We start from the raw sequence: 46,010 nt of genomic DNA, 5'->3' as shown, positions 1-46,010 counted from the left end.
TGTGACTTGAGCAGCGCCTGCACCTTATCAATATACTTCTGCTGCGCCTGATCCTTGCTCATGCCCTTGAGCTTGGCCCAGCCGTCGTACTTGGCCCGACCAACCATATCCAGCATTCCCGGACGCTTACCCGACACATCCCCTGCACTGCCTTGCTTGAAGTGTGAGTAGAGAAACAACAAATCATCGTTGCTCGGCTTGCTGGTCAGGGTTTTTACGTCTTTCTGTGCCTGGTCAAATGCTTGCTGGGTCATCGCTTGCTCCTTGGGGGTGGCCCGATTGGCTAGTGGCCAATCTTGGCCTGAAACAGCGTGGCGGTAAACACCCGCAGCAGGGGCTTTAGCCGCGAATAGGATGAGAGAGCTTGCTCGGGTGCCTGGCCTGAATCCCCCGGTAGGACGCATAGATTTTTTCCAGATCGGCTTGCTGGTCACCGCTCGGCATCAACGTGCCCAGAATACGTACTTCACGGCTAGCAAAATCGAAGGCCACCAGCAGGATTGGCACGCCCGCTGACTGGGCAATCTGGTAAAAACCCGTTTTCCAGCACTCAGCGGCGTGGCGGGTACCCTCAGGAGCAATGGCGAGGAACATTTTTTGCTCCCGGCGAAAGCGTTCACTGATCTGTTTGACCATGCCCTGCGGTGAGTTGCGATCCAGCGGGATTACCCCAATATTGCGCAGCAGCCAGCCCAGCGGGCCGACAAACAGAGTGTCCTTGCCCAACGCATTGACCCGCAACTTCAACGCCATGATGGCCGACAAGCCAAATACGCCATCCCAATTAGAGGTGTGCGGCGCAACGATCACCACCGCTTTGGGGATGTCCGGCAGTTCACCTGTGATACGCCAGCGGAACAGGCGAAAAATCCAGACCGCAAGCCATGATAAAAATCCACCACGCCGACGTGGCGGGTTTTCTCCCACCGGGATCAGGGGTGGTTGTACTGTCATCAAACCTCCAATCAGGCAAATATGGTGACTGTTTGCCTGCTAATGGCGACCAAATTACCGCTTTCATCCCACAGTCTGGCCCGGCTATGCACATAGCCTTCGGCGGCAAACTCACTCTCTGCCAGATATTGCCACCATTGCTGGCCACTGCCACTGACCGCTTTGGGCATAAATTCGACGGTCCAGGTCATCGAGCTGGCTGGTGCCGGTGTGCTCAGCATAGGCAACACCGCAGGTGGCCAGGAGTCCACCAGGGCCAGCAGGTCCGCATAATCCACTGTTTCACGAGCGCCAAGCTCGCGCACCCAGCCGCCGATATCTGCTTTCTCCGAGCGACTGTAAGGCAGCCCCCCGTGGGCCCAGCGAAAGTCGTAATACTGAATAAATTCCGGGGTAACACCCTTGATAAAGGGCAGCTTGATGGACTCCTCCGGGGTGCTGAACGCAGGTGCCAGGCATTCGTTGATGCTGATAACCGACTCCCGCGCAACGCCGAAACTGGCCAGCAGCACGGCTACCACCTGACCATTCTGGATCGCCCTACACTCTCCCTGAGTAACAGACTTTCCCTGACGGAAGATTTCAGCCTGACAATGCAGCGGACCATCGCTAGCCGGCGCGATAAAATTAATCGTCGCTGAGCGCAGCGGCGTGCCCTGCCCGACTTTTTGCTCAAGAGCACGACACATCAATGCGGCCAGGAGACCACCAAACAGAGCCCGGCCCTGCGTCCACCCAGCGGGGACGTCGACATTGCCGCTTGGGTCAAGGGAAGATGTGATCTGATTCAGGGACATGATGACTCCGCTGCTGGTGAATTTTTGTGGAGCGAAATGATAGCTAAAAACCAGGAGTGCGACTGAACAGGTTTCTACGAACGGGGCTTTGGATGCTTTACACCACGCTGCGGAGAGGCATTCAGTGGGTCTTCAGGCCAGGGGTGTTTGGGGTAACGACCACGCAGCTCCTTGCGTACCTGCGGATACCCCTGCTGCCAGAAACTGGCGAGATCGGCGGTAACGCCCACCGGTCTGCGGGCTGGAGAAAGTAGATGAATAGTCAGCGGCACACGTCCACCCGCAAGACGCGGCGTTTCAGTCAAGCCAAATAGTTCCTGAAGCTTCACCGCCAACACCGGACCACCTTCAGCACGATAATCAATGGCCATGCGACTGCCTGTTGGAACAGTGATATGGGTTGGCAATAGCCCGTTCAGCGAATCGTTTTGTTTGCGTTCCAGCAGGCCTTGCAGGGCCTGCTGTAGTGGAAACAGTTTCAACTGATCGCGACGGCTAATGCCAGCAAGCCATGGCAGCGCCCATTGCTGCAATGTTTCCAGCAGATACTCGTCACCCAGCGCCGGCCATTGCTGCGGCTCCAGTGCCGCCATAATGGCAACCCGCGCGCGCCACTGTTGCAGCTCTTCGGTCCAAGGCAAACAGTCCAGACCGAGCCGCCGGATGGCAACCAGCATGCCCTCACTAATCAGCGCCGGATCGCTTAATGCTGTGCTGCGTTCCTCCAACACCAGTGCGCCCAGGCAACGGCGCTGCCAACCGCGGACTGCACCGCTGTTGTCGTCCCAACCAGCCTCCTTGCGCTCCACAATCTGGTCGCGGAACAAGCTATCAATGCTGGCAGCTGACACAGGCGCAGCTAGAAAAATTCGTGCTTCGCGGCCAGCACCATCCAGACTGGCTGCCACTACGTAACTGGCACCGGCCAGGGAATCATGATCCGGCAAAACCGCACCGCGGCCATTGCGCAGCAGGAACCGCGCCGGAGCACCGGGGCGCCGCTTAGCGAGTCGATCGGGAAACGCCAGAGCCAGCAACTGACCAATTGCATCATCGTCGTAGGGACGATCCTCAGAGCCGGCATGCAGCCGTCGCAGCGCCTGGCGCAAAAACTGCAAACGGCCACGGTCTATGCCCTGACCACTATCCAGCGCCTTTACTCGCAGAGTCATATCTGCATCCGCTCCACGCAGGATATCGCGCTCCGACAGAATTACCGCCAGTTTTGCCGCCAACACCCCCCAGCCACGTGCGCGACCCACGGCCACCATATGCGCCAATCGTGGCGTTAATGGCAGGCGCAAAAGATCACTGCCATGCGCAGTAATACCGCCCTGCTCGTCTAGCGCGCCAAGCTGTTGCAACAGCTCACAGGCCTGCTGCCAGGCGGCATGGGGAGGCGGGTCGAGCCAGACCATGTCAGTGGGATTTCGACAGCCCCACTGAGCAAGCTCCAGAACCAGATCCGCCAGATCCGCATCAACCATTTCTGCTCGAGCAAACGGCGCCAACCGTTCGCTTTCCGGCCACAGGCGAATACATTGACCCGGCCCCAATCGGCCAGCCCGCCCTGCCCGCTGGGCAGCAGATGCAGCAGACACGCGCACCGTTTGCAGACGACTCATGCCGGTGCCGGGATCAAATGCCGGACGCCGATCGAAACCGGCATCTACTACCGTGCGAATGCCTTCGATGGTTAGCGAGGTTTCGGCGATGGCAGTGGCCAGCACCAGCTTGCGCTGTCCGTCCGGCGCCGGACTTATGGCCGCATCCTGCTGCGCAGCTGTGAGATCACCGTATAAAGCAGCCACACGAACATCCTCGGGCAGTCTGCCTTCAAGCATGGATGCCAATCGGCGAATCTCCCCGGCACCGGGCAAGAATACCAGCACCGAACCACTGTCGGCCTGCTGCAGTACACCAACAAGCTCTGCCTGCAGGTGATCCAGCCACGGGGTGCGCTCCGCAGAGCTGTAGCGAGTAGTGACCGGGTAACTGCGCCCATCACTGGTCAGTACCGGAGCATCCGCCAGCAAGCCGGCAATACGACTGCCATCCAGCGTCGCCGACATAACCAACAGGCGCAGATCCTCACGCAATACCTGCTGCACCTCACAGGCCAGAGCCAGACCAAGATCAGCCTGCAGTGAGCGTTCATGGAATTCATCAAAAATGACCACGCCGTAGCCGGACAATGCCGCCTCACTCTGGATCATCCGGGTGAGAATGCCCTCGGTGACCACCTCGATACGCGTACTGCCCGACACCCGCGTATCCAGTCGGGTGCGGTAGCCAACCGTCTGGCCGACCTCCTCGCCCAGCTGCCTTGCCATGAACAGCGCAGCTGAGCGCGCCGCAATGCGTCGTGGCTCGAGCATTAGCACTCTTTGCCCAGCCAGCCAATCCTGATCAAGCAGCGCCAGCGGGACTCGTGTGGTTTTGCCAGCACCGGGCGGAGCCTGCAGCACCACCGCTGAATGTTGACTCAGTGCCACCAGAAGATCAGGCAAGACAACGTCAATAGGCAGGGAGGTCTTCATCATGTGCAGTCAATTAGGCGGGAAAAAAAAGACAAAAAAAAGCCCCACACAGAGGGGGGGGGCTTATGAAAGGGTAACCAGAAAAAATTACTTCAGGGTAACCAACTGCAAATTAGGGTTGAAATCCACACTGCGGAAATCCTGCATATACTCCATCGCAAACTGACGTGCCTCAGGGTTTGGCGCCAGCACAGCCTGCTGCATCAAATACTGCACAACGCTCAACGCGCCAGCCTCGACCGGCACCAGAGGGTCATTCACATCAATGCCCAGATCAATCACCGCGAACTCCAGATTCTCTGCACCAGCCTGATTGATCAGTGACTGAATCAGGGTAACGCCACCGCAGTCGAGGGTTAGCAGCTCAGGCGCCATATCATAGTCGAACCGGCCCGAAGCCATCAGATTATCCACCATCACCTCCAGGGCCCCGTCCTGGGCAGCTGCCTGGCATAACTCCCTACCGTCATCAGCAGATACGGGGGCCGCCTGAGCGACCAAGGGCATCGCAACTGCGATAACAGAAATAAGTCTGAGGATGTTCATCAATGCTCTCCGGCTAATGATCCTGACGTGGGGTCATTATACGAATAAAACATCATGGTGTTTGCAAAATTATGTCTAATGGCTGAGTTTATTGTGTCTGGTCGGTCACGTTAGTGCCTGCCAGCGCCTCAGCAAGCTGATTCAGGGTCACTGGCTTGGTTAGCTGACCGTCCATTCCCGCCTCAGAGACGGCCTGGCGATACTCAGGCAGAACATGGGCGCTCAGGGCAATAATCCTGCATGGCGCCCAGCCCTGACGCCGCTCCAGGGCCCGTATCTCGCGGGCCGACGCAGCCCCATCCATATTGGGCATATCCAAATCCATGAGGACCAGATCGTAACGACCCTGAAGCTGCTCATAGGCACTCAGCGCCTGCAGACCATCAGCGACCACTCTGGTTTCAGCCCCCAACCTCTTGAGCATGCCCTCGGTAACGATCTGATTGACCGGGTTGTCCTCAGCTATCAGGACCTTCATACCGACAAATCGCTGGTACTGGGGGAGCTGCGGCCGCTCTTCATCCTCAACCGTATCCCGTACTCCCAACTGGAACAGGTCGGCCAGCCGCTGATCATCAAACACCGTACAGGACTTGAGGTCAGCCACCCGCATCCGACTTAACAGCTCCGGCGCGACGCCACCACGCACCCCTACCACAAGCCGGAATAGGCACCGATCTGCAAAAGGCTGCAGAGGCGCCAGCAGTGACTCCAGCGAGCTATCAGGCTGCTGACTGTGTATTACCACCAGCGGAGTATGGGACTCCCGCAGCAACTCCACACAGGCCCCGACATTACTGACCACCCGCACCCCACGATAACGCTGCCTACCCTGCACCAGGCGACGAAGCTGGCCACTATGATCAAGTAACACGGCTTCAGATACCGGTGGCTGTGACTGCCGGGCCAACGCATCACCATCGCTGGCGAGATTTAACTCAAAGTAAAAAGTGGAACCCCAGTTGCGCGCGCTGCGCACACCAATGTCGCCTCCCATCAACTGCACCAGTTCGCGACTGATGCTCAGCCCGAGGCCACTACCACCATAGCGCCGAGACACCGATGCAGATGCCTGAGAGAACAAGTCGAAAAGATTGCTCTGCTCTTCCATTGTCAGGCCGATGCCTGAATCGCGAACTTGAAAACTTAGCCGGAAGTGATCCGCCTGCTTTCCCTTCAGCGTCACCACCAGCTCAACCAGACCGTGCTCGGTAAACTTCACAGCATTAGATAGCAAGTTAATCAACACCTGTCGCAAACGTGACGGGTCGCCGATAACACTCTCAGGCACCCCCTCCTCTACCGAGTAGAAAATAACGGTATCGTTGTCGTGGGCGCGCAAACTGAAAATATTGGCGCACTCACTAATCAGTGCCGGCAGGGAAAAGGAAATCTTCTCCAGCTCAAGCTTGCCGGCCTCAATCCGAGCATGATCAAGCACGTCATTGATCAGGCCTATCAGGGAACGACCCGAGCGTTCGATCAGATCAATATACTGACGCTGCTGAAGCGTCGGCGAAGTGTCACGTAGTAACTCGGCCAAACCGATCACACCGTTTAGCGGCGTGCGGATCTCATGGCTCATGCGAGCGAGAAACTGGCTCTTGGTGCGGTTTTCGGTTTGCACGCGGAGAATTTCATAACGGGATCGATACAGCATCAGAGCAAAGCCGAGCAGCAAAAGGTAAAGCACGATCAAGCCTAATAGCAGCATGACATTCATGCGCAGCGCAGCTATCTCGGCCTTGTCGGCCACCACACGAACCTCATCCAGTAACGAAGCAGAAATGGCGGCCATAGCATCCATGGCCTGCTGCCCGGCTTGGTCCGCCTCATGCCAAGCCAACTCGACCCTGTCGCTGACCAATACTTGCTCAGCCATAAGCTCCAGATAAGCCCAGGCACCACTATGACCGAGGCGCATGGCATTACTGCACTGCTCACTAACACCACGGCTCTGCAATACACGGAACTGCCGGTCCAGGCTGAGCAAATCGTCATGCAGGCCGCCCCACGCCACATCAAACCTGCCGGCATCTCCCGAGGCCAAAAAGCCGCTGCCCAGACTGGCTTGCAATGACAGCGTGCGCAGCATGCCAATATTTTGCCGGGCAGACCTGACCTTGCCCCCGAGAATAAGCAATAACTCATTTGCCGACACGGGCTCACCAACCAGCATGTCGGTGACATGCAACTCGGTAAACAGTGCCTCATAGACACGATCAATCAGCGTTGAGCTGGCATCGAACATCACCATGAAGTCGGCCTGCACCGGCTCCTGCGTGAGAGCCTGCCTGGCGGCTATGATGGCCGCAATCTGATCACCGGAGAGCATGCCATCCCGCTCACCAACTGCCTGCAGAAAAGCAGGCAGGGCCTCATCGAGTTGTTGCAATGCCTGCAGGTGTCTGCCCTGGAGAACCGCGCCACTGCCATGAAAGCGGGCCGCGCCAAGATCCCGCACCTGCTCCAGATAGCCGGCAACCTGAATGCCTCGTTCAAACAGCAGCATGGCCTGATCGACACGCTCATAACGGCGGATATCCCCTAGCAGGGAATCGATTAACAGCCAGCCCAGCAACACGAACGGCAGCGTGACTATCAGCATAATCAGCGACGGAAAGGCCGGATTTGGTTTGACTTGCGCGGATTCCATGCTCTGCTACTTACCCCCAATGCTCGATGACATCATTACGCCACAACCGACACACTTCAATGCCTCTAAACACCGGAGATCACTTGAACCCTACTGCGCCGACAGCCAGAATCCCGTTTCTGTCACTGCAGAAGGCTACAATAACCGTGCGACTCCCGCTGATCTGCTCACTTTTGCTTTCCCTGACCGGCTGTATGGTGGTCACTGACAGCTCTGCCCCCTATGGCAGAGTAGGTATCGCCCCGCCCGCCCCAGATGTCAATCTGGCCCTCTGGCAGCCCCCTGAACGGCTTGATTCTTATGTCCTTCAAGGTAGCCTGCAAGGCAGCGAACATGATCTCCGCCTATTCCGCTATATCAACCCGGCAACCCTTGATGAAACCCTGGAGATGGCCGTTTACCCAATCCCTGGTGGCTGGGAAGACCTGCCACCTTTGCGCATGGTGGAAGGTCACTTTCCCCAGCAACGGGAAATCGAATTGCGCAGACTGCAACGTCACAGTCGCGCCGATGTTGAGGAAACCATTCATGACAGCCTGTCTGACCCAGCACTGAAATACCCGCTGGCGATCAGCGAAATGCATGTACTAGGCAACGGCCAATCACTCTCTTCTCTGTTGATCCTGACCGCCGACATGCCTGTGTTCATCCGTCTCAGGCTGGAAAGCAAACAGCCGGACATTGGCAGCCGCATTGAAGAAATGCGCCAGACACTTCTGCTGTTTCGCGATGGCCTGGTACGCCATGCCGGACCATGATTTCGCCCCATTATCGAGCGCCAAAATAGAATGGCAAAACGACATTCCTGTTGCCGTCGATTACGCAGACCCCTACTTCTGCAGGGAAAATGGCATCGCCGAAACAGATCATGTATTTATCGCAGGCAACCAGTTAGCGCAGCGTTTCCGTGAGCTGCCTCCACATTCTTTGTTTGTGATCGGAGAAACCGGCTTTGGTACCGGACTAAATTTCTTTCGCGCCGTTGAATGCTTTCTGCAGCATGCGCCAGCCGACGCGCGCCTGCACTTTATCTCCGCTGAGAAACATCCGCTGAAGCGCGATGACCTCCAGCATGCTCTGAAGAAATGGCCGCACCAATCATTATTACGGGATGCCCTTCTGCAGCACTGGCCCGCAGCTGCGCCCGGATTCCACCATCGTGAATTACTGCCAAACAGACTGACCCTAACCCTGCTGTATGGCGACTGTGTTGCCATGCTGTGCATGCTTAATGCACGAGTGGACGCATGGTTTCTGGATGGTTTTGCGCCGGCGCGCAATGCGGACATGTGGCGCCCAGAACTATTTATTCAGATGCAACGGCTGAGCCAGCCGGGCACCACCGTCGCCACATTTACTGCCGCAGGTTTTGTGCGCCGAGGTCTTGACGATGCCGGATTTGTCATGCGGCGGGTTCCCGGCTACGGCCGCAAAAGGGAAATGCTCTGTGGGGTTGCGGGCAATAATCTGTGGCAGGCAAGCACTATTCGGCAGCCCTCTGTCATTGTTATTGGTGCAGGGCTTGCTGGCGCCACAGTGGCACGCTCGCTGGCTCGCCAAGGCATCAGAGTCAGGGTCATTGATTGCGGAGAAATCGCCGGCGCCGCATCTGGCAATCTTGCCGGTGTGCTGTACACCACGCCCAGCGCCCACCCGACACCGCAGAACCGCTTCTACCAGAGCAGCTATCTTCATGCCCTGCACTGGCTACAGCGGGAGTCATTTCCAAACAGCCCGCAACACGGCGCTCTCTGCGGCGTCCTGCAATACCCGAAAGACGAACGTCTCGCGGACAAGGCCCGTGCTGCATTAAACAGTGGCTTATGGCCAGGTGAAGAATTACAGGCACTAGATCAGGACGGCTCCATGCGCTTTGTCCGCGGCGGCCACCTTTCGCCACCACACTGGTGCAGACATCTGCTTGATCACCCGCTGATCAGCTTGCATCAGCAACATGTGGAGCAGCTGCAGCATAAAAATCAACGCTGGCAGGTGCTCTGTGCACAAAGTGTGATTGACGAGGCAGATCATGTGGTGTTGGCCAACAGTTTCGATGCCCAGCGTCTGGCTCCTGTAAACGGGGTGCGTCTGAAAAAAATTCGCGGGCAGGTCAGCTATGTTGGCGCCACCGAGGCATCTGGGCAGTGGCGAGAGGCTATCTGCCATGCCGGCTATCTGACTCCGGCCATCGACAATCTGCACTGCGTAGGCGCCACATTTGACTTGCATGATCACAGCGAAGCAGCAAAGGATGACGATGACCATGCCAACCTGGAGGAGTTACGCCAGTATCTACCCGAGCTATGGCAGCAATTGGGTGGAGAAAAGGCACAAGTAATATCCCGCCGGGTGGGCTTTCGCTGCCAAAGCACCGACTTCCTGCCATTGGCCGGCGCCGTTCCGGAACAACCAGCCGGACTATGGATGAGCATTGCCCATGGCAGCCGAGGACTAAGCGGCACACCACTCTGTGCTGACTTGCTCAGCGCGCAAATTCTTGGCTTGCCAACACCGGTGGATCAGGAAATCATTGACGCCCTATCGCCGGGTCGATTTATGCTGCGGCAGAGCCAACGTCTACGGGGAACACATCAATGAATCTGAATTTGGTCAGCCTGCCGGATATCACCGCGCTTTATACCGCCCTGTTTCTGCTACTGATGCTAGCTCTGGCTGCCAATGTGGTGCGCTGGCGCCTGAAAGCAAAGATTTCCCTGGGTGATGGTGGCAACAAAGACCTGGCAGGAGCAATGCGCTGCCACGGCAATGCAACGGAGTATGTGCCGCTGGTACTGCTCGGCATGGCTCTACTGGAAATGCTCGGCGCTTCCAATATGGCCATGCACCTGTACGGCGGCCTGTTCCTGCTTGCACGACTGGCTCACGCGCTTGGCATGTCGCAACCGAAGAAAGTTAATGTACTGCGTCAACTCGGCATCGTGATCAGCTGGGGGATAATGCTTTCGGTGGCCGTCCATCTGCTAGTCAAAGTGATGTAGTGCGGTTCCTCAATCGACTTCCGGGATCCGCTCCGCATCAAACAGCGAGATGGTCTCGGTAGCCTCGTCAAACCAGATCACAACCTTGCCACGGCGCAGCTGCTCGCGCACCTGATCTACCCGTGTGGTCAGGGGGATCTCACGCTCGCCATAATCCGTGCCATCACGGCTGACGAATTCCTCGATAAGATTCTGCAAAGATTCAGCGGGAATATCCTGCCAGGGAACGATCACGCCAAGTGACCCTCACGGGCCCACTCGCATCGAACGCGCAACGGCTCATCGCTGGGCCGATGACACATGTCAGCACTATCCCAGACGAAGGTGTGATTACCGGCCAGCTCCGTTTCCAGATGAACCGTAGCATTTACCCAGTACATATTACGCAGCAAGGCTTCAAACTTGTTAATCCAGTGTTCCCACTCATACTCAACCGCCCGATAAGACATACCGAAGTGGATCACTTGAGTATGGTAAGTACCGCCCATCAAATCATCACCGGGCACAGAGAACATTTCGCGACACAGAAACGGCCAGGCATCGGCCTGAGGCAACTGCATTACCGCCTGGCGATTGTGCGAGCAACTGGCCCTGCGCTCAGCCAGTGAGCCAAATGGTAGATGTTTGATGCAACCGTAGACAATCGATTCGGTATCCACTTTATCTCCGGCACTTTGATAATTGGACACGGTACTTCTCTGCCTGCGCAGCCACCCTGCCAGCCGCCTCTCGAGCATGGGGATTGCCCGCTGCCGCACCCCGAGCATAGCCACCATGGCCCAGATAGTAATTTAGATAAAGATTATAGGCATCCGTTTTGGACACCTTGTTTTTACGGTAACTCTGATCGTGATACCAACCCACAAAATGAATGGCATGCTTGAACTTATTGCGCTTTGCCCGTGATCGCCCGGTCTCCTCCCGATACCATTTCCAGGTGGACTTGAGCGCCTGGGGATAACCGTAGGCATCGGAGGGACGAGGACCAGGAATAAAGCCAAGGTACCTTTTCCGTGGCGGTTTTACCCGCGCCTGAAAAGTAGACTCCTTCCAGATTGTCGCCATGGTGATATGCGGCGGCACACCGAACTCCTTTTCCACGCTCTTGCTGTAGCGATACCAGTTATTAAACAGCCCGCCTTTCTCGTCATAGATGGCGCAAGCATCATTCACATTAGAAGGCTGAGAGGCGCAGGCCGTAAGAAGCATGCTCACGGCAACTAAAGCTAGCAGTCTTGTCATTCTGCACTCCCGGGGTAAACACCATGCTCTGTAAGAACCTTGATCAAATAGGTCTCATCTTCTACTGCAATACCCAATGCTTGCGCTTTGTCCAGTTTCGAGCCGGCCGCTTCGCCGGCAATCACCATACTTGTTTTTGCCGACACAGAACCAGCCACCTTGGCACCCAGCTGCTGCAAAGCCGCCTTGGCCTGATCGCGGGTCAGTTGCTCCAGCGTACCGGTGAGAACCCAGGTTTGTCCGTGCAAGGGTAACGTTTCCGGCTTTTGTGGCTCAGATTCGCTTGGTGTTACTCCCGCCTCCAGCAATCTGGAAATAACCTGCTGATTGTGCGGCTCAGCAAAGAAATGCTGTAGATGACTCGCCACCACCGGCCCAACATCTGCCACCTGCACGAAGGCTTGGTCGTCCGCTGCCATAATTGCCTGCAGGCTACCGAAATGATTGGCAAGCGCCAGTGCTGTGGCCTCCCCTACTTCACGAATCCCCAGGGCGAACAGAAATCGTGGTAGTGCAACCTGCTTGCTGCGCTGAATTGCCTCAATAAGATTGGCGGCGGATTTCTCACCCATTCGCTCAAGAGACGCAACCTGCTCAATGCTCAAGCGGTACAGATCGGCCACATTAGCAATCAGCTTTTCATCCACCAACACATCCACCAATCGCTCGCCCAGGCCTTCAATATCCATGGCCCGGCGGGATGCGAAGTGCCGCACTGCTTCCTTCTGCTGCGCAGCGCAGATCAGGCCACCGGTACAACGGGTAACCGCCTCACCTTCCGCACGAAAAACCTCGCTACCACATACCGGGCAAGCAACGGGGATGGTAATGGCTCTGGCACTTTCCGGGCGACGATCTGCCAGCACCGCAGACACTTTCGGAATTACATCACCGGCCCGCAGCACCACCACGGTATCGCCGATATGCAAATCAAGTCGCTCGATTTCATCGGCGTTATGCAGCGTCGCATTGCTTACCGTAACACCACCGACAAACACCGGCTCCAGCCGCGCCACTGGGGTCAAGGCACCGGTACGACCCACCTGCCACTCCACATCACGCAGAATGGTCAGCTCTTCCTGGGCTGGAAACTTATGGGCGATGGCCCAGCGCGGAGCACGGGACACAAAACCAAGCTTCTGCTGCAGGGCCAGATCATCAACCTTATAAACCACACCATCGATGTCATAGCCAAGGGTTGGTCGCTGTTGCTGAACACGCTGGTAAAACGCCAGCAGCTCATCGACACCATGACAACGACATACCAGTGAATTCACTCGCAAACCGAGATCGCGCAATAACTGCAAGCTGGCCAGATGAGTAGCAGGCATTGCCTGACCTTCAAGGCGAGCAATACTGTAGGCGTAAAATTCCAGCGGTCGCTGAGCGGTGATGCCTGAATCCAGTTGACGCAAGCTACCAGCAGCGGCATTGCGTGGATTAGCAAAGGGCTTCTGACCGGCCTGACGCTGGCGTTCGTTAAGCGCTTCGAAGCCATCGTGGGGCATGACCACTTCACCGCGCACTTCCAGCAGCGCCGGGGCCTGACCGCGCAAACCAAGCGGCACCGAACGCAGGGTACGGATATTAGCGGTAATATCCTCACCGCTGGCGCCGTCGCCACGGGTAGCAGCTCTGACAAGTTGGCCATCTTTATACAAAATGCTAACCGCAAGACCATCCAACTTGGGCTCGGCCACATAAATAACAGTGTCCTGTATGCCAAGTCGCTCACTGATGCGTCGATCGAAAGCGACAAGCTCCTCATCGCTGAAAGCATTGTCTAGCGACAGCATCGGCACTTCATGGGTTACTTCAGAAAAGCCGTCAAGCAGACGGTCGCCCACTCGCTGAGTCGGTGAATCAGCACTGACCAGCTCGGGATGTTGCTCCTCAATGCTTTGCAGCGCCCTGAATATTCGATCGTACTCAGCGTCCGGTACCGCTGGCTCATCCAGAACGTAGTAACGGTAACTCCAGTCAGACAGCTGTTCGCGCAGCCGGCGAACCTGATCGGCAACCGACTCAGACACCGGCCACCCGTGATCGGCGTTCAAACTCGCGCACCTTTTCACGCATATGCTCAACGGTTTGCTGAGTCAAAACGCTGTGCTGATCGTCACGCACTTCGCCGCCAAAGCGATCACCAAGGTGGCGTACCGTCTTGATCATTCGCTCCAATGCCTCTGCCGGCCTGGATGGCCCGGGCATCTTCAAGAAAAACGTCACCGCGCGAAAACCCTGAGTTTCCATGGAGTCGATATCGAAAGTACCTGGTTCCAGCGCATTGGCCATGGAGAACTGCAGCTCATCTGCGCCGGCTCGCGCCTGATGCAGATGAAAAATATTCATTTCGCCGTAACGCAGACCCTGCTCAAGTAATGCCTGTAGCAGGTCACGCCCCGGCATAACATGACTGGCCGGGGTGACCATATGCATAACAATCACTTCGAGCAGCTCAGGGTTAGCCGGGCGCGAGGGCGATTGATGGGCCGCAGGGGTATGACTTTCAGCCGACTCTTCCGGTAACTGCTCTTCAGGCAGCTCCTCAGATTGATCTTCAGCCCCAAACAGGTCTACCTGCACCGCCTCAGTAACTGACTGTGCGGGGGCCTCTTCCGGCTCCATGGCTAACGGAGGAGCGGGCTGCGCCTGCGGGCTTTCCACAACCTTTCCTATATTGCCAATATCCGGTTGACGACGAGACGTCGGCTCACCACTGCGCACCGTGCGGGCTCCACCGGAGGGCAATTCCGGGTTGCGCTCATCGTAGGGCTGTTTAGCCAGCTCCTTCGCTTTCGGATCAATGCGCAAATGCAGGCGACTACTGCGCTCCTTGAGCATGCGACGCACGCCATCAGCAAGAATGCCGACGATCAGGATCACCAGAATGACGATCAGCGTTTCCAGACCCACGTCCTGTCCCTCTCAGATTCCGTTAGCCGATTAAAGCTGTTAACAAGGCGGTCAGGCGCTAGCCATTTCCGCCGCCACATCCACATCCACCGCCACCAGACGCGATGCACCCGGCTCATGCATGGTGACACCCATTAAAGTGTCAGCCATTTCCATGGCGATCTTGTTGTGGGTGATAAAGATAAACTGCACCACCGGCGACATTTCCCGAACCAGGTTACAGAAACGACCCACGTTGGCATCATCCAGCGGCGCATCCACCTCATCAAGCATACAGAACGGTGCCGGATTAAGACGGAAAATTGAGAACACCAATGACAAAGCTGTCAGCGCCTTCTCACCACCAGATAGCAAGTGGATGGTGCTATTACGCTTACCAGGCGGCCGCGCCATGATCGCCACACCGGTATCCAGTAGATCTTCGCCGGTTAGCTCCAGATAGGCATGCCCCCCGCCGAATACTTTCGGAAACAGCTCCTGCAAACCGTGGTTAATACGATCGAAATACTCTTTGAAGCGCGTGCGGGTTTCACGATCGATTTTGCGAATCGCGTTCTCCAGCGTCTTCATTGCATCTTCAAGATCATCGTTCTGGCTATCCAGATATTCCTTTCTTTCCGATTGCTGGCGATATTCATCGATGGCCGCCAGATTAATTTGACCAAGCCTGGAGATACGCTGACCAATCTGCTCCAGCTCATCAGACCACTGCTGCTCCTGAGCATCTTCCGGCAAGTTAGCCAGCACCGTATCCAGATCAAATTGTTGCTCGACAAGTTGCTCCTGCACAGTACTGCGGCGCACTTTGATTTCCTGCCACTGCATGCGCTTCTGATCCAGCTTGCTGCGAACCTCTGCGGCCTCACGCTCATATTGCTGACGACGACCATCCAGACCACGCACTTCATGATCGATGGTTTCCAGCTCTCGGCGCACGGTCTGCATGGACTGCTCCGCTTCCAGACGTGCCGCCAGTTGTTCCTCCAACTGCATGGCCAACTCGCGCGCGGGATCATCTCCCTCGCTAAGCTGCGCCTCGATAATGGTCTTTCGCTCAGTGAGCTGCTCTGTCTGTGTTTGCAATCTGGAAAGGCCAGCGCGCAGTGAATCCGCTTGAGTGCGCGCACCCTGCACCTCCATGGCCAGCTGATGCACCGTATCGCGATCATGCCGGGCACGCTGACGAATCTCATCCAGCTTGGAGCGAGCCGCATCACGACGCGACAGTAATGCCTCACGGGCCTCCGTATCGGTAGCCATGGCCTCCACCGCCTCCGAAAGAATCGCCCGAGCCTCTTTAAGGTGCTCCTGCTCACTACTGCGCTGGGTCGTCGCCTCGTTAAGCTCGCTGCTTAACCTCTCACGACGCATGGTGATCTGCTCAAGACGTACCTGACGGGCACTGACCTGAGCATTAATTTCACCCAGCTCGCGACCCACACGACTGCTCTGCCGCTGCGCTTCTTCACGCTCCTCCTCAAGCAGCTGAATTTTCTCCCGCCCTTCTTCCAGCTGCTCACGCAGCTCCAGAATCTGGTCTTCCAGCTCTTCAATTTGCACACCCAGCTGTTCCAGCTCGCGACGGCGCTCCAACAAGCCAGCTTCCTGATCCTGCTCGCGGGCCACCCGCAACCAGTCCGAGCCTAACCAGATGCCATCACGGGTTACCACCGACTCACGAGCACTAAGCTGGCCACGTAGGGCCAACGCTTCTACCAGAGTATCGGTGACATAAACATCTTGCAGTAGCGCTGGCACATGACCGCTAACAAGAGAAGCCAATGGCTTGCCCTTAGCGCCCAACTGCAATGACACCGCTTCGGTCATCAAACAAACACGGCCATGCTGCAAGTCCGCCAGCCATTCTTCTACTTTCCCCGTACCATCAATGCACAGGCCATGCAGCACGTCACCCAAAACCACTTCGACTGCCTTTTCCCAGCCGCTTTGAACCTGCAAACGATCTGCCAGTCGCGGCCTGTCTTCCAGTCCATGGCGGGATAGCCACTCAGATACCGCGCCGTCGTCGCCCATGGCGGCCTTCTGCAATGCTTCCAAGGAGGCATGGCGGCTGCGCAGCTTTTGCATCTGCTCGCGCTTTTCTTCCAGCGCCCGGCCTCGCTCGCCATTGTCGCGACGCAGCGTATTGATTTCTTCCTGTACCGACTCGCTACGTTGCTCGCCGTCTTCCAATTGCTGACGAAGCTGCTCAACCTGCTCTTCAAAGCGGCGCATCTCTGCCGCCAGCGGCTCCGCATCCAGACCGCTCTGCTCTTTGCCCAGTCGATCAATTCGATCGCTTAAACGCTCAATGGATGTTTCCAGATGCTTGATGCGTGACTGTTCTACTTCCGCATGGCGACGGGACTCGTTGGCGCCGTGGTTAAAGTTTTCCCACTCCTGCTGCCATTGCTGCATTGTCTCTTCTGCTTCAGCGAGCATCTCCGAAGAGCTGAGCTCCTGCTCGCGCAGCATTTCCAGCTGTGGTTCGATTTCCGCCAGCCGCTCATCAAGCTCGGCAATCTTTTCACTATCCGCATGTAAATGAGTGTTGGCATCCGCCCAGTTGGCTTCGATCTGCTTGAGCTCTTCATACAACTGATGCTTACGCTCACGCTGGAACTGAATAGTCTGCTCAAGCCGGGCGACTTCTGCACCAAGGCCGTAATATTGCTGCTGGACCGTATTAAAACGATCCTGCACTTCGGTGTGGCCATCGCGCAGACGCTCAAGCTCCGCATCTACATGACGCTGCTCGGCGATCTTTGCCTCCACCGCCACTTCCAGCTCGCGCATCACATACTCAACCTGCTCCACCTGAGTATTCAGGTTGCGCCAGCGCAGGGCTCTCATCTCGGCGCCCTTCTGCCTCTCTTCCTGCTTGAACTGTTTGTATTTTTCCGCCGCCGCAGCCTGCCGAGACAAACGCTCAATCTGACGCTCCAGCTCTTCACGAATATCAGCCAGCCGCTCCAGGTTCTCCCGGGTGCGGCGCATACGGTTTTCGGTTTCCCGGCGACGCTCTTTGTAACGGGAGATGCCGGCCGCCTCTTCAATATAGATACGCAGCTCTTCTGGCTTGGCTTCGATCAGGCGCGAGATCATGCCCTGCTCAATAATGGCGTAGCTGCGCGGCCCAAGACCGGTACCAAGGAAGATATCGGTGATATCTTTACGGCGACACTTGGTACCGTTAAGGAAGTAATGCGACTGGCCATCACGACTAACCTGACGGCGCACCGATATTTCCGAGAAGCGAGCGTATTCGCCACCCAGGGTGCCATCAGCATTGTCGAACACCAGCTCGATAGAAGCCTGGGACACCGGCTTGCGGGCATTGGAGCCATTGAAGATAACGTCTGTCATCGACTCGCCACGCAGATGCTTGGCAGACGACTCCCCCATTACCCAGCGTACAGCGTCAATGATGTTTGACTTACCACAGCCATTCGGCCCGACCACCGCGGTCAGGTTATCCGGGAACGTGGCCGTGGTCGGGTCAACGAAAGACTTGAAACCGGCGAGCTTGATACTTTTCAATCGCATGGCGTGCGTAACCTGCCCATGAACGCCACATCCGGCGGCGTCCTGTCATCCAGTTGAAGGAATCCGGTGGCCCGGATTTGCCGGGCGACACCGTGAAAGCGGCTAGTGTATAGAAAATTGGCCGCCGCCAGTAGGAATCTGCGACCATTCCCGACAGACAAATGCTCCGCCGCCCCTGTTCCGCTAAAGGAGACCCAAGTGTTTGATGCAATTGGCTATTTTTTGAGCGCCCTGCGCCTTGCCCGGGAACCCGGCATGCGTCGCTGGGTAATCCTGCCACTGGCCTTCAATATCCTGCTGTTTGGCGTGCTCTACTGGCTGGCCGGCAGCGCTCTTGGCGGCTGGATCGCAGCACTCGGCGTTGGCTGGCAGCTTGACGGCAGCCTCGCCTTTTTAAATAGCGCCATTAGCGCCGGGCTTTGGCTGCTGCAGGCACTGGCATGGCTGGGCCTGCTGATGCTGTTTGCCAGCACCTTTACCATCGCCGTACAGCTAATCGCGGCCCCTTTTATGGGCCTGCTTGCGGAACAGGTGGATCGCCGGGTCAGCGGTACGCCGCTGGCAGAGGAAACCATCCCTGCCATGATCCTGCGCACCTTCCGCCGCGAACTGGTTAAAACGTGGGACTGGCTTTGGCGCACCGTGCTTGTGGCTATTGTAGTCCTGATTATCTGGCTTATTCCGGTAGTTAATCTGGCCGCCCCAGTGGTCTGGTTTATGTGGTCCGGCTGGCTGCTGGGCATGCAGTACATTGATTATGGCGCTGATACTCGTCAGGTGCCGTTTCGCAGCATGAAGGCCGCCGCCGGGCGTAGGCCTCTGCTGGTGTTGGCTTTCGGCTGCATGGTACTGGGCGTCACCATGGTGCCACTGGTTAATCTGGTGGTCATGCCGGTGGCCGTAATAGCAGGAGTGATGATCTGGCACCAATCACTCAAACAACATATCCGGGAAGCATTATGAGGATGAAGCCATGAATAAGTCGCTGCGCCTGTCTGAAAAATGGTTTAACCGCGGGCTATGGCTGGTGGCGGTGGTGTTTGCCTGGTTTCTCACTGGCCTCGGCAGTTCGCTGGTCGGCGACTTGCCAAAAGTGGAGCAAACCCTGCAGATCGAGGACTTCATGGACCCGGCCCTGAGTCGCCAAACCAGCAAGTCAATTCGCTCATTAGAACAGTCCATCGAAGACGCCAGTGACAACTTGCAGCGTATTCGCCTGCAGCACTCCGCTGCCATGGCGGCAACTCAGGCGGACCGTGACACTTTCAACAACTGGCTGGCCACCCGCAGCGCCACCCAGCGGGCGGACCAGGACCAGGAGCTGGTCCGGCGCAGCGCCATGCTTGATGAGCTGAAAGCCAACGAGCGGCAGCTGCAGCAGGCCCTGGAGGTTGGCGAGCAGCAGCAATTCGAACTGCGCCTGCAACTGGAGGAGCAGCAACAGCTGCTGGCTGACGAGCGCCAGCGCGCCTATCAATCTCTTGGCAAGGCGCAGCGCTCTCAGGAACTACGCATCTTCCTGTACCGTTTGGCCCTGACTCTGCCATTACTGGTTATTGCCGGCTGGCTTTTCGCAAAGAAGAGGAAAACCCCATCATGGCCTTTCGCCTGGGGCTTTATTCTGTTTGCCCTTTTCGCGTTTTTTGTCGAACTGGTACCTTACCTGCCGAGCTATGGCGGCTATGTACGTTATGGGGTTGGCGCCCTGATTACCGTGCTGGTGGGCCGACGCGCGATAAACGCCCTGAACCGCTATCTGGAACTACAGAAACAAAAAGAAAGCTTGCCGGACATCGAGCGCCGACGTGAGCTGGGTTACGATCTGGCCCTGACCCGACTCACCAAAGGTGTCTGCCCGGGATGCGAGCGTGGTGTCGACCTGCAGAATACGGCGATTGATTTCTGCCCGCACTGCGGCATAGGCCTGCATGACCACTGCCAACACTGCAATACCCGCAAAAGCGCCTTCGACCGCTTCTGCCATGCCTGTGGCACCGACTGCAACAATCAACCTTAGCCATCGCCGCGGCACTGCTGCCGCGGCACACAGCAGATTCAGCTTTTCGGGGCATTCTCCACTTCCGGCCCCAGCAAAATGGCAATCCAGCGGGTGTCATCGTGAGAATCCAGACCGATACGCAGAATCATGGTCAGCGGCACAGACAGCACCATCCCCATGGGGCCGAGCACCCAGCCCCAGAAAATCAAGGAGGTAAATACCACCAGTGTGGACAAGCCCAGACTACGGCCCATCAGACGAGGCTCAATAAAGTTGCCGATAACAATATTAATCGCCGCATAGCCGCCGGCAACCACACTGGCCACCAGGCCTCCGTGCAACACCCAGGCCAGCAGCACCGCAGGGATGGCGGCAATAAAAGAACCAATGTTGGGAATGTAATTAAACAAAAAGGCCAGCGACCCCCACAGCAGCGGGTAATCCACATCCAACAGCCAAACCCAGAGGCTTACCAAAGCCCCCGTGGCCAGACTAACCATGGACTTGATCGCCAGATACTGCTTCACCCCATCGGCAAAACGGTGAAACGCATCAAGACCATGACTGGCATCTGCGGTAGCCGCAATCAGCTTGGCGGGCATGCGGGCCGCCTCCAATAGAATAAAGGCCACAGCCAACAAGATCAGCAACGCATTGCCCAACAACGAACCGAACTGTCCCATCAGCCTGCCCGCCATGCCGATGACCACCCCGGGATCAAAACGCTCACGTAGTGCCGATAAGTCGGTATCAACACCTAGCGCCGCCAACCCATTGAGCAACCCCGCGGCCCGCTCATTAAGCGACGCCTGATAGGTTGGAAGCTGACGCATAAAGCCATTTACCGAGGCGCCCAGCACTGCCATCGACACCAATACCACCAATAGCAGGCAGACCATTACAATGGCCACGGCTGCCGACTCAGGAACACGCCTGGATACCAGCCAATTCATGGCGGGAACACAGACAATGCTAATAAAAATGGCCATCAGGAACGGCTCCAGCAAATCGGATGCCGCACGCATACCAGCAATAACGATAACCAAGGCCGCCAGTACGAACTGTGCTGGCCAACGAATTTCCTTCTCCATTAACACTCCCCGCTTGCCGGATATCTTTAGCAGCCTATGATACGGCCTTTACTGCGGGGTGCATCATGCGAATTGTATTAACTACTGTACTGCTTTTTTGTACAGCCTATGCCCAAGCCGAATGCCGACTGTCTTTGCCCAGAGCCAGCTTTGCTGATGCCGTGCAGGATCGTGAGCCTGTGGGCGATGGCAGCGGCACTGCCGAGAGGCTATGGTTTTTCACGGAAGTGGCCAACGGTGGCGGTGAGGTGCTTTACCACCAGTGGTACCGCAATGGCGAAGAAGACGCCCGCGTGCGGCTGGAGATCGGTGCTGATCGCTGGCGCACATGGTCCAGCAAACGTCGACAAGCGGACGCGCGCTATACCGTCCGAGTACTGACCGAGTCCGGCTGCGACCTGGGGGAATACGGAGTTATCAGCGGCAGCGACTCCGGCGCTAATCCAGCCAGTAGTGCGCTACTGACCGAGGCCCGCGCCCTGCTAGCCTCCTCAGATACTACCGGCGCCCGTCTTCTGGTGCGTAAAGCGCAGCAGTCAGGTGCCAGCGACCCGGCTTTAACGCGTTTTCTGGAGCAGGAACTGGCGTTGGCAGAGCTGGCTCGGGATATCCGCGAAGACAATCTGTATATCGCCGGCGGACGCATCGACACCCTGCAGCAACTGTCCATGTCTGCAGCCAATCAGGCCATGCTGGAAAACCTGCAACAGCAATGGCAGCAACGCCGCGAGCAACTCCGTCAGGAAATGAACAGCTGGCTTATGGCTGTGCAGCGAAGCCTCGCCAACATGCCCGCCAGTGCTGATTGTGAAACGACGGTGGACAGCACTAGCTGGCTACCGGAGCCGCACCGTGACCAGCTGACTGTCACCGGCCAGCAATACCAGAGTGGCATGCAGACCTTACAGTTACTGGATCAGCGCAGCGGCCTTCAGCATCAACTGGAACGCCCCTGCCTGTAGTCGGCCTATTTAGCGCCCTGCCGCACAAATCATAGCGGGTCGATTTTCAGGTGACTGATATCTGGTGTGACGGGCGGCTTTTCTTCCCTCTTCTCACCCATATCAGCACCAGCGGGAGCCACACTTAAGTGGCTGACATCCGGCACCACCGGTGGCGGCAAATGACGCTCCACCGCCAGGTCCGAACCGGTGGGTGCCACCGCGAACGGGCCACTGAAGCCGGTGCCACCGGTACGAATGGTGCCAACGGTTTCCAACGACCCACCTGATACCGCCGCAGGCTGACCGGCCTGCACGGCAGGCTCGGCCGGCGACGGTGTTGCAGGTGCGGGTGCCGCAGAGGCGGGCGCAGGACTCGGCGCCGCTGCGGGCGCTGCGGCTGGCTCAGTCGGCTCACCTACCCGCTCCAGTTCTGCCTGTGCTCCAGCCTGCTTCATCACTGCACGGAACTTCATTGCAGTGGCCTGATCGGCATCCTTCTTGACCACCACCCGTTTACCGGTAAACAGCCCTTCCACTTTCGCCATATCCATTCGGAAAGCTGCGGCAAGGTTTTCCCGCACTTTGGTGGGGTCGGCGCCGGCGACGATCTGACCGGCGAATATTACATTGAAACGGGCTTCGCTCATGGTGCTTCTCTGAGGCTGCTTTGCTACAGGTTAGGACGCCTGCCGTCGTCAGGCAATCCGCTCCGCCGCATGTTCTGCCAACGCAGCAATGGTTTTTGAAGGATTTAGCCCCAGCGAGGTCGGCACCACTGCGCCGTCCATTACAAACAGGTTGGGATAGCCGAACACCTCGCCGCGGTCATCTACCACCCCGGAGCGAGCGTCATCGGCCATATTACAGCCGCCCAGCGGGTGTGGCGTGACCAGATTACGGAACCATTTCCAGGTAGCCGGGGTGATCGCCTCCCCGCCAGTAGCCCGGGTAAGTTTGAGATGCATATCAGCCAGCCCCTGTACCGCCAGCTCTGCTTTGCGGTAATCCCAGCTCAGCTTGAGCTTGTCCTTGCGCCACGGCATTAGCCAGCGTCGGCCCAGATGGAAGCGACCACCGGGCTCATCCGCCGCCTGACCAAACCAGGGCATCATGCGACGGGCCGGGTCGGTGCGTTGCGCCCCTGCCATTAGCGCCCGAGCCAGCCTGGTATTACGCAGCCGATAATGACGGCCGCCTTTTTCCAGCAAGTTGCCCAGTAAATCGGGAAAACCACCGTCCTCGACAAAGAATCTGGCTCCAGCTTCACTACCGTCCAGGAAATCAATGGCGGACGAAATAGTCGGCCCCCGGGTGGGTGAAAGTTCTCGCTCGTCATACCAGGCGGCCGTCAGGAAATCTCCGTTGGAGGTCCAGCCCCGCCCCAGATAGCGGCTTAGCTTAGGCAAGGTCTTGTGCTGGTCACGACAGCGCAGCAACAGCTCCGTGGAGCCAACGCTGCCGGCACTCACCACCACCCGCTCGGCTCTCAGGGTGACATCTCGTCCCTTATCGAGATCCCGCACCTGCAAGCTGTAGCCGCAACCATCAGGAGTAATGCAGCGCACCTGATGCAGAGCGCGCACTTCTGCGCCAAGTTGCTCCGCCAGAGCCAGATAATTCAGGTCCAGCGTATTTTTGGCCTGAGTCGGGCAGCCAATGTCGCAATTACCACAATGGATACATGTCCCTTGGGTCACACCCTGATCGTTTACCCATGGGCGCGATTGACTCAGGTCGTGGGGATTGTCGAGCCCGTAATGCCAGTCGGGATTAAAGGCCACCGCCTGTGGCACCAGCTTGAAGCGCTCACCGGCTCCAATTTTCTCCGCTGCCTCGCGCATCAACCGGGTTCTTGCAGTGAGCTGATTATCCGGCAGAGGCTGCACCACCATCATCTTCGCCACAGTCTGGTAGTGGGGCTGCAGCGCGGCATAGCGAATGGCTTCAGGCCAGCCCCCATTGAAGACCTCTGGCTTGGCATCAATAGAAACATTGGCGTAAATCAGCGAGCCGCCACCCACACCGGCTCCCAGTGCCACACTCATGTCACCAAAATAGCGGAAGTCCAGCCAGCCGTTTTGCTGCTCTGGCTCGCTTTCATCCCAAAGCCAGTTGCGTTGACTGACGCTTGGGTAGTCCTTGACTGCCCAGCGGCGACCCCGCTCCAGCACCAGAACCCGGGCGCCTTTCTGAGCCAACCGGCAGGCCATAACCGCGCCGCCGAATCCACTGCCGATCACGATGGTGTCGAAGTCACTCATGTTCACTTCCCTGTGGGCTGCCCATAGCCTCCCCACGAGAGGAGGCTAGTCGGGATTTTTAATCCAATAATTTCATAAGGTTGCAATATAGTCTTGAAGTAGGTTCTTTGCCAGATACAGTTTCAAATAAGCATACTCATCTAATGACTTAATGAGATTTTGATAATGGTTTAATGAAATATACTATTTATATACGTATTTAATGACCTAACAGAATAATGGCGTAACGCCTTACATGTATGCGTAAATACGTATCTGTATAGATGCAGGTGCAGGCCATGATGAAGCAGATTGATTTTGTCTCCTCCCCTGAGCAGGAGGCAGCTAGAACTAGCACCACCGAGCGCAAACCAAAACGTCGCCGGCGTGGCAGTAACGGCCCCCGCGAAGGCCACCGCCGGCTGACAGCGGATATCCCCGCAGACCTGCATAAACGCTTGAAGATGCAGGCGCTCATGGAAGAATGTACCGTCACGGATATCATCATTGAGGCAAGCCGCGCATGGCTGGCCAGCCGCTGATTGTCAGCTCAGGGCTCAAGGATTAACGGGGGAGTTATGCGACCAAGAATTCTAATCATCGGCAGTGGCGCGGTGGCTGCGGTTTATGCACACCATCTCGTGCAAGCAGGCTGCCAGGTCACTTTTCTGGTGCGTGACAAAAGCAGCGCCAACAGCGCCATGCCGCGCCAGCTACATCAGTACCAATTTATCGGCAAGCCAACGGCAACACAGCAGCGCCTGAGAGTAATCACCCAGGCTTATCCCGACTGGGATCAAGTCTGGCTAACCCTGCCCTCGGACGCACTCACTTCCCCTTGGCTTGCCGAGCAACTGGCTGTATTCGGCAGCGATACTCCGTTAATCAGCTGGACTCCTGATTTCCGCGATGACGAGATCCTCCGCAAAATCTATAAGGGCCCGCTGCAGCACGGCCTGATCGGGCTGATCAGCTTCCATACACCACTGCCTGGGGAGAAAACACCCACGGAGGGCTTCGGCTACCTGCTACCGCCTGGCTCGGCAATTCTGGACAACAGCCGCGTAGGCCAGCAGGCCGCCGCACTGCTGCGCACTGGTGGCCTGCCGGCCAAATGCATTAAGGATCTGGAGTGGTTCAGCGCCCGCTCCACCTCAGTGATGGTGCCACTGATCGCCGGGCTAGAAATGGCTAACTGGTCGCTGAGCGAGATGCGCAGCAGCAAGTGGCTTGGCATCGCCTGCCAATCCTGTCGACAGGCCACCCTGATCAGCGCCAACTACATGCAGCGCGATGCCGGGATCAGCGCCAAGCTACCACAGCCTCTGCTGGTCAGCATGATCACTCGGCTGGCACCGAAGGTGATGCCTTTCCCGCTGGAAACCTATCTGCAATATCATTTCAGCAAGGTAGGCGTACAAACCAGGCAAATGCTTGATCACTGGATCGAAGAAGGAAACGCTGGCGGGCTGGATGCAAGCGCCCTGCAGACCCTGCGCGCTGGGCTGCAGTAAAGCACAGGCTGATCAGCCTTCCTGTCGAGGATTCATACCCAGATGCTGCTGCCCGCGAGAGCGGGCCAGATCTATCTGACGTTGACGCTCGGCAAAACGGTGGCGCTGTTCTGGCGAGTATTCATCCACGCACTTCGGGCATGCCACACCCCGCTGATAATGCGGTGACAGCTTGTCCTCTGCGGAGATCGGTCTGCGACAGGCATGGCACTGGTCAAAGCGACCCGGCTGCAGATCATGATCCACCGTGACCCGCTCATCGAAGACAAAGCACTCGCCTTGCCACAGCGAATTGTCCTTCGGCGTTTCTTCCAGATATTTGAGAATGCCGCCCTTCAGGTGATAGACCTCATCAAAGCCCTGCTCCTTCAGGTAGGCAGTAGACTTTTCGCAGCGAATGCCTCCGGTACAAAACATGGCTACCCGCTTGTGCTTTTGCGGATCAAGATGCTGGCGCACGTAATCGGGAAACTCTCGAAAACTTCTGGTTTGTGGATTAATCGCCCCGGCAAAGGTGCCCACTTCGTATTCGTAGTCATTGCGCGTATCAATAAGCAACGTTTCAGGATCGCTGATCACCCGATTCCAGTCCTCGCCGGACAGATAGGTGCCCACCACTTTAGTAGGATCCACGCCCTCTATGCCCATGGTGACAATCTCTTTTTTCAGCTTCACCTTGGTGCGCAGAAAGGGATGCTCGTCAACCAGCGACTCCTTATGGTCCAGCTCCGCCAGACGGGGATCCGCGCGCAGCCAGTCAAGGATGGTATCGATATCTTCACGACGCCCGGAGATCGTGCCGTTGATGCCCTCGCTGGCAAGCAGCAAGGTGCCGCGCACGTTATGCGCCAGCATCAGATCAAGCAGGGGCATACGCAGCTCGGCAAAGCCGTCCAGCCGGGTAAAGCGATACAACGCAGCAACCACAATCATGGAAATCAGAACCTCATTATTTACAGGCCATTGCCACCACGGCAGGTCGGCGAGGCAGCAGCATTGGCGCCGCGCTCAGCCCACTCTTGCGGGGTAAAGGTGTGCAGCGCCAGCGCATGTATCTGAACCATCTCGGCCTTCAGCAGGCCGTAAACCAGCTGATGCCGCTTGACCAGACCAAGTCCCTCAAATGCGGGCGACACCAGCACCAGTTTGAAATGCGAATCGACGCCACGCTTGTGCATGTGACTCTCGTTGACCAGCTCCAGCTCAGCCACATCAAGGCCCTGACGCACCCTGCTTTCAATCTCTGCAGCAATACCCACAACACACTCCGGGAACAATCTGGGGCGCCATTATACCTGACCCGAGTTGGCGTGGTGTCCCCCTTAGGCGTGAACGCCACCATAATCCGGAGGGTGACTCAGCGTAGCGGGCACCCCGGAGGATTATGGCGGCGAACTCTAAAGAATCGGTTTCCAAAACTGCTCCATTTCAGCAGAAAGCAACGGAGCCACCTCAGCCCCCGGACCAAAAGTGCGAGCCTGTCGCTGCTCCGGCCACGACTGCCAGTCAGCCCGGCCCTGATGGGCAAACTGCCCCCAAGCATTCATCACTTCAGCGGACAACTGCGCAGCCAACTCCCCACCCCCGGTAAACAGCGCCCCCGCCGGCGTGTCAGTCAGACCAAACACCAACGGCACATCCATCACATGACAGGCGCCTAGCGGCACCCCGAACGCCTCAACCTCATGAGTAAAGCAAAAACCCCAGCAAGAGCCTTGCGCAGCGCTGTGAGCATCCAGCAAGCGCGCAGTGGGGACACGGAAAGTACGGTCTGTTTCCAAGGTACTCACCAGATCCATCAACCCGCGGCGTGGTTCGACAGCAACCTCTGCAGAGTAACGGGCAAAAGCCTCCTCAGAACGACCGGGCAACTGCCGTTCCATACGCCGGCGGATTTCATCCGCATCCAGCGACAGCAGTCTGTCCATGCCAACGCCGCCATTAAATGGTGGCGCAAACTGGAACAGGTTCCACTCGTCCCTGCATACCCCCGCCATCATCGCCTTATCACTGGCGCAGCCTGCGGCAATGGCCTCTATCGGCGACTGCGGCAGCAGATCACCATCCACCACCGGCAGATACACCATGCCAAATTGCGGTGTGCTATCGCGCAGGCCACGCTTGACCACCTGCCGCAGGGAAGCATTTTGAGCACGAATAAAGTCCCGTGCTGCGACATTGCGCAACCGATCCGCCGCGCTATCGTGACCGGCCAAGCCACTCACCAACACCTCGGCCACCTTGGCTGCCTCACTGGGAGCCAGTACAAAGTCCGCGGCGCCAGACTGAACAATTGCGCGCTGGAACAACGACTTTGCCGACGGCGTGGCCATCAGCGTGGCCACACTGAACCCCCCAGCGGACTCCCCAAACACCGTGACCCGATGGGGATCCCCGGCAAAGGCGGCAATATTGTCCTGCACCCATTGCAAAGCCGCGATCTGATCACGCAGACCCAGATTGCTATCCGCCTCCAGCGATGGAGCAATCTCCTTGAACCAGCCAAACCCCCAGGCGCCAAGTCGATAGGCGGGATTAACTACAATGACCCGCTGCTGCTGCGCCAGACGACGGCCCTGATAGAGCAGCTGAGACGGAGAGCCACTGGTATAGGCCCCGCCATGGATCCACACCATTACCGGGAACGGCCCGTCACCCTCTGGCACCCAGATATTCAGATACAGGCAGTCATCATTAATCTGCTCTGTCCCCATCAGCGGATTCGGGGTTTGCCAAGTGGCAGGGCGGAATTTTTCCGCAGCCAACACACCACTCCACGGACTAACAGGCTGGGGAGCTCGAAAACGCATCTCGCCCAAGGGAGGCGCCGCAAAAGGGATGCCACGAAATTCATGGACACCGTCAACCGCCAACCCGGTTAAACGGCCAGTGCTGATTTCGATTGCGTTCATGTTGTCTCCCCGAATGACTGCTAGCATGCTCAGGCATTGCTATTTGTGCGCGAAGGTAGCAGCTTCCACAAGCTGCGACGATGACCGATTTTGACCAAGCCTCTTGACTCACGCCCACCTATGTCGATGATGCAGCCATGACCACACCGAATTTCGGCACTCTCAGTGTTGCCTCTTTCTGGCTTGAATATCTCCTTGATGCGGCGCTGCATCAGGGCTGCGACCTGTCGTCTGAACTGGTTCGCCTGGGTATTACCGACGACCAGCTTGAGTCCCCTCAGGCTCGGATACCGTTAAAGGCCGAACATCAGCTGATGTTAAAAGCCCTTGAATGCACCAAGGACCCGCTATTTGGCCTGCATATGGGCGAGCGCATCCGCCCGCGTTTTATGGGCGAACTGGGTTATGCCAGCATGTCCGGTACCAACCTGCGTCAGGCCATCGACCTGATGGTGCCGTTCCAGCGAGTAACCACCGAGTTTGCCGAGGCTGAAGTACTGCGAGAAGGTGACAGCGTCACCCTTTCCTGGCACACCGCCTTTGACGAGCCAGACACCACCCGCCACCGTGTCGAAGCGTTCTTTGTCGGAGCTGTCACCTTTGGCCGCTGGATTAGTGGCACCGACGAAAATCCGGTAGAGGTACGCTTCCGTCACTCCGAACCAGCCTGCGGCGACGCTGAATACCAGCGCGTATTCCGCTGCCCGGTGTTGTTTGATCAGGCTGACAACGCCGTTGTGCTGGACCAGCGCCTGCTTGATTTGCCAATGAAAGATGCGGACCCGGAAGTGCACCACATTATGCGCAATAGGCTGCAGCAAGCGGTGACCCGTTACCTGGCGCGGGACAATCTGCTGGATCAGGTGCGTATGGAAATTCGTCGACAACTGGAGTGCACCATTCCTCAGGTGGAAAATGTGGCCGAAGGGCTGGACATGAAGCCGTGGACATTACGCCGTCGGCTACGCGCCGAGAACACAGACTTTTCTACCTTGCTGGAAGAAGAGCGGCGCGCGCTGGCCCGTGACTGGCTGATTCACAGCGATCGCTCAGTGAGCCAGATTGCCGCTGATCTGGGTTATTCGGAACAGAGCGCCTTCAACCGCGCCTTCAAGCGCTGGTTCGATACCACTCCGGTAGCCTATCGTCAGGAAAATCAGAAACTGCGTTAATTGCCATATGGATTGCGGCGCAGCTGGCTAGCGTCGGCGACCCTTGTTTGCAGGCCTGTTTGCGGACTTATGCGGGGGTTTGTGTGCCGGCTTCCCCACTCGGCTGGCCTCTTCAGTTTTACTCGAGCCGGCCACCATCTGGTCGATCAGGGCCATCTCTGCCGCACTAAGCTCACGCCACTGTCCGGCGCGCAACCCACCCAGACGCACATTCATGATTCGCACCCGTTTGAGGCGCACCACGTTATAGCCAAGATACTCGGTCATACGCCGAATCTGCCGGTTTAATCCCTGCGTCAGGACAATATTGAATGTATCAGCGGACACCTGACGTACCTTGCAGGGCTTGGTCATGGTGCCGAGAATCGGAATCGGCGCCGACATACGGCGGACAAATTCATCACTAAAAGCCTTGTCGACGGTCACCACATATTCCTTTTCGTGAGCGTTGCCAGCACGCAGGATTTTATTGACGATATCGCCATCGTTGGTCAGCAGGATAAGGCCCTCAGAGGGTTTATCCAGTCGACCAATGGGAAAGATTCTCTGCGGATAACGTACCGCATCAACGATATTGCCCTGCACCTGCCGGTCTGTGGTGCAGGTAATTCCAACCGGCTTGTTGTAGGCCAGGTAGACCGCTTTTGGCTTCGCCCGCAGCGGCTTGCCATGCACCATCACCTGGTCACCATCGGCGACCCGTGTACCCATTAACGCAACCTGGCCATTAATGCGCACCTGCCCTTCTTCGATCAGACGATCCGCCTCACGACGCGAGCAGATGCCGGTATCACTGATAAATTTATTCAGGCGAGTGCCGGAAGATTCGCTCATAGGTTACGCCTGAGTGAAATGTGCACCGAAGAAAAGTCGTTTGCTCTGCACCAGCGTTAGACCGTTGGCATAGCCCTTCATCAACGGCCGGCGCACGCCGTGCTTGAGCACACCAAAACTCAGCGGCAAGGTGGAATAAAAGACCGCCGCTATGGGGTGCACGCGGCGCAGCTCACTGCGCCAGCGATCAATATCGGCAATATAGTTCGCCGCCACGTCGTGGCCTGAAAGAATAGCTGTCGCTGCACGTTGGCCACTTAATACGGCGCCGTATATGCCCTCGCCCAACAGAGGCTCGGTAAAGCCGGCAGCATCCCCCACCAACAACACTCGTCCGGCGGCCAGGCGTTGCTGATGGCCCCAGGTGCCCAGCGGAAAACCCTGCACATGGGTCAGCGCATCGGAACCCAAACGCTGACGAGCGTAATCTGCCAACGCATGACGATCGACTGTGCCGCCAGACTGGGTACGAGTATAAAGCCCCACATTGACATGATCGCCCTTGGGAAACATCCAGCCATAACCACCGCGCACCACACCAAAATCAAAGGTGGTTTGCGGATAGCGGCTGCAGTGCTCACGACTAAGCAAACCCTCAATGGCCATGGCACCATGTCGAGCGCCACCACCAAAGGCCAGACGGCGCACCGCACCATGGGCACCATCCGCACCAATCAGATAGCGTGCGCCAATCTGCTCGCCGTCCACAGTCAGGACAATGCCATCGGAGTGACTCTGAAACCCGGAAATATGCCGAACAATGGTTAATGAGGCGCCAGCCTGCTGGGCCTGCTCACGACATAGCTGGTCCAGCTCTGGACGATGGGTCATCAGGCAAAACGGCGTATCGGCGGCAAATGGTGTTTCCAACTTCTGATACAGGCTCATCTGCATCTGCGATACGGTTTCGCGAACCACGCTATCAAGGGGAAAACGATATAAGCGGCGGGCTTTCTCAGTGACCCCACCGGCGCAAGGTTTATGCCCGGTGCCAGCATGACGATCAAGCATCAGCACCGTCAGGCCGGCACTGGCCAGATCATAGGCAGCGGCACAACCGGCCTGCCCTGCTCCGACAACAATGACATCTACCTGCTTCAAACGATTCTCCACGGCAGCGGCGGTCGCTACGACAGCCACGCCAGAGGTTAGAAAGACTCCCGCAGGCCAACGGTCAGGTTGAACACCAGCTTGCCCGCACTGCTATCCGGGTCGACGGCGTAGTATCCCTCACGCTCAAACTGGAAGCCCTGGCCCACCGAGGCACCGGCCAACGACTCCTCGACCACCGCATCGGCAAATACGGTCAGCGACTGCGGGTTGATGGTGTCGAGGAAGGTTTTGCCCTCTTCAACTTTGTCCGGATTGGCTTCGGTAAACAAACGATCATACTGGCGCACTTCGCAAGCCCCATTGCGGCTTGCCGACACCCAGTGAATAACTCCGCGTACCTTGCGCCCCTCCGGGTTTTTGCCGAGGGTGTCCGGGTCATAGCTGCAACGAATTTCACTAATCTCGCCACTGGCATCACGAATCACTTTATTGGCGCGGATCACATAGCCATAGCGCAGGCGCACTTCATCGCCGAGCACCAAGCGCTTGTATTTCTTGTTCGCCTCCTCAAGAAAATCCTCCCGATCGATCCACACCTCACGGGTCATCGGAATCGGCCGGGTACCCATGTCATCATTCTGCGGGTGCACCGGGCCATTAAGAATTTCCACCTTGTCCGCGTCCCAGTTTTCAATCACCACCTTGAGCGGGCGCAGCACGCAAAAAGCCCGCGGCGCATTCTGGTTCAGGTCGTCACGAATGGCGGATTCCAGCATGGCCATATCAACAGTGGAGTCGGCCCGGGCCACGCCCACCATGTCACAGAACTTGCGCAGACTGGCAGGCGTATAGCCACGACGACGCAGGCCAGCAATGGTGGGCATGCGCGGATCATCCCAGCCCGATACATGCCCCTCATCCACCAACTGCTTGAGCTTGCGCTTGCTGGTGACGGTGTAATTCAGATTCAGGCGGGCAAACTCAGTCTGTTTGGGCACGGCGGGCAGGGTGCAATGTTCGATCACCCAGTCATACAAAGGCCGGTGCGCTTCAAATTCCAGCGTGCAAAGGCTGTGGGTCACTCCTTCCAAAGCATCGGAAATCGGGTGGGTAAAGTCATACATGGGATAGATGCACCACTTATCGCCGGTCTGGTGGTGATGCACCTTGCGAACCCGGTACAACACGGGATCGCGCATATTCATATTCGGGCTGGCCATATCGATCTTTGCGCGCAGCACCGCCGCACCCTCATCGATCTGCCCGGCGCGCATCTTGCCGAACATCTCCAGATTCTCTGCCACGGAGCGGTCACGGAATGGGCTGGGCTTACCCGGCTCTTTCAGGGTGCCGCGATACTCACGCATCTGCTCCGCGTTCAGCTCATCAACATAGGCCAGACCCTTGTTGATCAGCTCAACGGCACAATCATGGATCTGGTCAAAATAGCTTGAGGCATAACGGATCTCGCCGGCCCATTCAAAACCCAGCCAGCTAACATCACGGGTAATGGCGTCGACGTACTCCTCGGACTCTTTCTCCGGATTGGTATCATCAAAACGCAAGTTGCACTGCCCTTGATAGTCCCGCGCCAGACCGAAGTTCAGGCAGATCGACTTGGCATGGCCAATATGCAGATAGCCATTGGGCTCCGGCGGGAACCGGGTGACCACCCCGGTCTGTCGCCCCTCGGCCAGATCACGGTCGATCAGCTGACGGATAAAGTTGGTAGGCGCAGCATTCTGGTCAGTCATAGTGGGTCGGAACCGGCTGAAATCGAAGGGAGGCTAGTGTACAGTGCAGCCCTTTCCCGTCAAAGCAAAGGAGCCGCCATGAAAGCGCTGCTGCGTACCACCTACGGAGACATCACCCTGGCACTGGACGCCGAAAAAGCCCCGGAAACCGTGGCTAATTTCGTCAGCTACGTTAACGAAGGGTTTTATAATGGCACCATTTTTCACCGGGTGATCAGCAACTTCATGGTTCAGGGCGGTGGTTTCACCGAGAAAATGGACCAGAAGCCGACTAAAGCGCCGATCAAGAATGAAGCCGCCAATGGCCTGTCCAACCTGGTGGGCACCGTAGCCATGGCGCGCACCTCTGATCCGCACTCCGCCACTGCGCAATTTTTCATCAATGTGGCCGACAACCATTTCCTCGATAAAGCCCAGTCTCAAGATGGTTGGGGCTATGCCGTGTTCGGCAAAGTGGTCGATGGTCTGGACGTGCTCAACAAGATCAAAGCTGTTCCCACCGGCACAAGTGGTTTCCACCGGGATGTGCCGAAGGATACAGTACTGATTGAGTCCGCCGAGATTGTGGAGGGCTGATCATGCGCTGGTTATTAGCCGCCCTGCTCTCCCTGTCCTTACCGGCGCTGGCCGACACCGCTCCGCGGGTCGAGCTGGATACCAGTTTGGGCAAAATTGTTCTGGAGTTGGATGCCGAAAAAGCCCCCAACAGCGTGGCTAACTTTTTAAGCTACGTTGATGAGGGCTTTTACAGCGGCACCGTGTTTCATCGGGTTATTCCCGGATTCATGATTCAGGGTGGCGGCTTCGACCAGCAGTATCAGCAAAAGCCAACCAAGGCGCCGTTGGCTAATGAAGCCAATAACGGTCTGCGTAATACCCGTGGCACCATTGCCATGGCGCGCACCCTCGACCCTCACTCCGCTACCGCCCAGTTCTTTATCAACACCGTTGACAACCGCTCACTGGATCATCGTGGCCAGACTCCAGACGGCTGGGGCTACGCTGTATTTGGCAAGGTCGTTGAGGGCATGGACGTGGTTGACCGGATCAGTAGCACACGCACTGGCCAAGGCCGCCTGAACGGATATCCGGTACCGGACGTGCCGATCATGCCAGTACTGATTAATAGTGCCACGCGTATCGTGCCGCCCAAGGCAGAAAAGACAACGCTATGAGTTACACCCTGTTCATTTCCGATCTGCATCTGGACAGCACCCGCCCACGCCACCTGAATGCGCTGGATGCTCTGATCACCGAGCACGCGGGCAAAGCCGAAGCACTCTATGTGCTCGGCGACCTGTTTGAGACCTGGATCGGCGATGACGATGATGCAGAGTTCAACCTAAGCGCCGAAGCCATATTCCGACGCTTTAGTGACGCCGGTGGCAAGCTCTATTTCATGCACGGCAACCGTGACTTTATGCTCGGCGAACAATTCGCCCAGCGCTGCGGTGGCGCACTGCTCGCCGAAGGCACGGTAGTCGACCTGTATGGTCGCCCCACCCTGCTATTGCACGGTGATAGCCTTTGCACCATGGATGAAAAATATCAGCAGTTTCGGGCCATGGTACGCAACGAAGCGTGGCAAAAAGATATGCTGGCAAAACCTTTACAGGAACGCCGCATGATCGCTCAGTTCATGCGCATGCAGAGCCAGCAAGGCAATGCCAACAAAGCGGACAACATCATGGATGTGACGCCTGCAGAAGTACTTCGCGTATTAGATGAAGCCGCAGTAAAAGACATGATTCATGGCCACACTCACCGTCCGGCAGTACATGACATTGAAACCGCCAGTGGCCCGGGGAAGCGTTATGTCCTGGGCGACTGGAACGATACCCTATGGTTTATCATCGCTGATCACCAAGGCAACAACTTGATTGAATCCCCCATCGGAGAACTCCAATGAGTGGCAAAAGTTCGGTTACCGCACGCTGGCATTTCGGCATCCCGATCTACGAAAAGAAGCTGCCCAATTTTTCCTCGCGAGCGCCATCAATCACCCAACATCTTTATCGCCTGAAGGATCAAGACAAGGGTATAACCCGAAGCAATCAGGGCGGCTGGCACTCCAGCGATACCCTGCACCTCACCGAGCACCCAGACAGCAAGTGGCTAATGCACCGGATTCTTCAGGTGGCCACCAACATTATAAAAAGCTTCGAAGACGACCGCCCGTATAAAGAAATTCGCATGGTTGCGGCATGGGCCAACATCAACTACCGGGGCAACTGGAATGCACCACACGAGCACCTCCCCTGTACTTGGTCCGGTGTTTTTTACGTAGATGCGGGAGAGCCTGGCAAGGATAGCGACCAGAACTCACTGGATGGCCAGGTGCTTTTCTTTGATCCATTACCGCTCGGCAGAGAGTGGAAGCGCCCCCCTGCCACTGGCTACAAGCCCACCGCCGGAACAATGCTGCTATTCCCGTCCTTCCTGACCCATATGGTTGCGCCCTACTATGGGGAGAAGCCGCGCATCTCGATTGCCTTCAATATGGTGGTCGACCGCTAACCAAACCTGCGCCAAAAAAAAGGGCCTGATATCAGGCCCTTTTTTATTACCCTCGCGGGAAAGACATCAACTATAACGACGTCTCAGCATTGCCATAAAGCTCAGCAGCGCCAGGAACCCGGCAGGAACACTACCCAGAAACTCGCTATCGCTGGAGCTCTTCTTCTCCGGGATAGTAACCGCGAACTGCTCCACCGCCTCTAGTGGCCGGGCGTTGTCATCAGTCACGATCACCGTCACGGCGAATGTACCGGCCGCTTCCAGAGTGCCGCTAATATTTCCACCTTCATAGAAAAGACCAGCCGGCAGGCCAGACACCTCAACAACGCTGATAATATCTTCCTCATCGTCAACGAACGCATCGGCCACGCTAATCGCCGGAATTTCGGCACCCAGCACACCGTCAATTTTCTTGCTCAAATTGACGACCAAGCGAGGCGGCGTGTTGCTGACCACTTCGACGGAACCCAGGTCAGAGTTTCCACCACTGCCAAAGTTACCGACCAAACCACGCTGATCACGATCATCCGGGCGCGAGCCTTCAGAGCCAGCATCGATTGCCGGACTGCCCGGCAACGGCTCATGCACCAGAGTGAAGCCGCCACGATACCCCAAAGGCGCCAACTGCGGATCAGTCACAGTAACCGTTCCTTCGCTACTACTCCCTTCCGAAATTGCAACGTTATTAGCCATAATTACTGTACTAAAATCCGCACTTACGCTGTAACCCGAACTGTAACCCTCATAGAAATCGAATTGACTGCCGCCAATCTGCACCTCAGCATCATTGCCAGAAGTGAATACCGACCTAACCAACTGCGCCGAGGTGGTACCTTCATCTGTGTCCAGAATACTTAACTGCACTGACGTATCGAAAAGCTCTGAACTGGAAGCTTTGTTGTCCACAAAGGTCGAATGAATGACCGTAATATCGTTGTTAGTCAACTCGATGGCTGCGGGCGCACTGGTGCTTTTGTTGCCTGAAAACGTGGAATTCGAAATATCAATGGAGGAGTAGTTGTCACGACTTGCCCCTATCACCACCACAGCATCTCGCGCCGTGTTACCGGAAATTGTCGAATTGCTGATGGCAATATATCCATAGTCCCCGGTGCTAACACTCAGCACATTTCCATCGTTACTGGAATGACCGCTAATAGTGCTGCTATCGATAGACATTCCGTCGCTGGACTCCGAGTGGGAGAAGATCTCACCCGCAGCTCCTTCCGGCGCGCTATTCCCGGTAACCGTAGACTGGGAAATTGACAAGCTATTGGCGCGAATACTAAAGCCACCATTACTTTCGGATGCACTGTTTTGCTCGATCAAGCTGGAGACGATATCTACCGACTCAGAAGATATTTGCAGACCGCCAGCAGAGTCCGCGCTATTATTTTTGATTACAGCGTTTTCCAGCAGAACAGAGCCCTCGCTATATCTACCGCTGTAGAACTCGATACCACCTCCGGCGGTACTACCTCTCTTAACCAACCCCTTTATATATCCATCATCCGAGGACTCAGCGCGGTTCCCGGTAATGGAGGAGTTACGAACCTCCAGGTCACCCCCTCCATATGAATAGAGACTAATGCCGGCACCATTCTCAGCGACATTGCCAGAAATCCTGGAATCAACAACCGTCAGTTCCCCATCTTGATATTGATTCAGGCGAATACCGCCACCGCGACGGCCTGCGGTGTTACCGTCGATCACCGAGGTTTCAATTAGCAGTGAACCGTAGCGAACATTAATACCACCACCTTCACCACTCCGGCTCCCGGCAACATTATCAGTAATCTGGGAGCCAACTACTTCCAGATCCACATATCTGGCATCGATGCCCCCACCATCACCATAGCGTCCATCTGGACCGACCTGATTGCTGTTACCTGAGATAACGCTATTTACAACATCCACATCACCGGAACGCACCTCGATGCCAGGGCCTCCGCTATTGTTAGTGATGACCACGTCCTCCAGCAGCAGTGAACCGCCGTCAAGATACGCATACAGACCGCCTTCAACACCGTCAGTAATGGATAGCCCTCGCACTATGAAGGTCTCTTCGTTTTCAGCGAAAAACTGAATTACGGCGGTCTCAACGTCTGGCCCGCCTCGAACGGTGATGCCAGTACCAATGATCTCCAAAGAGTCGCTAATCGGCGGCAGCGACGACTGAAGTGAGATATTGCCTGACAGACCCTCCGCGAAGGTCAGTGTCGACGCGGCGCCTTCGTCGTTATTAGCAGCCTCCAACGCATCCCGGAAAGAGCCCGGCCCGGTGTCATCCAGATTGGTGACCACAGGATTGACCGCATGAGCGGCACCAGATGCCAGACCAATGGCTGCTGCCAAGGCTTGCATTCGGAAAAGACTGATTGATTTATCTCCTTTCATACTATTTTTTCCTCTTTTTATGACCCTGATCAATGAACAACCGGCCGCAAAGCCGTTGGAACGAATCTTTTTCTACCAGCTTAAACTGTCGAGATAAAGGCAAAACCCGGTTTCTTCAGTTATTCGATTGCAATGTGCCGGCGCTGCTCATAAAAAAGGGCCTGATATCAGGCCCTTTTTTATTACCCTTGCGGGAAAGACATCAACTATAACGACGTCTCAGTATTGCCATAAAGCTCAGCAGCGCCAGGAACCCGGCAGGAACACTACCCAGAAACTCGCTATCGCTGGAGCTCTTCTTCTCACTGATAGTCACATCAAACTGCTCCACCGCCTCTAGTGGCTGGGCGTTGTCGTCAGTCACGATCACCGTCACGGCGAATGTACCGACCGCATCAAGAGTGCCGCTAATATTTCCACCTTCATAGAAAAGACCGGACGGCAGGCCAGACACCTCAACAACGCTGATAATATCTTCCTCATCATCAACGAAGGCATCGGCCACGCTAATCGCCGGAATTTCGGCACCCAGCACACCGTCAATTTGCTTGCTCAAATTGACGACCAAGCGAGGCGGCGTGTTGCTGACCACTTCGACGGAACCCAGGTCAGAGTTTGCACCACTGCCAAAGCTACCGACCAAGCCACGCTGATCACGATCATCCGGGCGCGTGCCCTCACCGCCAGCATCGATTGCCGGACTACCCGGCAGCGGCTCATGCACCAGAGTGAAGCCCCCACGGTATCCCAGATCCGCTAACAGCGGATCAACTTCATCAGGCGTCCCCTCTGTAGAACCACCCTCACTGACCTGAACACCGTTGGTCATAATCACAGTGTTGAGTTCCGCTGAGACGCTGCCATAGGAATAGGCGTCATTGAACTCGCCACCTCCAACAATGACTTCAGCATCATTGTTTGAGGTAAAGATTGAGTTCGTCAAATTACCTGATCGCGAGCTCTCATTCGTATGCACCAGGCTAAGCTGCGCAGACGACGGGAAGAGCGCCGAGGCCACAGCCTTGTTATCGACAAAGGTCGAGTGGGTGATGCTTGCATCAAAACCACTCACCTGAATCGCCGAAGGTGCTGCGGTGCTTCGGTTGCCAGAGAAGGTAGAGTTATTAATATCGAGGTCGGCGCCGGAGTAGGAGCTCGACTCGAACTCAATCACGGGGTCGCGCGCAGTGTTACCAGAAACCGTCGAGTTTTCAATTACTATGCTGCCCGAGTAACCAGCGTTGACATCCAGCGCAGAGCCCTCATTGCTGGAGTGCCCACTGATCGTAGTGCTTTCGATGGAAAAGTCTGAACCACCAAAATAGTAATGAGCATCAATGTCACCGATGGCTCTACTAGGAGCCTTATTTCCGGTAATCGTAGAACGGGAGATCGTCAAGCTATCGGCATTGAGATCAAAAGCACCATTGCTCTCGCTTGCCGTGTTGCCTTCGATCAGGCTAGAGATAATCTCCACTGATTCAGACCTGATGCGAAGACCGGCATCAGATTCTGCACTATTGTTTTTAACGACAGAGTTTTCCAGCCGGAAAGTACCTTCGTACCTTTGGCCAGTCGAAAAGTCGATGCCACCGCCATCAGAATTTGATTGGTTGCCAATCACTGAAGAGTTGAGAACTTGCAGCTCTCCACCGTAATAAGACCTGAAGAAGATACCCGCTCCGTTATCACCGGCCACATTCCCGGATATAGTGGAGTCAGTGATAGTAAGGTCTAGGCCGGACCCACTCTCTGAAACGTGGAGAATAGCACCACCATCATCACCCGCGGAGTTACCGCTAATCACTGAGCGCTCAATGGTGACATTGCCATTATAGGCATGGATACCACCGCCATCTTCACCGGCGGTGTTGTCGATGATCTGGGAGTCCAGCACATCTACATCGACATATCTGGAATTGATGGCCGCGCCATCGCCATAAGAACCGTAAATCATTTTGGCTCGAATATCTCTGGAGAGTTCGTAGCTATTGCCAGAAATGACGCTGTCCTGCAGTACCAAACTACCGTTACCGCGCACAAGCACAGCAGAGTTGCCAGTGTTCTTGGTGATGACCACATCCTCGAGCAGCAACGAGCCGCCTTCACCAAGGTATGCATAAACGCCGCCGCCAACACCACGGGTAATGGTGAGACCACGCAATGTCAAATCGTCTCCATTATTGGTGGAGAACCTGATAACCGCGTCCTCTGATCTCGGGCCCCGATCGAGGAACTCCACATTACCGGCAGGGGCCCCTTTGATAGTAATACCGCTACCCTCAATGATGGTGGTGTCGCTGATAAGCGGCAGCGCAGACTCCAGAGAAATAGTTCCCGACAGGCCTTCCTGGAAGGTAATGGTGGAGGGGACCCCCTCATCACTCTCGGCTTCGAACAGAGCCTCACGGAGTGTGCCCTCTCCGGTATCGTTTAGACTGATTACCACCGGATCTACCGCATGCGCGGCACCGGACGCGAGGCCAATGGCTGCTGCCAGAGCCTGCAGCCGGAAAAGACTGGCTGATTTTTCCGCTTTCATATTCTGATTTCCTTTTTTTTGATCAGTATCAATGACAAAGCGCTCGCCAAAGCGTTTACCCGACACCCGTTCTACCACTATAGGCTGATGACTTGAAGGAAAAATTGCACTTTAAATGCCTGCTCCAAATCGGTGCGCCATGCATAAAATCATTAGCCACTTTGACTTGAGGCCGTGGCCACACTATGCCAACCTCTGCAAACCCACTCTGGAACGAATGGAATCATGCAGTTAGCCCACCCTTTTATCAGATTGCCTGCACAGTTCGATGCCGAGCGACTGCGTGAAGAAGTGAACGCGATCCCGGAGTCCGCCTGGAATCCACACCCACAAGGCTTTCCCGGTAATTCAGCGCTGTTGCTGATTGCCCGCGATGGCAATTCTCGCGATGACGCTCTCAGTGGTGCCATGCTGCCCACGCCCAACCTGCAGGCGCTGCCCTATCTGAATCAGGTATTGGCCTCGTTTAACACCACCTTTGGTCGCACCCGCCTGATGCGCATCGACGGCAATGCCGAGGCCAACTGGCATATGGATGCCAACTATTACTGGCACCAGCGCGTGCGCCTGCATGTGCCCATCCAAACCAATGAATCAGTGCGCTTTCACTGTGGCGATGCGGACGTGCATATGCGCGCCGGCGAGTCGTGGATCTTTGATACCTGGCGCATGCACAACGTCTTCAACCCACACCCTGACCGGCGCATCCATCTGGTTGCGGACACCACCGGCTCAGCCCATTTCTGGCAGCAGGTAGCGCGAGGCCTTGCGCAACCGGGCGCCGCAGGCGACTGGCAGCCAGACCCGGTAATGCAGTGGAACCCGGCTATCGAGCCAAACCTGCTCACCGAGCGCTATAACACCCCCGAGGTAATGTCCCCCTGGGAGATGCGCTATTTGAGCGAACGTATCCTTAAGGATGTGCCCAACCCACTGGACGAGGTGGCGCAGCGAGCATCAGCGCTGGTAGAAGCCTTTATATCTGACTGGCACTGCCTATGGAGCCACTATGGCCCCGACCCTGCCGTTGCCTCGTACCGACAGCGCCGGGACCAGTTTGCCGAAGATGTGAAAGCTCTGCCCGAGCTTGCCCTGAACAACAAAATGGGCCTTCAGAATATGCTCTGCCAGGCGTTGGTGTACCCGGCGGTAGCTACCGCAGCGGCTGCCGCGGCGCCAGCGCCAGTAGCCGCGACGACAACGGCAAGCCAGACACGCCCCCCAGAGCCAGAAGAGCTATTCGACCGCCCGGTATTTATCGTGGCTGCGCCACGCAGCGGCAGCTCCTGGCTGTTCGAGACCCTGAGCCAATCTGCTGGACTGCTAACACTGGGCGGCGAAGGCCATGGTCAGATCGAGTCCATCGGTCCGTTAAACCCACGGCAAAACCAGCGTTGGCACAATGCTCTGGATGCCGACGATGCCAGCGAGGCGGTGGTCGCACAGCTAAAAGCTAACTATCTGGCCGGGCTACGCACCCATCAGGGCGAACCCGTTCAGGCGAAGGTACCTTTTCGCTTTCTTGAGAAGACGCCCAAGAATGCCCTGCGCATCGGCTTCCTGAAGAAAGCCTTCCCCAAGGCACGATTTATCTGGCTGCACCGCGACCCGAAGGAGAATATTGCCTCCATTATCGAAGCCTGGGGTTCGGGCCGGTTTGTCACCTACCCCCAACTGCCGGACTGGTCTCGCCCCTGGTCGCTGTTGCTGCCTCCCGGCTGGCAAGCCCTTAAAGATAAGCCCACCGGACAAATAGCCGCGTGGCAGTGGGCCACCACCAACGACACCATTCTCAGCCAACTGCAACAACTGGCGGATGATGACTGGACTCAGGTCAGCTATCAGCAGCTGTGCCAAGACACCGAGAGCACATTGCAGCAGCTGTGGGACTTTATTGGCGTCGATGCCCCCGCTGCCCCCAAGGGTGATGTGCTGTCCCAACACACCCTGACGCCGCCGTCTCCGGACAAATGGCGCAAGCATGAAAGTGATATCGAAAGCAGCCGCGACATCTGGCAGCCGATTGAACAACGCATCCATGGACTTGAGCAGCCCGCAGCACCCGCTGCCACACCAACCAGCACAGAAGGAGAGCTGCCGATGAGCCAGCCCGACGACAGCTCGGCAACGGACACCCAGGAACCACTGGATTTTAGCTCCGTATTTACCACTTCCCTGCCCCCGCTACTGCGTCAGGGCGGGTTCAGTCTGCTGGTGACCACCTATCAGGCCGGCAAGCTGATTGTGGTCCGCCAGCAGGACAACCAGATCAACACCCACTTCAAGCTGTTCCGAAAGCCCATGGGGCTGTGCGGTGATATCAATAAGTTTGCCCTGGGCTCGCTTAACCAGATTCAGGAATTCAGAAACATGCCGGCGGCGGCGCCGTTTTTGCCGGCGGACACCAAGCACGATGCCGTATATGTGCCACGCCAGACCCATATCACCGGCGATATCGACATCCACGAAATGGCCTTCGATGGCGACAACCGGCTGTGGTTCGTCAATACCCGGTTCTCTTGCCTGTGTGTACGCGATTTCGACCACAGCTTTGTGCCCATGTGGCGCCCACCATTTGTCAGCGCCTATGCACCGGAAGACCGCTGCCACCTGAATGGCCTGGCCATGCGTGATGGCAAACCACGCTATGTCACCATGCTTGGTAAAACTGACAGCAAGGGCGGCTGGCGTGAAAACAAGCGCAACGGTGGCCTGCTGATGGATATCAGTGACAACCGGATTATTGCCGAAGGGCTGTCCATGCCCCACTCGCCACGCTGGTACCGCAACACACTCTGGGTGCTTGAATCCGGTGAGGGCTCGCTGAGCAAGGTGGATCTGGCCAGCGGCAAGCTGGAGCACGTTTGCAAACTACCCGGCTTTACCCGTGGTCTGGACTTTGTTGGTGACTACGCCTTTATCGGCCTGAGCCAGGTGCGTGAGAGCGCCATATTCAGCGGCCTGCCGCTGACCGAGCGGGATGAGCCGCGTCAATGTGGCGTCTGGGTGGTTAATATCGTCAGCGGCGAAACCGTTGCCTTTCTGCGCTTTGAAGGTTCGGTGCAGGAGATTTTTTCGGTGCAGCCAATTATGGGCGCACGCTTCCCGGAAGTACTCGAGAATGACCACCCGCTGGTCAGCACCTGCTATGCGCTGCCGGACGATGCTCTGACTCAGGTGGATTACACCTCTATTGAGCAAGCTCGCGCCGAAGCGGCGGCAAAGAAAAACGCAGAGCCAACCACTAGCTGATCAGGCCGGCACGCCGGAATGGAAACGGAATTCCGTATCCGGCGTCTCGATCAACTCCTGCTCAAGCGCCACAAACTGTGCCACCCGTGCAGAAATATCCTCGCCGGCATACAGCTCGGCCAGTTTCAGATAATCCTCGAAATGGCGTGACTCGCTTTTCAGCAGGTAGTGGTAGTACTTGCCCAGCTCATCATCAACAAACGGCGCCAGGGCGGCAAAGCGCTCACAGGAACGGGCCTCGATCAACGCGCCAATGATCAGCACATCCACCAGCCGGCCCGGCTCATCGTTGCGCATCTGCTTGCGCAGTGACGCCGCATAGCGGGACGGCGAAAGATGGTCGTACTGCACACCGCGCTGACGCATCAGCTGGATCACCTGCTCAAAGTGCAGCAGCTCCTCACGGGCCAGCTGGCTCAACGCATCCAGCAGTTCGGGGCGGTCCACATAGCGGAACATCAGATTCAGGGCCGTACTGGCCGCCTTCTTTTCACAGTGGGCATGGTCAATCAGCACAATATCCGGGTGCTGCAGCGCCCAATCGATCCATGCCTGCGGCGTGGCACAGGGCAAAAAGGCGCGGATCGCTGAAATATCGTGCATCAGAACACTCCGTTGGGGCACTACCATTAAAAGCGCGGCGATTATAAGTCAGGTTACGACGCTTTGCGCCCCGCCGGGTGACAGGCATAATCCGCCGCCATGAGTGACAACAACGCCTCACCCAAGGATCGACTGCGTGGCCAGATGGCCGTACTCGCCCTGCGCCTGCTGGCGCTGTTGCCGCTGGCGCTGAACCGCCGTCTTGGCGCACTGATCGGCTGGTTCGCCTGGCTCCGTGGCGGGGAGTCACGCCGGGTCAGCCAGATCAACGTGGATATCTGCTTCGCCGACCTGCAGCCAGCAGAACGGGCTACGCTGGTACGCCAGTCGATGATCGAGACCGGTAAGGGCGCCATTGAGCTGGCCTACCTCTGGCTGCATCCACAACGGGCCCTACCGCTGATTCGCCGCATCGACGGCGACCAACCACTGCGCGACACCCTCGCCAGCGGCAGGCCGGTTATCGTTCTGGCCCCGCATCTTGGCTGCTGGGAAATGGTCAACTTCTGGCTATCCAGCGAATTCGACCTGCACGCCATGTTCAAGCCGTCCAAATTCGAGCAAGTCAACGCGCTGGTAGGTAAAAGCCGCAGCCACTTCAAAAGCACCCTGCACCCGGCCACCGCCCGCGGCGTAGCCGGCGTAGCCCGGGCCCTGAAATCCGGCCCGGTGGTAACGGGCATCCTGCCCGATCAGGTGCCAGACAAGCGCAGCGGGGATATCGCTCCATTTTTTGGCCGACCCACATTTACCGGCACCCTGACCTGCAAACTACTTCAGCAGAGCGGTGCCCGCGCCTTCATGATGTTCGCCAAACGGTTGCCCGGCACCGAAGGCTACGAGCTGATCATCCGCGAGCCAGATCCCGCCATCTACGATGCCGAGCTTGATAGCTCACTGGCAGCCATGAACCGCTCCATCGAAGCGCTAATCCGCGAGGCACCGGAGCAATACATCTGGAACTACAAGCGGTTTCGCAGGAAGAAGATT

At 56.8% G+C, this 46,010-nt stretch carries 39 protein-coding genes; 15 read left to right on the top strand and 24 right to left on the bottom strand.

The window, feature by feature from the left end; all coding sequences use genetic code 11:
* The 6 genes from J1C54_RS13960 to J1C54_RS13935 all read right to left on the bottom strand — a co-directional run.
* A partial coding sequence (locus J1C54_RS13960; RefSeq protein WP_229149013.1) for an acyl-CoA-binding protein occupies positions 1-254 on the bottom strand: 254 nt, incomplete at its 3' end.
* Positions 255-339: 85 nt separating this feature from the next.
* Positions 340-954 carry a lysophospholipid acyltransferase family protein gene (locus tag J1C54_RS13955; RefSeq protein WP_229149011.1) on the bottom strand — a complete coding sequence of 205 codons (615 nt, stop codon included), beginning with the start codon at positions 952-954 and terminating at the stop codon, positions 340-342.
* 11 nt (positions 955-965) lie between these two features.
* On the bottom strand, positions 966-1,751 hold the full coding sequence (locus J1C54_RS13950; protein ID WP_229149009.1) for a thioesterase family protein: 786 nt from the start codon (positions 1,749-1,751) through the stop codon (positions 966-968).
* Between the two features lie 74 nt (positions 1,752-1,825).
* Complete coding sequence (gene hrpB / locus J1C54_RS13945; protein ID WP_229149006.1) at positions 1,826-4,294, bottom strand: ATP-dependent helicase HrpB; 2,469 nt, start codon at positions 4,292-4,294, stop codon at positions 1,826-1,828.
* Between the two features lie 84 nt (positions 4,295-4,378).
* Positions 4,379-4,837, bottom strand: coding sequence for a hypothetical protein (locus J1C54_RS13940; protein ID WP_229149003.1), 459 nt, complete (start codon positions 4,835-4,837; stop codon positions 4,379-4,381).
* An 88-nt stretch (positions 4,838-4,925) separates the two neighbouring features.
* Positions 4,926-7,493 (bottom strand): ATP-binding protein, encoded by a 2,568-nt coding sequence (locus J1C54_RS13935; RefSeq protein WP_229149000.1) that lies wholly within the window; start codon positions 7,491-7,493, stop codon positions 4,926-4,928.
* A gap of 83 nt (positions 7,494-7,576) precedes the next feature.
* On the opposite strand from J1C54_RS13935, the gene J1C54_RS13930 reads away from it, so the two are divergent.
* The 3 genes from J1C54_RS13930 to J1C54_RS13920 are packed head-to-tail and all read left to right on the top strand — an operon-like array spanning position 7,577 to position 10,492.
* On the top strand, positions 7,577-8,251 hold the full coding sequence (locus J1C54_RS13930; RefSeq protein ID WP_229148997.1) for a hypothetical protein: 675 nt from the start codon (positions 7,577-7,579) through the stop codon (positions 8,249-8,251).
* Entirely contained in the window at positions 8,238-10,091 is a 1,854-nt protein-coding gene (mnmC, locus tag J1C54_RS13925; protein ID WP_229148994.1) for a bifunctional tRNA (5-methylaminomethyl-2-thiouridine)(34)-methyltransferase MnmD/FAD-dependent 5-carboxymethylaminomethyl-2-thiouridine(34) oxidoreductase MnmC, read from the top strand. The genes J1C54_RS13930 and mnmC overlap by 14 nt, the downstream gene beginning before the upstream one ends.
* Positions 10,088-10,492, top strand: coding sequence for an MAPEG family protein (locus J1C54_RS13920; RefSeq protein WP_229148991.1), 405 nt, complete (start codon positions 10,088-10,090; stop codon positions 10,490-10,492). The genes mnmC and J1C54_RS13920 overlap by 4 nt, the downstream gene beginning before the upstream one ends.
* Positions 10,493-10,501: 9 nt before the next feature.
* Here J1C54_RS13920 and J1C54_RS13915 read toward each other — a convergent pair whose 3' ends face one another.
* From J1C54_RS13915 to smc, 6 genes are read right to left on the bottom strand one after another with little or no spacing between them, the layout of a single operon-like run.
* The gene (locus J1C54_RS13915; RefSeq protein ID WP_229148988.1) at positions 10,502-10,726 is read right to left on the bottom strand and encodes a YheU family protein; all 225 of its coding nucleotides are present in this window, start codon (positions 10,724-10,726) and stop codon (positions 10,502-10,504) included.
* Positions 10,723-11,151: a hypothetical protein gene (locus J1C54_RS13910; RefSeq protein ID WP_229148985.1), complete on the bottom strand. Its 429-nt coding sequence runs from the start codon at positions 11,149-11,151 to the stop codon at positions 10,723-10,725. The genes J1C54_RS13915 and J1C54_RS13910 overlap by 4 nt, the downstream gene beginning before the upstream one ends.
* 1 nt (position 11,152) lies before the next feature.
* Complete coding sequence (locus J1C54_RS13905) at positions 11,153-11,734, bottom strand: hypothetical protein (protein WP_229148983.1); 582 nt, start codon at positions 11,732-11,734, stop codon at positions 11,153-11,155.
* Positions 11,731-13,791: an NAD-dependent DNA ligase LigA gene (gene ligA, locus J1C54_RS13900; RefSeq protein ID WP_229148981.1), complete on the bottom strand. Its 2,061-nt coding sequence runs from the start codon at positions 13,789-13,791 to the stop codon at positions 11,731-11,733. The genes J1C54_RS13905 and ligA overlap by 4 nt, the downstream gene beginning before the upstream one ends.
* Complete coding sequence (zipA, locus tag J1C54_RS13895; RefSeq protein ID WP_229148980.1) at positions 13,760-14,650, bottom strand: cell division protein ZipA; 891 nt, start codon at positions 14,648-14,650, stop codon at positions 13,760-13,762. Before zipA ends, ligA begins: the two co-directional genes overlap by 32 nt.
* Before the next feature lie 51 nt (positions 14,651-14,701).
* Positions 14,702-18,196, bottom strand: coding sequence for a chromosome segregation protein SMC (gene smc, locus J1C54_RS13890; RefSeq protein WP_229148979.1), 3,495 nt, complete (start codon positions 18,194-18,196; stop codon positions 14,702-14,704).
* A gap of 198 nt (positions 18,197-18,394) precedes the next feature.
* Between smc and cysZ the strand changes: the two genes are divergently transcribed.
* Together cysZ and J1C54_RS13880 are read left to right on the top strand one after the other, a co-directional pair.
* Complete coding sequence (gene cysZ / locus J1C54_RS13885; protein WP_229148978.1) at positions 18,395-19,159, top strand: sulfate transporter CysZ; 765 nt, start codon at positions 18,395-18,397, stop codon at positions 19,157-19,159.
* A 10-nt stretch (positions 19,160-19,169) separates the two neighbouring features.
* Positions 19,170-20,213, top strand: coding sequence for a zinc ribbon domain-containing protein (locus tag J1C54_RS13880; protein WP_229148977.1), 1,044 nt, complete (start codon positions 19,170-19,172; stop codon positions 20,211-20,213).
* A gap of 38 nt (positions 20,214-20,251) precedes the next feature.
* Here the strand turns inward: J1C54_RS13880 and J1C54_RS13875 are convergent, their stop codons facing one another.
* On the bottom strand, positions 20,252-21,286 hold the full coding sequence (locus tag J1C54_RS13875; protein ID WP_229148975.1) for an AI-2E family transporter: 1,035 nt from the start codon (positions 21,284-21,286) through the stop codon (positions 20,252-20,254).
* A 65-nt stretch (positions 21,287-21,351) separates the two neighbouring features.
* Between J1C54_RS13875 and J1C54_RS13870 the strand changes: the two genes are divergently transcribed.
* Entirely contained in the window at positions 21,352-22,248 is an 897-nt protein-coding gene (locus J1C54_RS13870) for a DUF2914 domain-containing protein (RefSeq protein ID WP_229148971.1), read from the top strand.
* Between the two features lie 29 nt (positions 22,249-22,277).
* On the opposite strand, the gene J1C54_RS13865 is transcribed toward J1C54_RS13870, so the two are convergent.
* Both J1C54_RS13865 and J1C54_RS13860 read right to left on the bottom strand, forming a co-directional pair.
* Positions 22,278-22,877 (bottom strand): hypothetical protein, encoded by a 600-nt coding sequence (locus J1C54_RS13865; protein ID WP_229148967.1) that lies wholly within the window; start codon positions 22,875-22,877, stop codon positions 22,278-22,280.
* 48 nt (positions 22,878-22,925) lie between these two features.
* On the bottom strand, positions 22,926-24,491 hold the full coding sequence (locus J1C54_RS13860) for a GMC oxidoreductase (protein WP_229148964.1): 1,566 nt from the start codon (positions 24,489-24,491) through the stop codon (positions 22,926-22,928).
* 278 nt (positions 24,492-24,769) lie between these two features.
* On the opposite strand from J1C54_RS13860, the gene J1C54_RS13855 reads away from it, so the two are divergent.
* Complete coding sequence (locus J1C54_RS13855) at positions 24,770-25,012, top strand: hypothetical protein (RefSeq protein WP_229148961.1); 243 nt, start codon at positions 24,770-24,772, stop codon at positions 25,010-25,012.
* 36 nt (positions 25,013-25,048) lie between these two features.
* The gene (locus J1C54_RS13850; protein WP_229148959.1) at positions 25,049-25,984 is read left to right on the top strand and encodes a ketopantoate reductase family protein; all 936 of its coding nucleotides are present in this window, start codon (positions 25,049-25,051) and stop codon (positions 25,982-25,984) included.
* A 12-nt stretch (positions 25,985-25,996) separates the two neighbouring features.
* Here the strand turns inward: J1C54_RS13850 and J1C54_RS13845 are convergent, their stop codons facing one another.
* From J1C54_RS13845 to J1C54_RS13835, 3 genes are all read right to left on the bottom strand, one after another.
* The gene (locus J1C54_RS13845; protein ID WP_229148956.1) at positions 25,997-26,917 is read right to left on the bottom strand and encodes a rhodanese-related sulfurtransferase; all 921 of its coding nucleotides are present in this window, start codon (positions 26,915-26,917) and stop codon (positions 25,997-25,999) included.
* 20 nt (positions 26,918-26,937) lie between these two features.
* Positions 26,938-27,243 (bottom strand): BolA family protein, encoded by a 306-nt coding sequence (locus J1C54_RS13840; RefSeq protein WP_229148954.1) that lies wholly within the window; start codon positions 27,241-27,243, stop codon positions 26,938-26,940.
* Between the two features lie 138 nt (positions 27,244-27,381).
* A complete protein-coding gene (locus J1C54_RS13835) occupies positions 27,382-28,896 on the bottom strand; it encodes a carboxylesterase/lipase family protein (RefSeq protein WP_229148951.1) in 1,515 nt (504 codons plus the stop codon).
* A 137-nt stretch (positions 28,897-29,033) separates the two neighbouring features.
* On the opposite strand from J1C54_RS13835, the gene J1C54_RS13830 reads away from it, so the two are divergent.
* A complete protein-coding gene (locus tag J1C54_RS13830; protein WP_229148949.1) occupies positions 29,034-30,068 on the top strand; it encodes an AraC family transcriptional regulator in 1,035 nt (344 codons plus the stop codon).
* Positions 30,069-30,095: 27 nt separating this feature from the next.
* Here J1C54_RS13830 and rluF read toward each other — a convergent pair whose 3' ends face one another.
* Genes rluF through J1C54_RS13815 form a run of 3 tightly spaced genes read right to left on the bottom strand, consistent with a single transcriptional unit; the run spans position 30,096 to position 33,709 of the window.
* Positions 30,096-30,902 (bottom strand): 23S rRNA pseudouridine(2604) synthase RluF, encoded by an 807-nt coding sequence (gene rluF, locus J1C54_RS13825; RefSeq protein WP_229148947.1) that lies wholly within the window; start codon positions 30,900-30,902, stop codon positions 30,096-30,098.
* A 3-nt stretch (positions 30,903-30,905) separates the two neighbouring features.
* Entirely contained in the window at positions 30,906-32,003 is a 1,098-nt protein-coding gene (locus tag J1C54_RS13820) for a geranylgeranyl reductase family protein (protein WP_229148944.1), read from the bottom strand.
* 47 nt (positions 32,004-32,050) lie between these two features.
* Positions 32,051-33,709, bottom strand: coding sequence for a glutamine--tRNA ligase/YqeY domain fusion protein (locus tag J1C54_RS13815; protein WP_229148942.1), 1,659 nt, complete (start codon positions 33,707-33,709; stop codon positions 32,051-32,053).
* Positions 33,710-33,787: 78 nt separating this feature from the next.
* On the opposite strand from J1C54_RS13815, the gene J1C54_RS13810 reads away from it, so the two are divergent.
* The 4 genes from J1C54_RS13810 to J1C54_RS13795 are packed head-to-tail and all read left to right on the top strand — an operon-like array spanning position 33,788 to position 36,226.
* Entirely contained in the window at positions 33,788-34,285 is a 498-nt protein-coding gene (locus J1C54_RS13810; RefSeq protein WP_229148940.1) for a peptidylprolyl isomerase, read from the top strand.
* 2 nt (positions 34,286-34,287) lie between these two features.
* Positions 34,288-34,884, top strand: a complete 597-nt coding sequence (locus J1C54_RS13805; protein ID WP_229148937.1) for a peptidylprolyl isomerase — start codon at positions 34,288-34,290, stop codon at positions 34,882-34,884.
* Positions 34,881-35,618: a UDP-2,3-diacylglucosamine diphosphatase gene (locus J1C54_RS13800; RefSeq protein WP_229148935.1), complete on the top strand. Its 738-nt coding sequence runs from the start codon at positions 34,881-34,883 to the stop codon at positions 35,616-35,618. Before J1C54_RS13805 ends, J1C54_RS13800 begins: the two co-directional genes overlap by 4 nt.
* On the top strand, positions 35,615-36,226 hold the full coding sequence (locus J1C54_RS13795) for a TIGR02466 family protein (protein ID WP_229148933.1): 612 nt from the start codon (positions 35,615-35,617) through the stop codon (positions 36,224-36,226). The genes J1C54_RS13800 and J1C54_RS13795 overlap by 4 nt, the downstream gene beginning before the upstream one ends.
* 66 nt (positions 36,227-36,292) lie before the next feature.
* Here the strand turns inward: J1C54_RS13795 and J1C54_RS13790 are convergent, their stop codons facing one another.
* Together J1C54_RS13790 and J1C54_RS13785 are read right to left on the bottom strand one after the other, a co-directional pair.
* Positions 36,293-38,623: a right-handed parallel beta-helix repeat-containing protein gene (locus tag J1C54_RS13790; protein ID WP_229148932.1), complete on the bottom strand. Its 2,331-nt coding sequence runs from the start codon at positions 38,621-38,623 to the stop codon at positions 36,293-36,295.
* 202 nt (positions 38,624-38,825) lie between these two features.
* The gene (locus tag J1C54_RS13785; protein ID WP_229148931.1) at positions 38,826-41,165 is read right to left on the bottom strand and encodes a choice-of-anchor Q domain-containing protein; all 2,340 of its coding nucleotides are present in this window, start codon (positions 41,163-41,165) and stop codon (positions 38,826-38,828) included.
* Between the two features lie 225 nt (positions 41,166-41,390).
* On the opposite strand from J1C54_RS13785, the gene J1C54_RS13780 reads away from it, so the two are divergent.
* The gene (locus J1C54_RS13780; protein WP_229148930.1) at positions 41,391-44,417 is read left to right on the top strand and encodes a TIGR03032 family protein; all 3,027 of its coding nucleotides are present in this window, start codon (positions 41,391-41,393) and stop codon (positions 44,415-44,417) included.
* On the opposite strand, the gene J1C54_RS13775 is transcribed toward J1C54_RS13780, so the two are convergent.
* Positions 44,418-45,020, bottom strand: a complete 603-nt coding sequence (locus J1C54_RS13775; RefSeq protein WP_229148929.1) for a tRNA-(ms[2]io[6]A)-hydroxylase — start codon at positions 45,018-45,020, stop codon at positions 44,418-44,420.
* 99 nt (positions 45,021-45,119) lie between these two features.
* Here J1C54_RS13775 and J1C54_RS13770 point away from each other — a divergent pair.
* The coding region (locus J1C54_RS13770; RefSeq protein ID WP_229148928.1) for a lysophospholipid acyltransferase family protein at positions 45,120-46,010 on the top strand (891 nt) is incomplete at its 3' end.

Origin of the sequence: Alcanivorax sp. 1008, from assembly GCF_020667895.1 — a bacterium.
GTDB lineage: Bacteria > Pseudomonadota > Gammaproteobacteria > Pseudomonadales > Alcanivoracaceae > PGZG01.
This window is presented reverse-complemented; position numbering and strand designations above follow the sequence as displayed.

Excerpts from the sequence above, each read along its gene's own strand:
- J1C54_RS13800 (WP_229148935.1), top strand. The coding sequence starts at position 34,881 with ATGAGTTACACCCTGTTCATTTCCGATCTGCATCTGGACAGCACCCGC.
- J1C54_RS13795 (WP_229148933.1), top strand. The coding sequence starts at position 35,615 with ATGAGTGGCAAAAGTTCGGTTACCGCACGCTGGCATTTCGGCATCCCG.
- smc (WP_229148979.1), bottom strand. The coding sequence starts at position 18,196 with ATGCGATTGAAAAGTATCAAGCTCGCCGGTTTCAAGTCTTTCGTTGAC.
- J1C54_RS13775 (WP_229148929.1), bottom strand. The coding sequence starts at position 45,020 with ATGCACGATATTTCAGCGATCCGCGCCTTTTTGCCCTGTGCCACGCCG.
- J1C54_RS13780 (WP_229148930.1), top strand. The coding sequence starts at position 41,391 with ATGCAGTTAGCCCACCCTTTTATCAGATTGCCTGCACAGTTCGATGCC.
- J1C54_RS13805 (WP_229148937.1), top strand. The coding sequence starts at position 34,288 with ATGCGCTGGTTATTAGCCGCCCTGCTCTCCCTGTCCTTACCGGCGCTG.
- J1C54_RS13950 (WP_229149009.1), bottom strand. The coding sequence starts at position 1,751 with ATGTCCCTGAATCAGATCACATCTTCCCTTGACCCAAGCGGCAATGTC.
- J1C54_RS13860 (WP_229148964.1), bottom strand. The coding sequence starts at position 24,491 with ATGAGTGACTTCGACACCATCGTGATCGGCAGTGGATTCGGCGGCGCG.
- J1C54_RS13855 (WP_229148961.1), top strand. The coding sequence starts at position 24,770 with ATGATGAAGCAGATTGATTTTGTCTCCTCCCCTGAGCAGGAGGCAGCT.
- rluF (WP_229148947.1), bottom strand. The coding sequence starts at position 30,902 with ATGAGCGAATCTTCCGGCACTCGCCTGAATAAATTTATCAGTGATACC.
- mnmC (WP_229148994.1), top strand. The coding sequence starts at position 8,238 with ATGCCGGACCATGATTTCGCCCCATTATCGAGCGCCAAAATAGAATGG.
- J1C54_RS13870 (WP_229148971.1), top strand. The coding sequence starts at position 21,352 with ATGCGAATTGTATTAACTACTGTACTGCTTTTTTGTACAGCCTATGCC.
- J1C54_RS13875 (WP_229148975.1), bottom strand. The coding sequence starts at position 21,286 with ATGGAGAAGGAAATTCGTTGGCCAGCACAGTTCGTACTGGCGGCCTTG.
- J1C54_RS13815 (WP_229148942.1), bottom strand. The coding sequence starts at position 33,709 with ATGACTGACCAGAATGCTGCGCCTACCAACTTTATCCGTCAGCTGATC.
- J1C54_RS13810 (WP_229148940.1), top strand. The coding sequence starts at position 33,788 with ATGAAAGCGCTGCTGCGTACCACCTACGGAGACATCACCCTGGCACTG.
- J1C54_RS13850 (WP_229148959.1), top strand. The coding sequence starts at position 25,049 with ATGCGACCAAGAATTCTAATCATCGGCAGTGGCGCGGTGGCTGCGGTT.
- J1C54_RS13905 (WP_229148983.1), bottom strand. The coding sequence starts at position 11,734 with ATGACAAGACTGCTAGCTTTAGTTGCCGTGAGCATGCTTCTTACGGCC.
- hrpB (WP_229149006.1), bottom strand. The coding sequence starts at position 4,294 with ATGATGAAGACCTCCCTGCCTATTGACGTTGTCTTGCCTGATCTTCTG.
- J1C54_RS13845 (WP_229148956.1), bottom strand. The coding sequence starts at position 26,917 with ATGATTGTGGTTGCTGCGTTGTATCGCTTTACCCGGCTGGACGGCTTT.
- J1C54_RS13920 (WP_229148991.1), top strand. The coding sequence starts at position 10,088 with ATGAATCTGAATTTGGTCAGCCTGCCGGATATCACCGCGCTTTATACC.
- J1C54_RS13955 (WP_229149011.1), bottom strand. The coding sequence starts at position 954 with ATGACAGTACAACCACCCCTGATCCCGGTGGGAGAAAACCCGCCACGT.
- J1C54_RS13865 (WP_229148967.1), bottom strand. The coding sequence starts at position 22,877 with ATGAGCGAAGCCCGTTTCAATGTAATATTCGCCGGTCAGATCGTCGCC.
- J1C54_RS13830 (WP_229148949.1), top strand. The coding sequence starts at position 29,034 with ATGACCACACCGAATTTCGGCACTCTCAGTGTTGCCTCTTTCTGGCTT.
- J1C54_RS13880 (WP_229148977.1), top strand. The coding sequence starts at position 19,170 with ATGAATAAGTCGCTGCGCCTGTCTGAAAAATGGTTTAACCGCGGGCTA.
- J1C54_RS13790 (WP_229148932.1), bottom strand. The coding sequence starts at position 38,623 with ATGAAAGGAGATAAATCAATCAGTCTTTTCCGAATGCAAGCCTTGGCA.
- J1C54_RS13835 (WP_229148951.1), bottom strand. The coding sequence starts at position 28,896 with ATGAACGCAATCGAAATCAGCACTGGCCGTTTAACCGGGTTGGCGGTT.
- J1C54_RS13935 (WP_229149000.1), bottom strand. The coding sequence starts at position 7,493 with ATGGAATCCGCGCAAGTCAAACCAAATCCGGCCTTTCCGTCGCTGATT.
- J1C54_RS13785 (WP_229148931.1), bottom strand. The coding sequence starts at position 41,165 with ATGAAAGCGGAAAAATCAGCCAGTCTTTTCCGGCTGCAGGCTCTGGCA.
- J1C54_RS13940 (WP_229149003.1), bottom strand. The coding sequence starts at position 4,837 with ATGAACATCCTCAGACTTATTTCTGTTATCGCAGTTGCGATGCCCTTG.